At 45.2% G+C, this 57,671-nt stretch carries 51 protein-coding genes (2 of these 51 only partly in view); 19 read left to right on the forward strand and 32 right to left on the reverse strand.

Annotated elements, in window-relative coordinates; genetic code table 11:
• Nucleotides 1–545: the 5' end (the start) of an ABC transporter permease subunit gene (locus tag ACRRSY_RS17070; RefSeq protein WP_432452060.1), read on the reverse strand. Its footprint begins 760 nt before the window's first position; 545 of the gene's 1,305 nt are visible here — the first part of the coding sequence; the start codon lies at nt 543–545; its stop codon lies beyond the left edge, outside the window.
• Between the two features lie 55 nt (nt 546–600).
• Nucleotides 601–1,839 (reverse strand): extracellular solute-binding protein, encoded by a 1,239-nt coding sequence (locus tag ACRRSY_RS17075; protein ID WP_432452059.1) that lies wholly within the window; start codon nt 1,837–1,839, stop codon nt 601–603.
• A 282-nt stretch (nt 1,840–2,121) separates the two neighbouring features.
• Between ACRRSY_RS17075 and ACRRSY_RS17080 the strand changes: the two genes are divergently transcribed.
• Together ACRRSY_RS17080 and ACRRSY_RS17085 are read left to right on the forward strand one after the other, a co-directional pair.
• Nucleotides 2,122–3,240, forward strand: a complete 1,119-nt coding sequence (locus ACRRSY_RS17080) for an ABC transporter ATP-binding protein (RefSeq protein WP_432452058.1) — start codon at nt 2,122–2,124, stop codon at nt 3,238–3,240.
• A gap of 344 nt (nt 3,241–3,584) precedes the next feature.
• Complete coding sequence (locus ACRRSY_RS17085; RefSeq protein ID WP_432452057.1) at nt 3,585–4,583, forward strand: substrate-binding domain-containing protein; 999 nt, start codon at nt 3,585–3,587, stop codon at nt 4,581–4,583.
• A 165-nt stretch (nt 4,584–4,748) separates the two neighbouring features.
• Here ACRRSY_RS17085 and ACRRSY_RS17090 read toward each other — a convergent pair whose 3' ends face one another.
• The gene (locus ACRRSY_RS17090) at nt 4,749–5,231 is read right to left on the reverse strand and encodes a YajQ family cyclic di-GMP-binding protein (protein WP_432452056.1); all 483 of its coding nucleotides are present in this window, start codon (nt 5,229–5,231) and stop codon (nt 4,749–4,751) included.
• Between the two features lie 74 nt (nt 5,232–5,305).
• Between ACRRSY_RS17090 and ACRRSY_RS17095 the strand changes: the two genes are divergently transcribed.
• The 3 genes from ACRRSY_RS17095 to ACRRSY_RS17105 are packed head-to-tail and all read left to right on the forward strand — an operon-like array spanning nt 5,306 to nt 7,108.
• Nucleotides 5,306–5,671, forward strand: a complete 366-nt coding sequence (locus ACRRSY_RS17095) for a VanZ family protein (protein ID WP_432452055.1) — start codon at nt 5,306–5,308, stop codon at nt 5,669–5,671.
• A complete protein-coding gene (locus tag ACRRSY_RS17100) occupies nt 5,614–6,552 on the forward strand; it encodes a ketopantoate reductase family protein (RefSeq protein WP_432459937.1) in 939 nt (312 codons plus the stop codon). Before ACRRSY_RS17095 ends, ACRRSY_RS17100 begins: the two co-directional genes overlap by 58 nt.
• The gene (locus ACRRSY_RS17105) at nt 6,545–7,108 is read left to right on the forward strand and encodes a DJ-1 family glyoxalase III (RefSeq protein ID WP_432459939.1); all 564 of its coding nucleotides are present in this window, start codon (nt 6,545–6,547) and stop codon (nt 7,106–7,108) included. The genes ACRRSY_RS17100 and ACRRSY_RS17105 overlap by 8 nt, the downstream gene beginning before the upstream one ends.
• Before the next feature lie 378 nt (nt 7,109–7,486).
• On the opposite strand, the gene ACRRSY_RS17110 is transcribed toward ACRRSY_RS17105, so the two are convergent.
• The 7 genes from ACRRSY_RS17110 to ACRRSY_RS17140 form a co-directional block, all read right to left on the reverse strand.
• On the reverse strand, nt 7,487–8,233 hold the full coding sequence (locus ACRRSY_RS17110; protein ID WP_432459940.1) for a carbonic anhydrase: 747 nt from the start codon (nt 8,231–8,233) through the stop codon (nt 7,487–7,489).
• Nucleotides 8,234–8,481: 248 nt separating this feature from the next.
• A complete protein-coding gene (locus tag ACRRSY_RS17115) occupies nt 8,482–9,465 on the reverse strand; it encodes a substrate-binding domain-containing protein (protein WP_432452051.1) in 984 nt (327 codons plus the stop codon).
• Nucleotides 9,466–9,920: 455 nt separating this feature from the next.
• A complete protein-coding gene (locus ACRRSY_RS17120; protein ID WP_432452050.1) occupies nt 9,921–10,904 on the reverse strand; it encodes a substrate-binding domain-containing protein in 984 nt (327 codons plus the stop codon).
• Between the two features lie 213 nt (nt 10,905–11,117).
• Nucleotides 11,118–11,573 (reverse strand): DUF1499 domain-containing protein, encoded by a 456-nt coding sequence (locus tag ACRRSY_RS17125; protein WP_432452049.1) that lies wholly within the window; start codon nt 11,571–11,573, stop codon nt 11,118–11,120.
• A gap of 113 nt (nt 11,574–11,686) precedes the next feature.
• Nucleotides 11,687–13,168, reverse strand: a complete 1,482-nt coding sequence (lysS, locus tag ACRRSY_RS17130) for a lysine--tRNA ligase (protein WP_432456151.1) — start codon at nt 13,166–13,168, stop codon at nt 11,687–11,689.
• Between the two features lie 40 nt (nt 13,169–13,208).
• Nucleotides 13,209–14,307 (reverse strand): peptide chain release factor 2 gene (gene prfB, locus ACRRSY_RS17135; protein ID WP_432452048.1). Its coding sequence is split into 2 segments (ribosomal slippage): nt 13,209–14,231 and nt 14,233–14,307, totalling 1,098 coding nucleotides; the frame shifts between segments, so codons are not numbered across the junction.
• A gap of 330 nt (nt 14,308–14,637) precedes the next feature.
• Nucleotides 14,638–15,750: an adenosylhomocysteinase gene (locus tag ACRRSY_RS17140; protein ID WP_432459942.1), complete on the reverse strand. Its 1,113-nt coding sequence runs from the start codon at nt 15,748–15,750 to the stop codon at nt 14,638–14,640.
• 275 nt (nt 15,751–16,025) lie between these two features.
• Between ACRRSY_RS17140 and ACRRSY_RS17145 the strand changes: the two genes are divergently transcribed.
• From ACRRSY_RS17145 to ACRRSY_RS17155, 3 genes are all read left to right on the forward strand, one after another.
• Nucleotides 16,026–16,367 (forward strand): DUF3316 domain-containing protein, encoded by a 342-nt coding sequence (locus ACRRSY_RS17145; RefSeq protein ID WP_432459943.1) that lies wholly within the window; start codon nt 16,026–16,028, stop codon nt 16,365–16,367.
• A 114-nt stretch (nt 16,368–16,481) separates the two neighbouring features.
• On the forward strand, nt 16,482–17,399 hold the full coding sequence (locus tag ACRRSY_RS17150) for a LysR family transcriptional regulator (protein WP_432452045.1): 918 nt from the start codon (nt 16,482–16,484) through the stop codon (nt 17,397–17,399).
• Between the two features lie 250 nt (nt 17,400–17,649).
• Complete coding sequence (locus ACRRSY_RS17155; protein WP_432452044.1) at nt 17,650–18,009, forward strand: hypothetical protein; 360 nt, start codon at nt 17,650–17,652, stop codon at nt 18,007–18,009.
• A gap of 102 nt (nt 18,010–18,111) precedes the next feature.
• Here the strand turns inward: ACRRSY_RS17155 and tyrA are convergent, their stop codons facing one another.
• Both tyrA and ACRRSY_RS17165 read right to left on the reverse strand, forming a co-directional pair.
• The gene (tyrA, locus tag ACRRSY_RS17160; protein ID WP_432452043.1) at nt 18,112–19,236 is read right to left on the reverse strand and encodes a bifunctional chorismate mutase/prephenate dehydrogenase; all 1,125 of its coding nucleotides are present in this window, start codon (nt 19,234–19,236) and stop codon (nt 18,112–18,114) included.
• A 14-nt stretch (nt 19,237–19,250) separates the two neighbouring features.
• On the reverse strand, nt 19,251–20,324 hold the full coding sequence (locus ACRRSY_RS17165; protein ID WP_432452042.1) for a 3-deoxy-7-phosphoheptulonate synthase: 1,074 nt from the start codon (nt 20,322–20,324) through the stop codon (nt 19,251–19,253).
• 293 nt (nt 20,325–20,617) lie between these two features.
• Here ACRRSY_RS17165 and ACRRSY_RS17170 point away from each other — a divergent pair, with 293 nt between their 5' ends.
• Together ACRRSY_RS17170 and btsR are read left to right on the forward strand one after the other, a co-directional pair.
• Entirely contained in the window at nt 20,618–22,273 is a 1,656-nt protein-coding gene (locus tag ACRRSY_RS17170) for a LytS/YhcK type 5TM receptor domain-containing protein (RefSeq protein WP_432452041.1), read from the forward strand.
• Nucleotides 22,270–23,016 carry a two-component system response regulator BtsR gene (btsR, locus tag ACRRSY_RS17175; RefSeq protein ID WP_432452040.1) on the forward strand — a complete coding sequence of 249 codons (747 nt, stop codon included), beginning with the start codon at nt 22,270–22,272 and terminating at the stop codon, nt 23,014–23,016. The genes ACRRSY_RS17170 and btsR overlap by 4 nt, the downstream gene beginning before the upstream one ends.
• Nucleotides 23,017–23,125: 109 nt before the next feature.
• Here btsR and ACRRSY_RS17180 read toward each other — a convergent pair whose 3' ends face one another.
• Nucleotides 23,126–23,722, reverse strand: a complete 597-nt coding sequence (locus tag ACRRSY_RS17180) for a DJ-1/PfpI family protein (protein WP_432452039.1) — start codon at nt 23,720–23,722, stop codon at nt 23,126–23,128.
• A 465-nt stretch (nt 23,723–24,187) separates the two neighbouring features.
• On the opposite strand from ACRRSY_RS17180, the gene ACRRSY_RS17185 reads away from it, so the two are divergent.
• Nucleotides 24,188–25,666 (forward strand): carbon starvation CstA family protein, encoded by a 1,479-nt coding sequence (locus ACRRSY_RS17185; protein WP_432463698.1) that lies wholly within the window; start codon nt 24,188–24,190, stop codon nt 25,664–25,666.
• Nucleotides 25,667–25,910: 244 nt separating this feature from the next.
• Here ACRRSY_RS17185 and ACRRSY_RS17190 read toward each other — a convergent pair whose 3' ends face one another.
• From ACRRSY_RS17190 to ACRRSY_RS17200, 3 genes are all read right to left on the reverse strand, one after another.
• On the reverse strand, nt 25,911–26,597 hold the full coding sequence (locus tag ACRRSY_RS17190; protein WP_432459948.1) for a TIGR01621 family pseudouridine synthase: 687 nt from the start codon (nt 26,595–26,597) through the stop codon (nt 25,911–25,913).
• 68 nt (nt 26,598–26,665) lie between these two features.
• Nucleotides 26,666–30,373: a DUF748 domain-containing protein gene (locus tag ACRRSY_RS17195; protein ID WP_432463699.1), complete on the reverse strand. Its 3,708-nt coding sequence runs from the start codon at nt 30,371–30,373 to the stop codon at nt 26,666–26,668.
• Nucleotides 30,374–30,403: 30 nt separating this feature from the next.
• Nucleotides 30,404–31,030 (reverse strand): LysE family transporter, encoded by a 627-nt coding sequence (locus ACRRSY_RS17200; RefSeq protein ID WP_432456150.1) that lies wholly within the window; start codon nt 31,028–31,030, stop codon nt 30,404–30,406.
• 327 nt (nt 31,031–31,357) lie between these two features.
• Here ACRRSY_RS17200 and ACRRSY_RS17205 point away from each other — a divergent pair, with 327 nt between their 5' ends.
• On the forward strand, nt 31,358–32,629 hold the full coding sequence (locus tag ACRRSY_RS17205; protein ID WP_432459950.1) for a GGDEF domain-containing response regulator: 1,272 nt from the start codon (nt 31,358–31,360) through the stop codon (nt 32,627–32,629).
• 23 nt (nt 32,630–32,652) lie between these two features.
• Here ACRRSY_RS17205 and ACRRSY_RS17210 read toward each other — a convergent pair whose 3' ends face one another.
• Nucleotides 32,653–35,574: an HD domain-containing phosphohydrolase gene (locus ACRRSY_RS17210; RefSeq protein WP_432459951.1), complete on the reverse strand. Its 2,922-nt coding sequence runs from the start codon at nt 35,572–35,574 to the stop codon at nt 32,653–32,655.
• Between the two features lie 244 nt (nt 35,575–35,818).
• Here ACRRSY_RS17210 and ACRRSY_RS17215 point away from each other — a divergent pair, with 244 nt between their 5' ends.
• Nucleotides 35,819–37,138 carry a DEAD/DEAH box helicase gene (locus tag ACRRSY_RS17215; RefSeq protein ID WP_432459952.1) on the forward strand — a complete coding sequence of 440 codons (1,320 nt, stop codon included), beginning with the start codon at nt 35,819–35,821 and terminating at the stop codon, nt 37,136–37,138.
• A 115-nt stretch (nt 37,139–37,253) separates the two neighbouring features.
• A complete protein-coding gene (locus tag ACRRSY_RS17220; RefSeq protein ID WP_432452032.1) occupies nt 37,254–39,050 on the forward strand; it encodes an ABC transporter ATP-binding protein in 1,797 nt (598 codons plus the stop codon).
• Nucleotides 39,051–39,052: 2 nt separating this feature from the next.
• Here ACRRSY_RS17220 and ACRRSY_RS17225 read toward each other — a convergent pair whose 3' ends face one another.
• The 3 genes from ACRRSY_RS17225 to ACRRSY_RS17235 all read right to left on the reverse strand — a co-directional run bounded on the left by ACRRSY_RS17225 (nt 39,053) and on the right by ACRRSY_RS17235 (nt 40,478).
• Nucleotides 39,053–39,520, reverse strand: coding sequence for a TIGR02444 family protein (locus tag ACRRSY_RS17225; RefSeq protein ID WP_432459953.1), 468 nt, complete (start codon nt 39,518–39,520; stop codon nt 39,053–39,055).
• Between the two features lie 217 nt (nt 39,521–39,737).
• Nucleotides 39,738–39,950, reverse strand: a complete 213-nt coding sequence (locus tag ACRRSY_RS17230) for a cold-shock protein (protein ID WP_432452030.1) — start codon at nt 39,948–39,950, stop codon at nt 39,738–39,740.
• A 270-nt stretch (nt 39,951–40,220) separates the two neighbouring features.
• Nucleotides 40,221–40,478: a DUF3820 family protein gene (locus tag ACRRSY_RS17235; RefSeq protein ID WP_432452029.1), complete on the reverse strand. Its 258-nt coding sequence runs from the start codon at nt 40,476–40,478 to the stop codon at nt 40,221–40,223.
• Nucleotides 40,479–40,565: 87 nt separating this feature from the next.
• Here ACRRSY_RS17235 and ACRRSY_RS17240 point away from each other — a divergent pair, with 87 nt between their 5' ends.
• Both ACRRSY_RS17240 and ACRRSY_RS17245 read left to right on the forward strand, forming a co-directional pair.
• Nucleotides 40,566–40,847, forward strand: coding sequence for a pyrimidine/purine nucleoside phosphorylase (locus ACRRSY_RS17240; protein WP_432452028.1), 282 nt, complete (start codon nt 40,566–40,568; stop codon nt 40,845–40,847).
• 9 nt (nt 40,848–40,856) lie between these two features.
• The gene (locus ACRRSY_RS17245; RefSeq protein ID WP_432456149.1) at nt 40,857–41,132 is read left to right on the forward strand and encodes a hypothetical protein; all 276 of its coding nucleotides are present in this window, start codon (nt 40,857–40,859) and stop codon (nt 41,130–41,132) included.
• On the opposite strand, the gene ACRRSY_RS17250 is transcribed toward ACRRSY_RS17245, so the two are convergent.
• The 4 genes from ACRRSY_RS17250 to gloA2 form a co-directional block, all read right to left on the reverse strand.
• A complete protein-coding gene (locus ACRRSY_RS17250) occupies nt 41,118–41,534 on the reverse strand; it encodes a MerR family DNA-binding protein (RefSeq protein WP_432452027.1) in 417 nt (138 codons plus the stop codon). The two genes, ACRRSY_RS17245 and ACRRSY_RS17250, sit on opposite strands and share 15 nt — an antisense overlap.
• Complete coding sequence (locus ACRRSY_RS17255) at nt 41,527–43,911, reverse strand: heavy metal translocating P-type ATPase (protein WP_439033331.1); 2,385 nt, start codon at nt 43,909–43,911, stop codon at nt 41,527–41,529. The genes ACRRSY_RS17250 and ACRRSY_RS17255 overlap by 8 nt, the downstream gene beginning before the upstream one ends.
• Nucleotides 43,912–43,969: 58 nt before the next feature.
• Complete coding sequence (gene phrB / locus ACRRSY_RS17260; RefSeq protein ID WP_432463702.1) at nt 43,970–45,418, reverse strand: deoxyribodipyrimidine photo-lyase; 1,449 nt, start codon at nt 45,416–45,418, stop codon at nt 43,970–43,972.
• Nucleotides 45,419–45,541: 123 nt separating this feature from the next.
• Nucleotides 45,542–45,925, reverse strand: coding sequence for an SMU1112c/YaeR family gloxylase I-like metalloprotein (gene gloA2 / locus ACRRSY_RS17265; protein WP_432452024.1), 384 nt, complete (start codon nt 45,923–45,925; stop codon nt 45,542–45,544).
• A 410-nt stretch (nt 45,926–46,335) separates the two neighbouring features.
• Here gloA2 and ACRRSY_RS17270 point away from each other — a divergent pair, with 410 nt between their 5' ends.
• Together ACRRSY_RS17270 and ACRRSY_RS17275 are read left to right on the forward strand one after the other, a co-directional pair.
• Nucleotides 46,336–47,571, forward strand: coding sequence for an OmpP1/FadL family transporter (locus ACRRSY_RS17270; RefSeq protein ID WP_432463703.1), 1,236 nt, complete (start codon nt 46,336–46,338; stop codon nt 47,569–47,571).
• 148 nt (nt 47,572–47,719) lie between these two features.
• A complete protein-coding gene (locus ACRRSY_RS17275; RefSeq protein ID WP_432459958.1) occupies nt 47,720–48,427 on the forward strand; it encodes an SDR family NAD(P)-dependent oxidoreductase in 708 nt (235 codons plus the stop codon).
• 37 nt (nt 48,428–48,464) lie between these two features.
• Here the strand turns inward: ACRRSY_RS17275 and ACRRSY_RS17280 are convergent, their stop codons facing one another.
• Nucleotides 48,465–49,283 (reverse strand): AraC family transcriptional regulator, encoded by an 819-nt coding sequence (locus ACRRSY_RS17280; RefSeq protein WP_432463704.1) that lies wholly within the window; start codon nt 49,281–49,283, stop codon nt 48,465–48,467.
• 40 nt (nt 49,284–49,323) lie between these two features.
• Nucleotides 49,324–49,917, reverse strand: a complete 594-nt coding sequence (locus tag ACRRSY_RS17285) for a LysE family translocator (protein WP_432459960.1) — start codon at nt 49,915–49,917, stop codon at nt 49,324–49,326.
• 202 nt (nt 49,918–50,119) lie between these two features.
• Between ACRRSY_RS17285 and ACRRSY_RS17290 the strand changes: the two genes are divergently transcribed.
• Nucleotides 50,120–50,374, forward strand: coding sequence for a TIGR02647 family protein (locus ACRRSY_RS17290; RefSeq protein ID WP_432452019.1), 255 nt, complete (start codon nt 50,120–50,122; stop codon nt 50,372–50,374).
• 1,154 nt (nt 50,375–51,528) lie between these two features.
• Here ACRRSY_RS17290 and add read toward each other — a convergent pair.
• From add to ACRRSY_RS17320, 6 genes are all read right to left on the reverse strand, one after another.
• Nucleotides 51,529–52,533: an adenosine deaminase gene (gene add / locus ACRRSY_RS17295; protein WP_432463705.1), complete on the reverse strand. Its 1,005-nt coding sequence runs from the start codon at nt 52,531–52,533 to the stop codon at nt 51,529–51,531.
• Between the two features lie 187 nt (nt 52,534–52,720).
• Nucleotides 52,721–53,338, reverse strand: a complete 618-nt coding sequence (locus ACRRSY_RS17300; protein ID WP_432463706.1) for a hypothetical protein — start codon at nt 53,336–53,338, stop codon at nt 52,721–52,723.
• A 155-nt stretch (nt 53,339–53,493) separates the two neighbouring features.
• A complete protein-coding gene (locus ACRRSY_RS17305) occupies nt 53,494–55,392 on the reverse strand; it encodes a transglutaminase TgpA family protein (RefSeq protein ID WP_432463708.1) in 1,899 nt (632 codons plus the stop codon).
• The gene (locus tag ACRRSY_RS17310; RefSeq protein ID WP_432452013.1) at nt 55,392–56,360 is read right to left on the reverse strand and encodes a hypothetical protein; all 969 of its coding nucleotides are present in this window, start codon (nt 56,358–56,360) and stop codon (nt 55,392–55,394) included. The genes ACRRSY_RS17305 and ACRRSY_RS17310 overlap by 1 nt, the downstream gene beginning before the upstream one ends.
• Before the next feature lie 2 nt (nt 56,361–56,362).
• Nucleotides 56,363–57,283 (reverse strand): AAA family ATPase, encoded by a 921-nt coding sequence (locus ACRRSY_RS17315; RefSeq protein ID WP_432463709.1) that lies wholly within the window; start codon nt 57,281–57,283, stop codon nt 56,363–56,365.
• Between the two features lie 182 nt (nt 57,284–57,465).
• On the reverse strand, nt 57,466–57,671 hold the 3' portion of the coding sequence (locus tag ACRRSY_RS17320; RefSeq protein ID WP_432452011.1) for a CBU_0592 family membrane protein. It continues 52 nt past the right edge of the window; 206 of the gene's 258 nt are visible here — the last part of the coding sequence; its start codon lies beyond the right edge, outside the window; its stop codon occupies nt 57,466–57,468.

A 57,671-nucleotide genomic window follows, 5' to 3' on the forward strand; every position in this document is an offset into this window, starting at 1 on the left:
CCAACCCAATCCACTAACTTCGCTGGCGGAGAATTGTATAAATTGTAATTAGTGAAACCAATAGCAAAACCGAAAACGATGGGAAAAACCACCACAAATACCAACAAAATAAAAGCTGGCGAAATCATTAAATAGGGGAAACCAGACTCGAGCACCGTACGATATTGGCGACGAATAGAATTAAGTTCTTTGCCTTGATCTCTCAGTTTTCCATTAATATAGGCATCGTAAATCGATAAGGCGTAAACCCCGATCCCAAACACAGAAACGATCACCGAAATAATACCCTCGGCAAGTAGAAACACAGAGTTATCTTCTGGCAGTGATTCACCTAAAGTGAATAACCCCCAGTAGCCTGATGTTAAAAAATCATGAAAAACCCCAACAAAACTTAGTACGAAAATAAAAAATATCACCGATTTTGCCAGCTGCTTATTATATAACTGACCTAGCCCGGGAATAATAGACAAGCAAGCCGCATAAATACGGTGCTGAGTATTAGAATTAATATTGCTCGGTGATATATCTTGAGACATCGAAGGCATAAATTTTTCCTATACAACTATGTCAGCCTGAAACACTCAGGCTGACAACCACAGACTATTGGCCCATCATCGCTTGATTGGCTTCAATCTGCATTTCAATCGCTTGTACTGCACTATCTAATGCATCTTTTGGCGTCTGTTTACCTGTAGCAATCAGTTGCAAGGCACTATTAGCAGGCCCCCACACTTCATTCATCTCAGGAATCGACGGCATTGGAGTGGCATGTGCTGACTGCATCGCAACCGCTCTCGCACCAGGATTATTTTTAACAATCGGATCATCAATCAAGGCTTTTACTGCTGGAACTTCACCAGTCAGTTCGAAACGACGTTTGGCGTTGTCATAGTTATTAATGAACTCGATATATTTAAGAGCTAGATCTTTATTTTTAGAGTAGGTCGAAACACTGTAACTCTTCACCCCCATGAACGAACTCATCGGTTTACCGTTAGGTAAAGTCGGCAGCGGCGCAACACCGAAGTTAATGCCAGCTTCTTCATAAGGTTTAAAAGACCAAGGGCCGGTCTGTACAATGGCAGCTTTTTTACTAGTAAATAGTGAATCAATCGCATTCGCACCAGAGTCGCCTATGATACCGCTTGGAAATGCACCATTTTTAAAGAATTTCTCGATATATTGACCACCTGCAACCGCACCATCAGTATTCAATAGCAAGTGCTTCGCATCATAAGAACCATCGGCGTTTTTAGCGAAGATATCGCCGCCCATTGCTTTCACAATTCCGTAGGCATAATAAATCTCGTCCCATTTAGCCAACAGACCATAATTACCCTGCTCGCGGGCTTTTAACGACAACTGATAAATCTCTTCCATGGTGGCGGGCAGTTCGGGTAACAAATCTTTGTTATATACCATAACTACGGTTTCTACAGCCTTAGGGATCCCATACAACTGACCTTTGTAACTCAAGGCGTCTATCGATGATTTGGTAAAAGTATCAAGAACTGCAGCATCCACCTTCAACGGCACCAACAAACCTTGAACCACCGCACTACCAATTTGATCGTGAGGTAAGTTAATCACATCAGGACCAGTCCCTGCTGGGCCATCCATCCGTAATGACTCAACTTGGCCGCCATATGGCAGTTCCTGAACCGACACTTTCACATCAAATTTTTGTTCAAATTGCTTCGTTGCTTCTTCATTACCAACTGCTTTTTGAATGTCTTCCCAGACCAACAACTTAGATTGAGCAAACACTGTTGCAGAGCTCAAGGCACTCCCCGCAATAAGTGCGACCGATACTGCTTGGCAAATCGTAAGTTTTTTCATCACGTCTCCTGAATTATTTGTGTAGGATTTATCGCTTATATTGTCGTCAGCCCTGCGCCAGAGAAAACGATTACACCGCAAAGATACGCCTACACAATGCGCAAATTCCACACTAAATAACTATATTCGTGAGCACATACGCAAAAAAAAAGAAAAAAAGGGGTAACGTTTACACTCTCTACGTATAATCCAATGAAAACCTTATCTATCTAATTTGGGAAAACGCCTTTGTCCTCTGATGAAACATATGGCAAAGCGAAAACTAACTCGAGGAAATCCCCTATGGCTTCAATTAAACTAGAGAATGTTGTAAAGCGTTTTGGCGCGACACAGACAATCCATCATGTAAATCTGTCCATTAATAATGGGGAATTTGTGGTTTTTGTTGGACCATCAGGTTGTGGTAAATCAACCCTGCTACGTATGATTGCGGGTCTAGAAGATATCAGCGAAGGTACTATATCAATTAAAGATCGGGTCGTTAACGATGTTCAACCGTCCCAACGAGGCGTGGCAATGGTCTTCCAATCCTATGCCTTATACCCACATATGACCGTCGCCGAAAACATGGGCTATGCCCTAAAAGTGAGTAAAACCCCCAAAGAACAAATTGCAAAGAAAGTTCACCAAGTGGCGCAAGCCCTGCAACTTGAAGCCTTGTTAGACCGAAAACCAGCGCAACTATCTGGCGGTCAACGTCAACGCGTCGCCATTGGTCGAGCAATTATTCGTAACCCAGATGTATTCTTATTTGATGAACCCTTATCCAACTTAGATGCCGAACTACGAGTCGATATGCGGCTACACATTGCCAAACTGCACCAAGAACTAAAATCAACCATGGTCTATGTTACCCATGACCAAGTCGAAGCCATGACTTTGGCAGATAAAATAGTGGTGCTTAAAGAAGGAGCCATTGAGCAATTTGGGAGTCCAATGGATCTTTATTACCATCCAGCGAATAAATTTGTAGCTGGTTTCATCGGTTCACCCAAAATGAACTTTATACCCGCAACCGTCTGCCATTGGTCAGAAGAAACGCTTCGAGTAAAAATTGCAGGGCAAACCCAAGAAACCAGCTTAAATATTAGCACCGAGAAATGCGCACTAGGTGACGAGTTAACTTTAGGGATCCGACCAGAACACCTCAACCTAGATGCAGGTGAGTTTGCTATCGAATTTCAATCTGAAGTGGTCGAGCGTTTAGGCAGCAGCACCTATGTATTTGGTCAAAGCTATGGCATCGAAAACTTTAAATTTCTTAATTCTGGAGATTGCCCACTCAAGCCTTATACATCAATGACGCTTTACACCGATACTGATTCTATTCATGTATTTAATCCGCAAGGGCAAAATATTAAACAATTTAAACCAGTCCTTGAAAACGCAGCCAACGCCTAAGGTCAGCGGAGTATTCAAGATGATTGCTGCAGCGGTTTGTCGACTGTTTCGATAAGGAGAAACCTGTGCTATTTAGTTGTAAAGCAGGCAATATTTCCCTCGACAAATGCTGCCTGGCAGTTTAAGTGGTGATTGAACGATATTTGCGCTGTTCACTCTGTTTCATGGTTCTTAGCGCGAAATATCGACCGATCGATAAGAGCCCCAAAATAGCTGTGCTTTTATCATTTTTGCTAAGCCCCTAGTGTTAAATATGCTCATTTTCATGTTTAATGAGAAACTAATTTTCAATGATTGTACGCATGGAATGCGTCACAACAGCCCATTAATACAAAGAGGTAATAATGGCAACCATCAAGGATGTCGCCAAGCAAGCGGGAGTCTCCGTTGCGACTGTATCTCGAGTCATTAATAACTCCGGGAAATCTAGCCAGGCAACCAAGGTTGCGGTGAAAGCGGCAATGAAAGACATTGGCTATCGACCCAACGCCAACGCCAGAGCATTAGTCAACCAATCAACCAATACCATCGGGGTATTAATTGGCGATGTTTCCGATCCGTTTTTTGGCGGCATCGTCAAAGCAATCGATATCATCGCGCTACAACATGGAAAACACTTGCTCATCGGTAACGGCTACCACAATGCCGAGATCGAACGCAAAGCCATTGAACTGTTAATTAATAGTCGCTGCGAGTCACTGATTGTTCATAGTAAAGCCTTGAGTAATGAAGAGCTGATAGAATTTGCCCATGAAATACCTTCGATGGTACTGATCAACCGCTTTATCCCCGAAATAGCTGAGCGCTGTATTGCCTTGGATAACCACAAAGGCTCCTATCTCGCGACCGAATTTCTGATAAAAAAAGGCCACACATCCATCGGCTATATTTGTTCGAATCACAATATTGAAGATGTAGAACAGCGGAAGAATGGCTACATCGATGCCCTCAAGGCTTACCAGCTTGAGCACAGTGCAAGCCATATCGAATACGGTTCTCCCGATGAAAAAGGTGGAGAGCAAGCCATGACCAATCTACTGACCAAAAACTTACCCATTACGGCAGTGGCAGCCTATAACGATTATATGGCAGCAGGGGCACTATCAATCATTGAGGAAAATGGCATCAAGGCCCCTGAAGAGATGTCATTAATTGGTTTCGATGATGGCCTGATTGCGAAGTACTTACATCCCAAATTAACCACGATCCGCTATCCGATCCAAATGATGGCAGAAAAAGCGGCTAATTTAGCTTTAAAACTGGCAAACAAAGAGCCATGTTATAATGACATACAGATTTTTGTGCCCACTTTAGTACAGCGTTTATCGGTCGCAAATAAATAATTCACTGGTACGAATCGTACTTGTAATACGGCCCGCACTAGCCACGCAAGCGATTCGACCCGAGCGAGCACAACAAGCCACGGATCCATCACCCACGATCAGTGAATGCCAAGCCGCATCATCAAAAAACTAACGAAGGGTGTAATAAAAAGTTAAATACACCTTTTAATCGCGAAAGTTATTAAACTGAAAGGGCTGTTCAAAATCAGCAGCGCGCATCAAGCTCATCACCGCTTGAAGATCGTCGCGTTTCTTACCCGTTACTCGAACTTGGTCACCTTGAATAGAGGCCTGCACTTTCAATTTTGCATCTTTAATTTGCTTGACGACCTTTTTAGCAATAGCTTGATCGATACCATTTTTAAAATTAACCATCTGCGAATAAGTCTTGCCAGTATGAACAATATCCGCAAGATCGATAGCCTTGGTATCAACCGAGCGTTTCACTAAAGTTCCCCGCAATATATCAAGCATTTGATTAAGCTGAAATTCAGCTTCGGCGGTCATTTTGACGCTGTCGTCTTTATATTCAAAGCTGGCTTCCACCCCGCGAAAATCAAAACGGATCTCTAATTCACGAGCGGCATTCTCACACGCATTACGAACTTCTGCGCTTTCTATTTCTGAAACGATGTCAAAAGAAGGCATGTTTTCTCTCCCTTTAGATCTGGCCTTATGCGAAAATATTGCATTATATCCCTTTGTCAGCAAAAGAGTATGGTGTGGTGGCGAACCAACGCAGATTAATCTTCCGTAGCCTATTTTTCATTAGTCTAATTACAGTATTTGTATTAGCGCTACGCCCCATGGCACTGCAAGGCCCATTACAAAACACCGATAAAATTTTACACTACGGCTGCTTCTTCTATTTGGCTTGGTTAGCTCAATTAGCCCTATTTTCAAATAAAATAAACCTACTCTGCTTGCTAGCATTTGGTGCGCTGATCGAGTTATGCCAAAGTTTTACCAGCTATCGCCAAGCATCGGTGGCAGATCTACTGGCCGATTTGCTGGGCATTGGTAGTTATCTATGGTTGAGTCGTTGGGCATTATTGAAAAAGGTGAATCGATGTATCACTGCGCAATAATCGGCGCTGGTGCCATTGGGGGCTGGTTGGCCGGACATATAGGGCTGCAAAATTCGGTCTGTTTTGTCGATAGTCGACAAACAGTTCCCAGCCAGTTAGCGCTGAGCGTCACCAGTTTAATCAAAGGTACAATCCAGCTGGATGTACCGGTACTCACTCAAATACCCGGCTGTCATTGGCTTATTATCTGCGTGAAAGCCCATCAAGTGCGCCCAGCCATCCAACACCTCAAGTTCCCCAAAGATTGCCAAGTATTACTAATGGTGAATGGTTTAGGCGCCCACACGCCACTATTAAGCCGCGTTGACACGGGTCATCTTTGTTTGGCCAGTAATACCCATGGCGTTTTGCTACAACAAAAAACAGCCGGGCAATTAAGCGTGAAACATACCGGTTTAGGTAGAATAGACATCGGCTCGGTGATCCGCAGTCAGGCTGCACCTGAGCATTTCAACTCGATTCAAAACGCCATCGCCCCTTTACTGTGGCAAGACAATATCTATCAAGCCTTGTGGTTAAAATTGGCAGTAAACTGCTGCATCAACCCGCTCACAGCCATCCACAATTGCACCAATGGCGAGCTCCTACAAACGCGCTACCGCCAACAAATCGGCGCGTTGAACCAAGAACTTAGCCAAGTGGCCCAAGCCGAGGGGATAAACTTATCTTCGCAAACCTTAACTGACACGGTATTGATGGTGGCTAGCAATACCGCCCACAACTATTCCTCAATGCAGCAAGACATAAAACATCACCGACCCAGCGAAATCGACTACATTAATGGTTATGTAGTTCGCTTAGCCGAAATCCACCAGCTGCCTTGTCAGCACCATAAAGCATTGTTGGAACAAATTAAATTATTGGAGAGTCACCATGGATAAAGTGATGGTAGCACTTGCTTCTGGCAGTGAAGAAATAGAAGCGGTGACCATAATCGACGTATTACGACGCGCTGAAATAGAGGTCGATGTAGTCAGCGTCGATGCCGATGAACAACTACAAATCACAGCGTCTCGGGGTGTGAAGCTGGTCGCAGACAAGTTGCTCTCGCAGATTTCCGCTAACGACTATTGTATGTTTGTACTACCGGGAGGGGTCCCCGGAAGCGAACGTTTTCGAGATAGTGAAGGCTTAATCACCATGCTGCAACAACGCCATGCTCAGCAGTGGTTAGCGGCTATTTGTGCAGCCCCCGCTATCGTACTGGCACACCATCAGCTGCTGGGTCGAGCTCAGGTAACGGGTCATCCGGTTTTTCAACAAAGACTGCCCAAAACGCAACGAACCAAGCAACGAGTGGTGGTGGATCACCCCCATAAACTCATTACTAGTCAAGGACCGGGAACAGCCATCGAATTTAGCCTGGCGCTAGTGGCACAAATTAAAGGGCAAGCACTCGCTAACTCGATTGCAATACCGATGATCATGGCCAAATAGCCTCAACAATTTTCTTAGTCCAGCCAACAAAAATTTATGCTTCGCCTCGTGATTGCAAGTAACAATGTCGATGACGAGCCGACATGTTCTAATAGCAACCACTGTAGACTCAATAAATTTTAAATATGCCAATAGTCTCCGGCCACTTGCAAGTGTGAATGACCCAGATTTTTGGCTAATTCAGCGACAACATCTTGATTCGAAAAGTCTATGAGCGCCAACGCAATCAAACAAAGAACAATAAAGCCTTCTTAGTTTAACCTCATGTATTTTCAAGCAACAATGATCAAATCAAACTTGGAAAAAAATGAAAAAGAAGATTCTATAAGGGAGTCAAACTTAGCGCCATGGGCACTAAGTTTGACTAACAAGCGAGGATTATTTAATCACAACGCGGGCATTACGCGCCTGTACTGGGCGATTATTAGGGTGATGTAATACTTCAACAAATTGCTCGATTTGCTGTTTCGATGCACTCACCGGCTGTTTCATCACTAACCAAACCACACCTTCGCTACAAGGCGGCGTTGTTAACGAGCCATTAAAACGATAGTAATCATGATCTTCCGGAAGCAGACTAAGGGCACTCACTTGCTGCTCAAGCTTGAATTTCTCACCCGTTTTATGCGGCAATTGTGCCCACGCTTTGGCAAGCTCTGGATTTGTTTTACCTTCTTCAAACATCACCGCCACAACCGCTAAATGGCCTTCAGCATCGGCATGTACAAAATGAGCTTCCATTGGGAAAGACTGGCCTTCAATGGTATTTTCACTCGGAGCATGAAAATGAAATTGCTTCAGCTCAAAACTGTGACCGTCAACACTCAGTTTGCTACCAGCTGCATAATTGACTTGCACCGCATGGCCATTGTTCAAAATTTGCTGACCCGCCACTTGATAGTCAAAAGACAAGGGCGCTAATTCGCCTTCGACGCTGTCACTGATATCGATAGGTGACTGATTGACACCACTCGCGCAAGTCGCAAAAGCGGGTGACAATTCAGCCCAATGCTCCGGGCCTTGATGTCCGGTATAGCCCCAATGATTACCTTCTTGAGCAATGACGGTACTAGATATAAGCAGCGCTGAAGCCAATACACTCAGTTTAATCGAAGCCTTATTCATTCATTATTTCCTTTTTATTGATTACACGATATGTCATAAAATTATGCTGATGACTTTTATACGGCCTGCTAAGCAAAACACCAACCATTAAGTCGAGATAAACTTGTTCAGCTAAGCAAAGTAAAATTTACGCCCACAAATGCCTCTTCAAAATATCTGGAACAAATCATCAGTTTTAACAACAGCTGCAAGCGCGACGTACCGGTCGGTATCATCTGAGGCAAGTAAGGCAAGGCAAGCTCAGCTTATCACTGACAAAGCGGTTGTTGCCCCTGTTCGCAGATTTCCAAAGCGGTATAGATGATCGGCGCAAGTGTTTTACCCTGACCAATTGAATGGAGTGCATAGATGGCCTGATACCCCATATCAAAGGGCCTTTGGCCGACATTGCCATGGGCGAAACCTTCCGCTAACAACTGCTTTTGCTTCGGTAATGTATCCCCAAACAGCAAGATCAATTGGCGTGAGTTAAGTCGGTCAAGGTAAGGACTGACCGAGTCAGTATATTTTAAGGGCGTTGCTTGGGCCCCCATACCCAAGGTAATCAATACATTTAGCAAGTCTGGAGAATACATATGTAAACGGATCATTTTATCTAAAGTCGTCAGCCCTCTATCGGCATCGTCATCGGCAAAAATAGGACAGCGGGTATGCTCTTCCCAGAGCGGCGCTTCATCTTGATTATTATTCCCTAACGCGGCATATAGGCCACTGATGCGTTCCTGCATATTGGTCGCGGCACGGTGACCGGAAAGCACGCAAAATACCCCGCCTTGTGGCCTAAGACGCTGAGCAAGTAGGCCCAGTTGATAGCCAAACTGAAAGTTATCGCTACCGATATAACTATAACGTAACTGAGGATTTTTCAGCAAAGCGACTTCAGAAAAATCCGAATCAAAGGTAATCACCGGGATATTTTTTTCGGCAGCTAACAGCATACTTCGCTTGGTCAACACCCGAGAGTTAATCACCGAAACCGCAATCCCATCAATTCCCGATTCTATTTGCTGACTAATAATCTTATCTTGAAAGCGAGCATCGGCTTCTTCGGGGCCTAGATAGAGACACTCAACATTTAGCTCTGCCGCTGCTTGCATGCAGCCTTTTTCCACAGCATCAAAAAAGGGAGAATCGATACTTTTTGGGATCACTAAATAGCGGAGTTTATGCTGCTGCGCCATCGCCTCAAAGCTCAGAAAAAAAACCGCTAAAATGATCAATAGAGATTTCATGGTGACACCGCGTCTGATTAAGCACTGTTATAAGCTAAGTCAATAAATCAGCCTTGGTAAAGAGAATATCCAGCATTTGAATACCTGATCACGCTTTGTGAAGGGGAGGCGTAAAATAAGCACTAAATACAATCTATCCGCAGCTAAAAATAACTATTTGAGGTTCAACGAGTCTGTTGATTAACGGAACGCATCGCTCGGAAATTGAAAAGGGAGAGCCGATGGCTTGGTTTTTTTGTATGGTAAAGACAAACAAACAGATAAGAGGTAAGCGCTATGAATATCAACCGTAGTGGATTCTCGGCTCTTAGTAGAGGGCGTTCAGTATTCTGCGATGCTGATTGTAAACCTTATAATCATTGTTGAGGGCTAAAGCCAAAAGCATTAACCAGTCGACAAAACGGTTATTAAGGAATGCTAAAACGCCCGAGGCTCGGCGAAAGCCACGCACTACATCAATGGCAAAGTGGCTGTTGCCCCTGCACACAAACTTCTAAATCAGTATAAATGATTGGCGCAAGTGTTTTGCCCTGCCTAATGCTATGTAGTGCGTAAATCGCCTGATACCCCATATCATAGGGCCTTTGGCCTACATTTCCATGAGCTAAGCCTTCGATTAACAACTGTTTTTGCTTAGGTAAGGTATCGCCAAACAGCAAGATCAATTGTCGTGAGTTAAGTTCCTTGAGGTAGGGGCTAACAACGTCGGTGTATTTTAATGTTAATGTTTGAGCGCCGGTACCTAGATTAATTAACACATCTAATAACTCAGGAGCATAGGCATGTAAGCGCAGCATTTTTTCTAAATTAGAGAGTGCTCTATGTGCATCATCATCAGAGTAAATTGGGCAGCGAGTATGTTCTTCCCAAAGCTCATTCTTATGCTCATCATTGAGTTTTAAAGCCGCATACACGCCAGCCATGCGCTCTTCCATATTCGCCGCAGCTCGATGTCCAGACAAAATACAAAAGACCCCTCCTTTCGGTTTTAAGCGCTTGGTTAGTAGGCCTAATTGATAGCCAAACTGAAAGTTATCACTGCCAATGTAGCTATAACGTAATTGAGGATTATCTTGCAGGGCTTGCTCCGAAAAATCCGAATCAAAGCTAATGACCGGGATGTTTTTTTGGGCTGCCAACAACATACTACGGTTAACCAACACCCGAGAGTTAATCACCGAAACCGCAATCCCATCAATCCCGGCGTCTATTTGCTGACGAATGATGGTATCTTGAAAGCGAGCATCCGCTTCTTCGGGCCCGAGATAGAGACACTCAACATTTAACTCGATCGCAGCTTGCTTGCAGCCTTTTTCCACGGCATCAAAAAAAGGAGAGTCGACACTTTTGGGGATCACCAAATAACGGAGTTTTTGCGCCTGCGCCATAGTCCCAAGACTCAGAATAAAAACCGTTAAAATAGTCAGTAAAGACTTCATGCTGATACCGCGTCTAGTGATAATCCTTTAATAAGCTAAGACAACAAATCGATCTTGGTAAAGAGAACATCTAGCATTTGGACACTCGGTCACGCTTTATTGAAAAAGAAAGTACCCAGTAAGCGCTGAATTTTTCCTATCGGTAAATGTAAAACAAGCATGCCTAGACAACACCGCTAAGTCTCAAGTTAAAAGCGAGGCGCTATGATTTGCTCACTCTTGCTCCGTATAGAGCTTGGCAAACTGCCGATAACGCGCCAAATTTACTCCTCGATCAGAGTAACCGACTCGAGACTGCGAACGAAAATGAACTTGCTGTTGTCGCGGGTCAAAGTACAGCTCAACATCGTCGCGAAAGCGCAGCTTAGCGGTAATAAACACCGTGTGAACATAAACTTCATTACGGAGCATCACTTGGTTGTTCCCCATTTTCGCCAACGCGCCTAAAGCAGCCAATTGAGTTTGTTTTAAATCCCCTTTAAAGGGTAACGCCGCAACTTTTTTACTCTCGTTTTGAGCTTCTGTTGACACGCCATTAGGCGTGCTCGCCAGCGCAGCTAAATGACCATCCTTGAGGCCGAGGTTGCTTGGCATTTTGAGGTTTTGATAACTCATCCCCCCAAGCAATACCAGTAGTACCAAAACCGTCCCAAGCAACACCATCTTCATTATCTCGCCTATTCACCACTCAAACCTGTATTCACGACTATAGCTCACTGTAAAGCAAAAAAAAGCCAAGCACTTCGCTAAAAGTGCTTGGCTTGTTCAGTCTTTTTAAATAGTTAAGCTTGCGGGCGCATCGCTGGGAATAAGATAACATCACGAATAGTATGGCTGTTGGTGAACAACATCACCAAGCGATCAATGCCAATCCCCTGCCCAGCAGTCGGTGCTAAACCATGTTCTAGCGCAGTAATATAATCTGCATCGTAAAACATCGCTTCATCATCACCGGCATCTTTTTGTGAAACCTGGTCTTTGAAGCGTTGATCTTGATCTTGTGCGTCATTTAACTCAGAGAAACCGTTGGCAATTTCACGCCCACCCACAAAGAATTCAAAACGATCGGTAATCATCGGATCGTTATCATTACGACGAGCTAAAGGAGACACCTCCGCTGGATATTCGGTAATGAAAGTCGGTTGAATCAAACGGTGCTCAACGGTCTCTTCAAAGATTTCGGTAATCACTTTACCAAGACCCCAATTGGCTTGCACTTCAATACCAAGTTGCTTCGCCACTGCGCTGGCAGCCTCGAGACTTTGCAACTGTTCAACACCCAGTTCAGGGTTGAAATCCAGAATCGATTGCTTCATTGGAATACGCTGATAGGTACTCCCAAAATCAAATTCTTCGTCACCATAACGCACTACGCTTGAACCCAATACTTCTTGGGTAATGCTGCGCAACATCGATTCGGTGAGATCCATTAAATCTTCGAAGGTTGCATAAGCCATATAGAATTCCATCATGGTGAATTCTGGATTATGGCGAGGTGATAAACCTTCGTTACGGAAGTTACGGTTAATCTCAAACACTCGCTCAAAGCCACCCACCACTAAACGCTTCAAATATAGCTCTGGCGCAATCCGCAGGAACATCTCTTGGTCGAGGGAGTTATGGTGAGTCACAAATGGACGCGCAGTCGCGCCACCAGGAATCACTTGCATCATCGGTGTTTCCACTTCCATAAACTGATGTTTAATCATGAATTGACGGATGGCTGAGATAATTTTAGAGCGGATCATGAAGGTCGTACGTGAATCTTCATTCATGATCAAATCAACATAACGTTGGCGATAACGTTGCTCTTGGTCGGTTAAACCGTGGAACTTCTCAGGCAAGGGACGTAGGGCTTTGGTCAATAAAGCGTAGTCATCCATATTCACATAGAGATCGCCCTTACCCGACTTGTGTAGCGCTCCTTTAACACCAATAATGTCACCGATGTCTAAGCCACCGATTTCTTTAAGCGCTTGTTGTACCGGCTTTGGCGCATAAGCTTGAATACGACCAGAAACATCTTGTAACACCAAAAATGGACCACGTTTCGCCATAATACGACCTGCAATGCTCACCACATTACCGGCTTGTTCAAGCTCATCTTTAGACAGTTCACCAAAACTTTGCAGTAAACTGTCTGCTAAATGCTCACGTTTGAAATGATTTGGATGGCCATTGGCTGCACAGTTTTCGCGGATCTTGTCTAACTTAGCGCGACGCTCTGCAATTAGTTTATTTTCTTCTTGTGTTACTTGTTCCAGACTTTGTTCTGTTTGTTCCGACATGTGAAAACCTTGCTCGTTACAGCCCTGATTTAAGGCTAGCTTCAATAAATTTATCTAAATCACCATCTAATACTGCTTGAGTATTTCGGTTCTCAATACCAGTACGTAGATCTTTAATACGTGAATCATCTAAGACATAGGAACGAATTTGACTGCCCCAGCCAATATCCGATTTAGTGTCTTCTGCTGCTTGCTTTTCAGCGTTTTGCTTTTGCAGTTCCAGTTCAAACAACTTGGCTTTTAACTGCTTCATCGCTTGATCTTTATTCTTGTGCTGAGAACGGTCATTTTGGCACTGCACCACAGTATTGGTAGGCAAGTGGGTGATCCGTACTGCAGATTCAGTTCGGTTCACGTGCTGACCACCTGCGCCAGAGGCACGATAAACATCAATCCGTAAATCGCCGGGATCAATATCAACTTCGATACTATCGTCGATTTCAGGGTAAATAAATGCCGATGCAAATGAAGTATGGCGGCGACCACCCGAATCGAAAGGCGACTTACGAACCAAACGATGTACCCCAGTTTCAGTCCGTAACCAGCCATAGGCATATTCACCACTCACTTTAATGGTGGCACCTTTAATCCCCGCGACGTCGCCATCAGAGACTTCGACAATTTCAGTTTTAAACTGATGGGCCTCACACCAACGCAAGTACATGCGCAACATCATGTTGGCCCAATCTTGTGCTTCGGTGCCACCGGAGCCGGACTGAATATCGATATAACAATCGCTTTCATCCATTTCACCAGAAAACATTCGGCGAAACTCGAGTTTTTCTAACTGAGTCACCAAGTCCGCCGCTTCTACTTGTGCTTCTTCAAAGGTTTCCTCATCTTCCGCTTCCACCGCTAGTTCAACCAAACCAGCAACGTCTTCAATACCTTGCGTCAGATTATCAATGGTTTTTACCACTAACTCTAAAGCCGAGCGCTCTTTACCTAAAGCTTGGGCGCGAGCGGGATCATTCCAAATTTCAGGTTGCTCTAATTCGCGACTAACTTCTTCTAACTGCTCTGCCTTGGCATCGTAGTCAAAGATACCCCCGGAGTACTTCTGTACGCTCTTTAATATCTGCCAGAGAATTATTCACCGAATTAATTTCAAACATCTTGTAATGACCTACGTCTGAGTACCAAAAACGCGCAATTTTAACCAATTATGCAGGGAATAAACATAGCTGAAATCAGGATCCACTTAAAAAAGTAGTTATTTAAGTGGAACTGGGAATAATGCGCCTTGTGAGCACGATAGCAATCAAAATTTATCCGCTGTTTACACCACAATCAAGGTTGGTTTGCACCGCAGTCTCTCTCGAGGGTGTTGCATACTTCATCAGGAAAAGCATAAAAAGGCGATGCTGAGCCCTTTCAAGCCAAGAGATCGAGTCAACGCTGACGGTTCATCAAAACTGCTCACACGACTGAAACTAAGATGAAACTCATGAGAGTGCCGACTTCCAAGCCTGTTCGGGCAAGAGATGTAAGCTCACGGGTAAATCCTTCCCTTGAAGTAACATGTATTTCAATCCTCCCGCCATAATCGCCAGCGTCACATCAAAGGCATTAATACTATCGCCAAACCCAGCGGTTAAATTAAACATCGCACCATTCGCTAGTACATACACCGATCTACCATCGATATGGTATTGGTGAATATGTGGCATCACTTCGCTGACGGGGTCATCACTTAACTCAGCCATTTTAATTTCACCACTGCCATGGCCCACATTCATAACAAAAGCACCGGATTTGAGTCGACTTAATTGCGAACGCCCAACCACCGCTTTAGCGCCAGTGGCCGTCACCAATACATCGGTACTGGCGAGTACATCGTCAAGCGCTGCGGTTGCCCAGCCATCGTAAGCCGCCATAAGCTGGCGTGCCGGATCTCGTTCGATCACTGTGACCTGACCGCCATAGGCCCGCGCCGCCGCCGCAACGCCCTGCCCGACCAAACCATAACCTAATAAGGTCACTCGTTTTTCATGCAGGGTTAAATGAGTACGCTCACAGAACGCTTGCCAGGCGGTGAGTCCCACCATATGACGATTATGTAAGCCCTCTTTGGCATCCAAATCATCCCAATTCAATACAGGGACCGACAAAGCTAAGGGCCTTAATTTGGCAACACCAGAGCCTGTGCCTTCCATCGCAGCCACCAGACCAGAAGCCTGCTGATGATGATAGAGGGCGGTCAGCTCGCCACCAAATTCACAGATATATTGTGGCTGCCAAGCCACAGCTTTGTCTAAGGAAGCCAACCACGCTTGCTGTGACATCCCCTTCCAAGCTTCGGCCTCTGCGCCTTTACTCACTAAGTAAGCAACCACTTCATCACGCACTGTATTCGGATCACAGGTGGTGATAAAGAGTTGGCAACCCGCATTTAGCAAACCTTCAAATACCGGGACCATCTTAATATCAAGGTGGGTGCAAATGGCGATTTTGACTGGTGGTAGGCTAGAAAATTCATTTAAAACCCGTTCCGTACGAGGCATCTGACCGCAAACCCAGTTGAGCTGCTGCAAAAACTTATCCGATAGTTGAGACATCTATATTCATCCGTTTCATTTAGGTATTGCCATTGTATGATTATCTATTTTTAGAACAAGGGCAGGCCAAAGTTTCATAGTAAGGCAACTGCAAGGTCGCAGACCAATTCAGCTAACTCAAACATGCTTCAATAGTCGCGCTCAATCTTGTTCGAATATTCCGAACAACTTGTCTTGTTTTTCCCGATATCATCTCCACAGCCTTAGTCTTACTATTTATACATGCCTGAACAAACAGTTTCAGGAATATAAATCAAACACTTAAGGATTAAATTATGAAAAAAATTATCGTACTATCAATGTTATTCGCCAGCTTTTTTACGCAAGCTTCAGTTAACAATATACAACACAGCAGTGCCACACTAGAAACTCAAAGCCTTTCCAGCAAAGCAGAAGCTTTTGACCAAGGTTGGCAACTGGTCGCACAACTCAACGACTTAAGCTCAAGAGATTTAAATCAAAAACTAAACTTGAGCCAACAACAATTCAACAGCAAAGTAGAGTTAGGCAAAAGCACCGTAAAAGTAGAAGAATTATCGACTCAACAGGGTACGGTCTCCTATAAAGCCATCGTGACCACTCCGGTTAGCTATCAACAATGGGGAAGCGATCGTTAAGCGAGCACATCATTACAGCTTATATTATGATGGCAGAATCAATCCCAGTAAGAGGATTGACTCTGCCATTTGCCATGCTTACGCAGAAAAGAACAAAAACTTAAAGGATCCGTCGTGAAAAAGCCCCTCTCATTAAGCAGCATTATGATGCTTGATCTTATCGAGCGCTATGGCAGTTTCTCTCTTGCAGCAGAGCAACTGAATCGTTCTGTATCCAGTTTAAGTTATCAAATTCAAAAACTAGAACAAGAACTCGACCTGATGATCTTTGATCGCTCTGGCCATAAAGCAAAGTTTACCGCGGCAGGACAACTCTTGTTAGAACGCGGCCGTCAGTTGTTATTAGCAGCGGATGATTTGGTGTTAGAAGCCAATGCCTTAAACAATGGTTGGGAATCGAAGTTAACCATTGCTTACGATGGCATTATTGGCTGTGAAGCATTGTTCCCATTAGTTGAGTCTCTCGCATCAATTGCCAATACCCAATTAATTCTACGTGAAGAAGTACTCGCAGGCTGTTGGGAAGCGCTTCGCTATGAGCATGCGGATATTCTTATTGCAACACCCTCGTTAAGCGCGCCCGTTGAAACGAAAGTCGCTCAGGTGGGTAAAATAGACATGGTGTGGGTTGCGGCTCCCCAACATCCGATTCACCAGGCCTTCGATCCTTTAACGCCTGAAACCCGCCAAAGCTTTCGCATCATTAGTGTGGCCGATAGTGCTAGAGAACTCCCACCACTGAACCACAACATTTTAGATGGCCAACAGTTTCTTAGCGTTTCAGACTTCCATAGTAAAGTGAAAGCCATTATCCGAGGCTTGGGGATCGGAACTCTGCCTTACTTTATGATAGAGCCCTATCTGCATTCTAAAGAGCTGGTCATGATTGGTCCGAATAAAACCATTGATGTGGTTATGGCTTGGAAAAGAGATCCCATGGGACAGGCCAAATCCTGGTGTATTAATCAACTTAAAAAGTCATTGAGTGCTCAACTAAAACACTGCGAAATAAATACTCATTTGGTTCAATAACCGTTAAGCAAACCATCATATGGAGATTGAATGCACATCCCAGGGTTGATTTTTCACGCGGCTATTGCTGAAACGAGTAACTCAAGATAAGTTAACTTGAACATGGCATAAACCGCATTGTTCACAATGCTTTTATCCCCAGTTCAAGTTCATACAGAGCTATCGCCATTTCCGACAGATAATTTTGCTGGAGTCAGTCACTTTGCTTAAACCACATGGTTCCATGACGTTCTCCGTTCATGGGAAAATTATGGAGATTGAAGGGACCGGACCCTGGAACCTCATTCTCTTGCAACAAGGCGCGATGAAAGCCAAACCGATACATCAGCAATTACTCGGTGCGCCTTGGGCGGTACTTGCGACCTTTCATGGCGATACTTTTTATACGGAAGAGGCAGCCAATGTGCTGATCGAATGGTTAAAAGATGATAAACAACGTGGCCGAATTGCCACCGCCTTCGTGCTTTCTGATATAGACATTTGTGATGTGGCAGTTTGGCATTTAAAAAAAACCTACCGAGAAGGCCATGAAACAGTGCAATTCTTCACTCGTAGAACAGATGCATTAAAATGGTTGGAGCAAAAAATTGCCAAACCGCAAACCGCTTAAGCCTGTCGCAATCGCAATCACAAGCAAATTCAGGTTGGGATAAAACCGAATAAAAAGCCAGTCATATAGACTGGCTTCGGATAAAACCTAGATAAATCGAACTTATAAACGGCGACTATCGTTGGCTTGTTGTAGCAGGCTGCGACTTTCTTGCAAGAATTCTTGAGAGTAATCACCAAACCATTGACTAACACGCTCAAAAGACGCGATGAAACCATCTCGATCTTTACGTTCAACCAAATCCACCAGCTGTCCCAGATGTTGATGATAACGTTTAATCATCGAGATACTCTGCTCTGAGGCCATAATAATATCGGCGTAAAGATCTGGTGATTGTGCAAACAAACGTCCCACCATCGCCAATTCTAAACGATAGATAGGCGAGCTTAAGTCCAGCAATAGCGGCAAATCGGCATTTTCTTCAGCCAAATGCTGACCATAGGCAAACGAGGTAAAGTGACGCAACGATTGGATCAAAGTCATCGCTTTATCATGACTTTCGGCAGCCACCGCATGTAAGCGAGCCCCCCAAATTTGCATCTGCTGCAACAACCATTGATAGCTGTCACTTCCACGACCATCGGCATAGACAACCACCTGTTTGGCCAAACTCGGCACATCCGGGCCAAACATTGGATGTAAACCCACCACCGGCCCTCGATGCACCGCGAGCATTTGATTTAAGGGTGCCGCCTTAATACTCGTGATATCCGCTAATACACAATCGGCAGGCAACTCACTTAACTGGGAAATCACTTGCTCAGTCAGATTAATTGGTACCGACACGAGCACTAGGCCAGCGTTGGCAAACAGCGCGGGCGCTTGCTCCCAATCATCTTTACCAATCACATCCACTTGATAACCCGATAAGCGAAACATCTGCACAAACAGGCTACCTAATTGACCTCGACCACCAATGACCACGATCCCGCCCAGCGCTGGTTTCACAGTTTTAAAACCGCTGTCCTTTTCGCTGGTATAAGATTCACGCATGACCCGGCGTAAAACATCTTCAATTAAGGCTGGAGGAACGCCTTTATTCGCCGCTTCTTCACGGCGCTTGGCCAACATTGCAGCCTCACGATCGGGGGCATAAATGGGTAAACCATGTTGGGTTTTAACTTCACCAACCTTATGCACCAATTGAATTCGTTGCTGCAGTAAATCAAGCAGTTGCTGATCAACCGCATCAATTTGGTCACGCAACAGATTTAGAGCTTGAACCATGTCGTTTCCGTCTTCTAAGATGCCAAACGCTTGGCTAAGCTATCGCCAAGTTCATTAAACATTTTTTCCAATAATGTGGCGGTAGAGTCCCAATCAATACAAGCATCGGTTACTGATACACCGTATTTTAAATCTGATTTAGGTGCTTCACTTGGCTGGTTACCTGCAGCCAAGTTGCTTTCTAACATTAAACCAATAATTGATTTGTTGCCTTCTTCAATTTGATTAATCACATTTTCTGCCACTAAAGGCTGTAGTTCGTGATTCTTACTCGAGTTTGCATGACTACAGTCCACCACTAAGCTCGGACTTAAACCCGCTTTAACCATCGCCTGTTCGGCTAAGGCAACGTTCACAGAATCATAATTTGGCTGTTTACCACCGCGTAAAATCACGTGTCCATCAGGGTTACCCTGGGTTTGCAACAAAGCCACTTGCCCCTGCTGGTTTATCCCCATAAAGCGATGTGAATGTGCCGCCGATTGCATCGCGTTAATCGCTGTTCCAAGATTGCCATCGGTGCCGTTTTTGAAGCCAACAGGCATCGATAAGCCACTCGCCATTTCACGGTGAGTTTGTGACTCCGTGGTACGCGCACCAATTGCAGCCCAAGAGAATAACTCAGATAAATACTGAGGACTAATAGGGTCTAAGGCTTCGGTTGCGACTGGTAAGCCTAACTCCGCTGTCCAGGTCAACAACTCACGGGCGTTATGTAAGCCAGTTTCCACGTCGAAAGTATTATCCATATGTGGGTCATTAATAAATCCTTTCCAGCCCACGGTGGTACGTGGTTTTTCAAAATACACCCGCATCACAATAAACAAACGATCCCGATACTGATCATGTAATTTTTTTAAGCGAGTCGCGTATTCTTTTGCTTGGTCTAGATCATGAATAGAACAAGGGCCAGTAATCACCAATAACCGAGGATCGCGGTGATGGCAGATCTCCGCAATGGTTTTACGTGATTCGAGCACAAACTTGAGCGCTTCTGGCGAGGCAGGGAGCTTTGTTCTAAGCTGTTCTGGGGTAATTAGGATTTGTTCTGACGAAATATTAATATCGTTGATCGGATCGTTTTGCATTTGCTCTTATACTCCGGTGGCGTTGCGTCCACACATTCCTTCCCCTTAAGGGGATTAATTATTATGAAAACCCATCACCATACCAGTGCTTACACCATTTGCAAGCAGACAAACATGACTCTGTTGCCACAAGCTTTCACCAAGAATGTGCTTAGTCCTATAGCTTGCTGCAAACAGTATGCTAATATCCTGTAATCTTAGAAAAAAAACATATATCCTTCCGCCAACAACCGAGGCGCTCATCATCAATGATAATCAGCGATTTTTCTCTCCTATTATCGTTAGCTCAACAAATGAGCGTCTTTTTAGTAATCGCCTACTTACTCAGTAAAACACCCGCATTTTTACCGCTTTCGAATCTGTCGCCACGCTTACCCAATGCCTTTACCATTTACTGTTTGTTTTCGGTTTTTTGCATCCTCGGCTCTTACTTCGGTTTAGGTATTGATGACGCAATTGCCAATACTCGAGCAGTTGGAGCCGTACTGGGCGGTTTATTTGGTGGGCCTATTTTAGGTTTACTGGTGGGCTTAACTGGCGGTATCCATCGTTATTCCATGGGTGGATTCACCGACCTAGCTTGCGCCGTATCAACAACCTTCGAAGGCCTGGTTGGCGGACTATTCCATCTATGGATCCGCCGTAGAAGTCACCACAACGAGCATATTTTTTCCCCCAGCATTGCTTTTATTGCCACATTTTTAGCCGAAACGATGCAAATGCTGCTGATCCTAGCCATTGCTAAGCCGTTTGATCAAGCACTAGACTTAGTTGAAAAAATTGCCATTCCAATGGTTTTAGCAAACTCCGTTGGCGCCGCGCTGTTTATGATGATGATCCGTGACCGTCGCCACCTATATGATAAATTTAGTAGTCATTCTTCGGCCAAGGCACTGATCATTGCACAACGCATGGTCGGGATATTCCATCACGGTTTTAAACAAGATGATGCGGTGCGTATTGCCAATATTATTCACGAAGAAACGGGCGTATCGGCGGTGGCAATAACTGATACTCAAAAAGTATTAGCTTTCATTGGCTTAGCCTCAGACCATCATCAAGCTGGGCGTCCAATTTCCTCTGAGCAAACTCATCGAGCCATTAGTGAAAATAGAGTGGTATTTGCCGATGGCGTAGAAGAGCCCTACCGCTGCAGTCGTCACGATAAATGTCCATTAGGTTCAGCCTTAGTGGTGCCAATCCGAGGGAGTGACAACGAGGTAATAGGTACCGTAAAACTGTATGAATCCAAACGGCGGCTATTCCTACATATCAACCGAACGCTGGGGGAAGGAATTGCGAAAGTGATTGCCGAACAACTACGTGATAGCCATGTGCAACAGCAACAACAGCTACTCACCGAAGCCGAACTCAAACTAGCACGCGCCCAAATTAATCCACACTTCTTGTTTAATGCATTAAATACCATCAGTGCGGTGGTGAAACGTGATGCTAGCGCCGCGCGCGAATTGATTGCCGATCTAGCGCTATTTTTACGGATCAACCTAAAGCGTAATTCTCAGACCAGTATTGTGAGTGTCGAACTTGAACATGTGAATGCTTACCTGCATATTGAACAGGTTCGCTTTGCCGACCGCTTAGTGGTGGAACAACACATCGCTGATGATTTTCTAAGACTAGAGCTGCCCACATTTACCCTGCAACCCTTAGTCGAGAATGCAATTAAACACGGTACGGCTCACCTCTTAGATAGAGGGAAAATCACCATCTACAGTCGAGTGAAGGCAGGCTTAAAACAATTGGTTATCGAAGATAATGCAGGCTTGTACCAAAAGCAGGAACAGGCCAGCAGTGATGGCTTAGGTATGCACATCGTGGATACCCGCTTACGTAACGCCTTTGGTAGCGCTTACGCTTTACAAGTAGAATGCCAACTGAATCAGTATACACGAGTCATTATTTCGCTGCCCCAGGAGCCAAGCTCATGAGAGCCCTTATTGTTGATGACGAGCCCTTGGCCCGTGAAGAGCTTGCCGAAATGCTGCAAGCTCATCCACAAATCGAACTGCTTGGCCAATTTGGCAATGCCATTGAATGCTTAAAAAATCTTAAAAAACTCAAACCGGAAGTGCTATTTTTGGACATTGAGATGCCTCAAATTAGTGGTCTTGAACTGGCCAACATGCTCGATAACGAGGAGCCGCCAGCAATTGTTTTTGTTACCGCCTACGATCAGTTTGCCGTTGATGCCTTCGAACAAAATGCGGTCGACTACCTGCTCAAGCCAATCGATAGCAAGCGCTTAGCAAAATCGATTGATCGCTTAACACAACGCTTCAATACACAGGGCAATGATACCCCGCCACTCGCTAAAGAACCTCACGCTTATCAAAAGCTGCTCAAAGATCAGGCGCTACGCCTGATCCCTTGTTATTTCAACCAGCGCGTCAAATTGATCCGTTTAGAAGATGTCGAGTACGCTTCCTGTGACTTAAGTGGTGTGCATGTCGCAACCGCTAAAGGCTTAAATCATACCCAACTCACGCTCAAAGTCCTGGAAGAAAAATCTCCGTTACTACGCTGCCATCGCCAGCACTTGGTGAACCTTGATGCAATTTCAGAACTTAGCTTGGAAGAACATGGTGGTGCCCTGTTAACCACCAAGAGCGGCAATCAACTACCAGTGAGCCGTCGCTATTTTAAAGCCATTAAAGAACACTTCGGCTTATAAGCAATGTAGCGGCAATTGAATTAAAATTGCGATGCACAACGCTAATCAGCGAGTTATTTGAACGTTCATACCCAACAACACATAGTTGAATGTGAGTTTTGTCGTCCGACTACAGATACGCACTAACCAGTGACATACAATGTTTCACGGTGCTTTCTTTTTCACCAACCGGAGCAACATAATGAATTGCGGATTCAGCTTGGGACAGCCCTGCCAGCTTACATAAAACCCATGTTGCGAGGTACTTCGATGATAAGCAACCACCAGCGGTAGCCAGATTGCCTTGTGCATAAAACGGCTGATCTAAAACAGCCACACCCGACTCAATAACCCAAGGCTTGGTCGTCAAATCGGTACACGCTGGGACTTTATCTAACAAACCGAGAACCGACATCAGCAATGTTCCCGAACACTGGCCAGCAATTAGCTGACTTTGTGGCTTAAGCTTTAACCTTGATAACAAACCGCTATCTTTCGCAATATCTCGAGTCAGCAGCCCACTACCAAATAACACTGCGTCTGCGGTATTTGCAAACTCTAAAGGCTGCTGAGAACATATACTGACACCATTCATCGACGTGACGGATTCACTAGGGCTGGTGATTTGTACGTTCCAACCAGATTCTTTCATCCGATTCAAAATTCCCGCGACAATGAATGAGTCTAATTCATTAAATCCATCAAAAGTGAGTACTGCAATATTCATATTTTCATTCCTATGTATATAACCCATGAGCAACCTGCCGAGGCAGAATTCCATTTTAATGGAAGTAAAATGTGCAGATGAGCTTAGATTAACCTAACTAAGTTCATATAGCGTAGCCGTATATTAATCAAGGGGAGTCTTTTATAGAAAAAACACAATTGATCATAAGCGATTGATAATTAGAATCTAATAACGAGCCAATGGCAAGGACATGAATGCGAGAGAATGACGACTTAAACCGCCATCCTAGCCCCATGATTTGATAGAAAACCGTATCGGATAAACCCACTTGAGTGCTCTCAAACGAAGTATCGCGACGACGTCCAAAGAATAACTATTGCCGCCACTCAGAGCTTCTCTCGACCACTCACTCTTATATATGACCACTCACTCAAAGCACGACGGCATCCATCTAATGACTTGCTTACACTAGGCGTAATTACAACTAAGTATTGAGAGGATGACATGCTTTGGTTTTTATTCTGCGTCGCAGCACTGCTCGGCGGTTACTTCATTTATGGCGCTTTCATCGAGAAGGTGTTCGGTGTTAAACAACAACGGAAAACCCCCGCTTATACCAAACAAGACGGCGTTGACTACGTGCCAATGTCGCAGAAGAAAGTGTATTTAATTCAACTGCTCAACATCGCTGGTGTCGGCCCAATCTTCGGTCCTATTATGGGCGCATTGTACGGCCCGGCAGCGATGCTGTGGATCGTCATTGGCTGTATCTTTGCTGGCGCAGTACATGACTATTTCTCAGGGATGTTATCGGTACGCAACGGTGGGGCTTCTGTCCCCGCGTTATCGGGTCGCTACCTCGGATCAACCGCTCGCCATTTCATGAATATCTTTGCCATTGTATTGCTGCTACTGGTGGGCGTAGTGTTTGTTTCCGCCCCCGCTGGCATGTTAACCAATCTGATTAACGACCAAGCGGACCTTAATCTCGGCCTTGGTACCATGGTTTCGTTAATTTTTATTTACTACATCGTTGCAACCATTGTTCCCATCGACAAAATCATCGGCCGCTTTTATCCCTTATTTGGCGCACTACTGATCTTTATGTCGGTTGGTCTGGTAACTGCCTTAGCGTTCTCCAGCGAACACACGCTGATGAGTGACTACAAAGTATCGCAAATGTTCAGTAACATGAACCCTAGAGATTTGCCGCTTTGGCCCGCACTATTTATTACCATCGCCTGTGGCGCAATTTCAGGTTTTCATGCCACTCAATCTCCGCTGATGGCGCGTTGTGTTGAAAATGAAACCAATGGCCGCTTTGTGTTTTATGGTGCCATGATTGGTGAAGGGGTGATTGCCTTGATTTGGTGTGCCATTGCTCTGTCTTTCTTCGACTCAGTTGACGCGCTACAAGCCGCAGTATCTAGCGGTGGTCCAGGTAAGGTGGTATATGATGCATCATTTGGCTTATTAGGCGTGTTTGGTGGGATCTTAGCCTTCCTTGGCGTGGTGATCTTGCCGATTACTTCTGGCGACACAGCATTCCGTTCCAGCCGTCTGATTCTGGCCGAATATTTCAACTTATCGCAAAAACCAATTAGAAATCGTCTGTTGATCGCCCTTCCGATTTTCGTGATTGGTGGCATTCTCACCCAAGTCGACTTCGGGATTATTTGGCGCTACTTCGGTTTCGCTAACCAAACCACCGCAGTGATGATGTTATGGACCGCCAGTGCTTACTTACTGCGCCATAACAAATTCCATTGGGTAAGCACTGTTCCCGCAATGTTTATGACCACCGTGGTTCTCACGTTCATCTTAAACTCAAGCACGCTAGGCTTTGGTTTACCGATGACCATCTCAACCATTGCTGGCTGTGTGACCACGCTGGTGATTACCGGTTTACTGATTGCTCGTATGAAAGGCATTGGTGACATCGACGAGGATGAGACCTCAATCGGCTCAGGAGAGAAAGCTTAAAGTTTAAGTATTAAAGCTAGGTGCAGAGCCACATGAAAGGCTCTGCACTTAGGCATCAACCATTCAACTACAGCAAGCAATGCTCACTCGTTTCCCTATCAAGCTTTGCCCATGCCGCGAACCAATAACGGTTTAGATAGGACCCCATCGATCAACGAAACAACATCGACCCAGCGAATCGCTGAGCCACAACCAGATTTAAAGTCTTCGCTTTTGATGAAAACTTAAGCTTGACGGATCACCGTCAATTCGCTCCAAGGCGTGGAAATGGAATATCCCAAGGTTTAGCCAACAGTCTAATTTGCTCTGCCATCGCCGTAGCAGCAAATTCACCATCGAGATTTTCTTCAGCAATAAAACTTTGTGGTTCACCATGCCACATAAAATGTAAAGCATAGGCGTGTAAATAACCTCGTGCTGCCGCCTCTCCAGCATAACGCTGATCGCCTAAGATTGGTGAACCTAAGCTTTTTAGAGCGACTCGCAATTGGTGAGTTCGTCCGGTGCGAGGTTTAAGCAAAAACAAACGCCGCTTAGCCTGCACCGCGTAACTAAAAAACTGAGTGATAGCGGGTTTATTGGTGGTTTTTGCCAGCTTCCAGCTGCCGTTACGCGCCTTCAGCATGTCGCCTTTAATCAGACCTTGTTTCTTTTTTGGCTTAGCACTGGCAATCGCTAAATAATATTTATCGACCTGACCTTGGCTAAACAATTCTTGAAACTCACTCGCAGCCTGCTTGGTTTTCGCTAACAATAACAGGCCCGATGTAAGTTTATCTAAACGATGCACTGGCCACAGCGGCATTGCAAACTGCAGCTTGGCAAGTTCAACCAAGCCCAGCGCACCATCTTCAGTATGAAAATTCAGTCCACAAGGTTTATTAAGCACTAAAAAATCGGGATGTTCGGCGACTAAAACTAGAGTCTGCATGACAGGCTTCCTTAACAACGGAGCGCTATTATCCGCCCCCCCTTAATTAACGCAAGCCCAAGACCCTGTTAATCCGCAATCACACTCAGCGTCACTATCATCGCTGAAGGCTGTTTATCTAAGGTTTGGCGCTGTACAAAGGCGCGCTCATTGGGCAACTGATATTGTTTGGTTAAGGCATCCTTCACGGTGATAGCTCGATGTTCGGCCAAAGTTTCTAACTGCGCTTCGCTCACCGTCATCTTTTGCACCAGATACTGATACCAAAGGCTATGTAACTGTTGATTGAGATGTTCAGGGCTTAACTGTTGCTGTTCTTTTAAACTCTGACTCAAGGTTTGTCGATCGAGCTCTCGACGACTTTCTTCTATATTTTGCTGAGCCAAATTCACTAATGCGCTGCGCAAGCGCGTATCCTCTAATACCGAGCTTAAATTAACTTGCTCGATAGGCAGCGTTAAACCCGATGCTTCGATCAACAAAGATGCAAGTTGCTGACGTTTTAAGGCTGGCACATCTTGTGCTTTTTCAACCGTTCCTGTTAACGCAATTTTTAGGTGCGGTCGTTTATTTAAACCTTTCACTAATTGCGCTAATTGCTGAGTTTGGCTCTCACTTAATTGGCTACTACCAGCCGCAAAGCTAAAATGATTTAAGGTTTCGTCAGAGCCAACTAAAGAGCCGATGATGGCAAAGGGTGACGTGACAATTTTAGTCAGCGCGCCCCCCAAGGCTTTAAACACTAAACCAGCAACATTAAACTCAGGATCATTCACATCGCCACTAACTTTTAATCCGAGATCGATCACCCCTTGATCATCTTCCAGTAAAGCAATAGCCAAAGAAACCGGCAATGAAGTGGCCTTCTCACTGTCAGTGCGCTTACCTAACTGTAACTGTTCGATATAAATCTGATTATTGCCCTGTAGCCGATTCTTCTCCATCTGATAAGCGAGAGATAAAGACAATTGCCCACGCTCAATCACATAGCCAGCATAAGTCCCGGAGTAAGCACTTAGGCGGGTTAATTCTAGATGTTTAAAATCGAGCTCCGCATCAAAAGTTGGCTCGGTAGCTAACGGGGCGACTTTACCCACAAAATTTACCGGTGCATAACCATCAACCTGCCCGCTCAACGCCACTTCGGCAGCCATACCAGGCGCTTGGCTTAACTGACCAATATGACCAGAAACCTGTTCGATATCGGCTGAAAAATTAGGCTTTAATGAGCGGTCAGTGAAATTGACCAAACCGTCGCTAAATTCGGTTTTTTCGATACTCACCCGCCAATCGTCTGGTTCTTCGGAAACACTCGATTCCGTTGACCTATGACGAGCCACTTTAGCAGGCTCCGCCGCTTCAATCGGCTTAATAAGGCCATTCAGGTTGGTCGAAAAATCTTCATCGATATCCACCAGGAAATACGGCTTGATAAAACTCAGTTCACCCAAGGCCAAGCGCCGCTCGGCGCTATTAAACTCGAGGTGACTCAGCTTCAATTGATTCCATTTTAACAGCTCAGATTGAGTCCGCGCATCTTGTAACTGCAAGTCATCTACACCAAGCTCACCTTGCATCGCCAACGCAAAAGCCTGTTGCCAGTTTAAACTTAACTGTAAATGTGAACTTAGCTTGGCCGAAATAAGTTCCAATTCGGAGTATTGCGCGATATAGGGTTGGTAATGATTTAGCGCGAGTGCATCAAGCGTGACGTCAAGTTGAGCCTGTTGCTCAGCTAATTGTACCAGCCCTTGCAGCTGCACTTTCCCACCTTGTTGTGCACTCAGCGCTGCCGAAACATTCACCGGCTGTGCCAAACTCGAATCCAGAGGGCCTACATTAAGACTTTTGATCTGCCAGTGATGGCTCAATGCTTGCCCCGAAAAAACTTCGCTCAAAGCCAACAGGGAGTTCTGCGCATGAACCTGTTTAATCCGTACTTGCCAGTCAGGTTGAGAGCCATCATCGCTGGCCTTATCCCTTAAAATCGCAGCAGGCTCTAAATGAGGAGAGCTCTGCGATGATGTCTGAGTCACCAGCAACTGCTCAAGCACATCGAAATGGCCGTCTTGATCGACATTCATCGACAAATTAAGACCTTCGCTATTGACCCTGTCAATTTGAACTTGGCGTGTGGCAAGGTCGACCCCTATATCTTCGACCTGCAATGTTGGCCAAATGATCCAAGCTTTAGCGCCATCATGCGGCGAATTTAACACCCTCAACTCAGAGAGCTCCAACCGACCTTGCTGAGAGGTAAAACTCATGAAGTCATTCAGATCAATGGATAACCGGCTACTAAAAGCCAGCTTGCCCTTGGCCGAAGGTAAGTGAAGCCAAGGGGAATACCACTTTTGCAGCTCTGCTATCGACAAATTAGCGATGCTCAGTTGGCCATTTAGTTTCTGTTTAGGCCCCTGAAACTGTAGTTCGGCTCGAATTGGACTCTCACCATAAAGTTGGGCCGCCAAACGCACATCTGTGGTTTGATTCATTGCACTGGAAAAAGCACCGAGCTGTAATTGCTGTAACAACAGTAAATGATTTTTACTTTCGGCCTGCCACTGTTCATCAATATTCAAGGCAAACTGCTGCAACGACACACTGGAAAAGCTCACTTCCCAAGGCTTAACAGCTGCCTCTGGCGCATTACTGATAGACCTCGCTGGCTCGACCTCAGCCGCCCCGCTCATTTCCGCCAATAACCTATCGAAATGAAACCACGACAACCAGTCTAAATGCGCTTGTTGATCAAGCATCCCCTTAAACATGCCATCACTAATTTGGATGTCACCGAGGCCAAGCTGCCGTTGACGCAGATCGAGCGCGATACCTTTTAATTTAAGCTGCGCTAAATGACTACGGGTTTGCTGCAGCGCCTGTAAACTCAGCGTATCAATAAGCAACTGGCCCTGCTCCGTAGTCAATTGAAAATCATCTTGGTAATCAATTAAATACTGAGTGCTAAGTTGTAAATTGCCCTGAGTGATGCGCAAATCAGTATAAGGACGAGCAAAGGCGAACGCATTGGCTAACTGAAAGTTCTCTAAACTCACATCACCAGAGATTTGCGAAGCGGGTAAGTCCACATAACCGTTCCACGTTAAGCGCCCCTTATCTCCAATCTGAGCATTCACTTGGTAAGCATTAACGCCCGCACCGGTTTTTTGGCTATAGAAATTCTGTAAGGATAAAGAAACTTCCGAAATATCGAAATCTACTGCTTGCTCAGGTAAATAGTCACTGATCCGCAAACTCGCATCACGTAACAAAAATTTCCCGAATCCAAACCTTGGTAAACTGCGACCAGAGATATCCGTTGGTTCTATTTCGGGTTCAGCGGCTGTCGCAAACAAGCTATCAATATTCAAACGACCATCTTGCAAGCGACTCAAATGAACAAACAAGCCATCGAGCTCAACTTTGTCAAACTGCCAGCGCCAATAAAATAGGGAACTCAGACTGAAATCAATATACAGTCGTTCAAAACCAAGCAGGGGTTGAGATGGCTGAACCGCCAATTCGGCCAAAGAGAATTGGCGTAAAGTTAATGCAAGCTTTAAAGGATGATAACTCAGTGCTTGCACTGAGACCGGATGGCCACTACTGCGACTGAGTTGGCTCTCAATTTGCTGTTTCAATAGCCATGGCAAGAAAGTAAGAGACAACAACAAATACGATATAAAAGTGAGCGCTAAATAGCTGGTTATCTTTTGCCAAGGCCGTAAGGTCTGCCAACGTTTTTTTAGTAGTTTTATCCATCCAACTAAACTCATAGCGCTCCCATAAAACTAACTTACCGCGACTTACTTTTGACTACTAAACAATAAGCGAATACCCAAGCTCACTAACACCAGCCCCATGCTGCGATCAAACCAATGACCCACTTGCAAAAACTTACGCCTGACTCGCTGAGTGCTAAACAACCAAGAGATCATCATAAACCACAAAGCGGTGGCCATAACCATATATAAACCATAGCCTATTTGAACTAACATCGGGGTTGCAGGACTAATCACCACGGTAAATAATGACAAGAAAAATAAGGTTGCTTTAGGATTTAAACCATTGGTCATAAAACCACTGATAAAGGCGCTGCGATCACTGAGTTCTACGGGCGCAGTCTGGTGAAGATCGTGTTCGGTTCGAGCCTTGGAACGTAAGGCATGAAAGCCAATCCATAATAGATAAGCGGCACCTAAACATTTGATTACATTAAACAACCAAATAGATTGTGAAATCACCAAACCAATACCAAGTACCGAATAGACCACATGAATCAAAATACCACAGCCCACCCCCAACGACGTCATAACGGCAGCCCGCCGCCCCACGCCAATACTATTCTTTAATACCACTGCCAAGTCTGGGCCAGGTGAAGCAACAGCCAATAAATGAACCACTACTACGGTCAAAAACTCCATCCAATACATCACATTCCCTCCTGAACAATACTATCTACAAACACAAGCCCAATATCTCCGGTCCAGAGAGTCACAGAGCAAGCTGAGTGAAACTGCTGAATCACGCAGCAAATAAAGCTTTCACAACGATTACTTTTCACAATCATAGTCTGCACCATGGTGCGACAAGCACAACAAGCGCAGCTCCTGGCCATTATACATTGAAGAGCAAGCGTCTCTCCAAACGGCCACCTTCAACCAGCCCTTGGTATTTATATTGAGAAAAACTTGGGTCATTTACTAAACTTTAAGCTCTCTTACTCTACAATCAAACAAGCGCTTATTGGAAGTCATACAATGCAAAAAGTACTCATTGTCGAAGACAGTGCCACAGTTTTAAAAATACTACGTCATCTATCACCGATGCTTCGTGATTTAGTTCCTGTTTTTGCCGCCGACTTCGAGCAGGCAAAACAAGCGTATTCGGCACACCCAGAGCATTTCTTTGCGTCTCTCGCTGATTTCAATTTGCCCGATGCCCCTAATGGCGAACTCATCGATTACTTACTTGAACAAGGTTTACCAACCGTTGTTCTTTCAGGCTCATTTAATCAACAGAGCCAATCCTTAATCCATAAAGGTGTGGTTGATTATGTATTAAAAGAAGGTCGTTATGCCTACCAACTTGCCTTCGATTCAATTAATCGACTCTATCAAAATCGCCATACTAAAGTACTGGTTGCCGAAGATTCTGGCTTAGCAAGGAAACACATTTGCAGTTTACTGCAACGCCAATTATTCCAAGTATTTGAAGCCGAAGACGGACCAAGTGCGTATCAACTTTTGCAACAGGAACCTGAGATTAAATTACTGCTCTGTGACTACCAAATGCCACACTTAAATGGCTTTGAATTAGTCCAAAAAGTCCGTCACGAAATGACTCAGCGACGGATCAGCATCTTAGGACTTTCTGCGGCGGATGATCCCCAAGTATCAAGTAAATTTATTAAAAATGGTGCCAATGATTATCTGCCAAAGCCCTTTTCCATTGAAGAGTTTCAATGTCGGGTGAACCACTGCCTAAATACTCTCGCCTTGGTCGAAAAACTAGAAAAAGCAGCCTATCAAGATTACTTAACCGTCATCCCCAATCGACGTTATTTTATTGAACATGGCCGAAAACTACACCAAAAGGCTCTTCAGAAAGGCTCGCCACTTGCAATAGCTGTGCTCGATATCGATCACTTCAAAAATTTTAATGATCAATATGGACATGAAGCTGGCGACGCGGTGTTAGTTCACTTCGCCCGCCTACTAAAGTCAGGATTAACAAATTTTTTGTTCGCTAGAACTGGAGGCGAAGAGTTCAATGTCGCCTTAGCCGGATTAAATAACGATCAGGCTTATCAATTACTCGATGCTTTTCGAGCTCAAGTGGCAGCCACTGATTTTTACTACAACGACCAAATATTATCGATCAGTGTCAGTATTGGCGTAACCAACCAGCACCACGAACATTTAGAAGCTCAGCTCAATTATGCCGACGAATTGTTATATCACGCAAAAAGTGCTGGACGGAATATTGTCGTTGGTGACGAGTCACTTACTCACAATGAATCACCGGAGTGAGCAAATCATGACTTGTCGAAGCCTTATACGCCTTGTGGCATATAATCATCAACGTTAATCTCATCAACTTGCGCTGGAGCTAAATAATGCTTGGCGTAATCAAGATAGATCCCCGAACTTAAGAACAAACGGAACACATCTGCGTCAATATGTTGATCTTCACACATGCGACACATAATCATCAACGACTGACTCAACGTTTTACCTTTTTTATAGGGTCTATCAGCGGCGGTTAAAGCTTCAAATATATCCGCCACCGCCATCATCCGGGCCGTGAAAGGCATTTGAGACTTGATCAGCTGTTTGGGATAACCGCTGCCATCCATTTTTTCATGGTGGCCACCGGCGATTTCGGCAACCCGCCGTAAATGATCTGGAAAAGGTAATTTCTCTAACATAATGATGGTTTGCACAATATGATCATTAATTTTATAGCGTTCTTCTTCCGTTAAAGTGCCGCGTGCAATGCTCAAATTATAGAGTTCACCGCGGTTATATTTATATTTAGGAACCTCAAGTTTAAAACCCCAAGGATTATCATCAGCAATTTTTTCATCTTCTCGCCGATAAATAATATGTTCTGGTTTATCATCGATCAGCTTCTCTTTAACAGGCAGTGGCGATACCTCAGCACTACGACGCTCTAACTCCACATGAGATAAACCTAAACGATCATCTAATGTTCTCAACCAAGTTCGTTGGGCAATGCTCTCTAAACGTTCGATGTCATCTACACCAACAAATTCACCGCCAATATTCAACTTGGCAACAAAAGCAAATTCATCGTCTAACACCTGCAGTTCCTGCGCTAGCTGTTGCGCAAGACGCTCCTGCTCTGGCTGGCTAATTCCATCAGCAACTTGCTGCCAATAACGTAGCTGTGCATCTCTTTTTAACACTTCAAAGCGCATTCTTAACTCGTGGATCCGATCATAGATGGTTTCCAATTTAGTGGCTTTGTCCACCACATACTCAGGGGTTGTGACCTTGCCACAATCATGCAACCAACTCGCGATATGCAGTTCTTCCCACTGATGCTCAGTCATGGAAAAATCAGCAAACACCCCTTGTTGTTGCGCAACCGCAGCGCTCGCCAACATTTTTGTTAACTCGGGGACGCGTTGACAATGCCCGCCGGTATATGGCGATTTAGCATCAATTGCACCGGCGGTCAGACGAATGAAAGACTCAAGTAATTGCTTTTGTGATTCCACTAAATGACTGTTTTCAATGGCAATCGTCACAACACTACTCAAGGCGTCGATAAACGACAGGACTCGAGAAGATACTTCGGTATTTTCGAAACCAAAAGTGGCAATAATACCGACCAACTTATGTTGACGATTAATTAACGGCGACACGACTAAATTCAAGTTTTGCTGTTGAAAATTCAAACGTTCGAATTTGCTGGTGGCAGTCGTCGTAGCATCTAACAAATGCTTTACGAGAGGTTGTGACAAGCTATCAACATAGTCAAACTGCTTGGGCAAAGAGATGGTATTACCAGATTGGGTTTGCAACACAAATTGCTGATCCTGCTTCAACCATATGGCCCCATTGTTCATGTTCGCCACTGTTTGCATCTCTTGGACACTTTTTTCTAATAAGCGAGAGAAGTTACTCTCCTCACCGAGCATGGTTGAAACATCGGCAAACTGTTGAATGGTTTTCTTTAATTGTTCGGTAATTTTACTCAGCTGATCCACCTCCAATACGACCGAGTTCACGGGTACAGTGGCATCGAAATTGAAGGCCATGATCGCTTCACTTTGTTTCATTAACGCCCGTAACGGCGTAGCAACTAAGCGCGAGGCATACCAAGCAACAGGTAGCGAAATTAAAATAATGATAATGCTAAATATGACCGACTGATCACGTATCGCTCTTACGTCCATTAACAGCTCATCTTCAGGAGTGACCAAACCTAAATACAGATTTTCTAAGCCTTGTTCATTCCCAGAGCGAGCCCCCGCCAGCTTCAATTCGATCACATTTCCCATCCACTGTTGATCTTGATAGTCAAACAGGAAGCTTTCTCCAGAAACTAAATTCGCTTGCTTGGTTAAACAAGACAGTACCCCTAAGTCTTGCTGTTCAAGTTTTGGTAAAACCACCGCCGCGTCACTCACTTGCAAGTGTTCACTAATCCACGACGGTTGTTGATGGGCTAATACCGAAAAATCTTGATCAAACATCACCAACTGCGAAGATCCACTGATAATATTTTTTTGCAGGCTGGAAGATACACTGGCCAGTGTAATATCTACCCCTACGACCATCGATTGACTGGTATTTGCGGTGGCGAGGGTCACCCCGACCTCATTGGTGGTATAAAACACATAGGGTTTGGTTGTCGCCAAACCAGGCTTACTCATCGCCAGCTGATACCATGGCCGCTCACGAGGATCTAACTGATAATTTCGGGTGTGCGAATCAACTAAGGTCTGCATTTTTTTGTTATAAAAAGTCAAACTCGATTTTCCCGCCACCACTTTGGTGACTAATACCACAGCGCCTAAGGGCGCCTTTAGTTGGCGATGCTTTTCTAGGGTATCCAGCGGACGAACTAAATAGAAGTCTCCGTTTTGATACCCCAGATAAGCCGCCGATAAGCCCCGCTGCTGGTTCAGGCTGGCATACAGCATCGGTAACCAACGCAGCTCTTGTTGATCAAGCTGCTGCATACTTAAATCCAGAGCCGCTAAATCGCGGATGAAATGCTGCGCCGGATAAATAAGCCCCTCTAATTCAGACACCGTAGCGTTCCCAACTTGCTCAAAGGCATGGGCCTGATTTTTACTCACAATATCGCTGGTATGGTAATAATTGAGCGCCCCTATCACCACGCCGCTCATAATCAACATAAACATCATTACGCACACCAGGTGAATGTGAAAAGAAAATCGCCAAGCGGGTTTTTCACTTATATTTTGATTTGTGTTCATGATCGATCCATCAATAAAGAGCTCTGTCCTAATTGATAACTATCGCAACATGAGCCAATACAGGCAAGTACAACCCGTCGTTAAATTGATATGTAACCAAAAAGGTTCATTCATCAAACCCTGCCTGATAGTCAATCAATCGCGTGATAAACCAACAAATTAATCCCATGGCTATGAATCCTTTAGGTAAGCATTCCGCTTTACGGTTATAATCAACACACATTCATCATATGAGAGTAACAACTTGCAGTTTTCCGAACTTGGCTTAGATCCTCGCTTAAATAAAACCATTGAGCACTTTGGCTTTGCCGAGGCAACCGAAATACAGGCTAGAGCGATTCCAGCAGCCATTGCAGGAAAGGATCTGCTCGCATCTTCAAAGACTGGCTCCGGTAAAACCTTAGCTTATCTGCTACCCGCAATGCAGCGGATGTTAAAAACCAGAGCACTTTCCAAACGAGATCCTCGGACCTTGATCCTCACTCCTACTCGCGAGCTAGCTAAACAGGTATTTGCGCAACTGCGCCTACTGGTTGCCAATACGCAAACGCGAGCTTGCTTAATCAGCGGCGGAGAGAATTTTAATGATCAAAGTAAAGTCTTGCGCAAAGACCCACATATTATTGTCGCCACCCCCGGCCGTTTAGCAGACCATTTGAGTAAACGTCATTTATATCTAGAAGGTTTAGAACTGCTGATCCTAGATGAAGCCGATCGAATGCTCGATCTCGGATTTGCCGAACAATTAAATATTGTTGACCAAGCAGCCAACCATCGTAAACGTCAAACCTTGATGTTCTCGGCCACTTTAGATGATGCTGCGATTAACTCTTTCGCCCTCAAGCTGCTTAATGAGCCAGAGCGGATTGCCGTTGGCTTTAGCTTTACTCAACACCAAGACATTAGCCAACATTTTGTATTAAGCGATAACTTGGAACAAAAACAGTTACAGTTAAGCCACTTACTGCAACAGGCGCATTTAAAACAAGCCATTGTCTTTACCGCCACTCGTGCCGACACTCAGCGCTTGGCCGAAGAGTTTAACCAACAAGGCTTAAAATGTGCGGCTTTGAATGCAGATCTCAACCAAGGGGCTCGCAACAAAATTATGGATGAGTTTAGTCGCGGCCATCAACAAGTCTTGTTTACCACCGACTTAGCCTCTAGAGGCTTAGACATTGTGCAAGTTTCCCACGTCATCAACTTTGATATGCCAAAACATGTGGAAGAATACGTGCATCGTATCGGTCGCACCGGGCGAGCGGGTAACTCAGGCACCGCCTATTCTTTGATAGGGCCAAAAGATTGGCAGAGCTTTAAAAGCTTAGAAGCCTTATTGGAACAAAAAGTTGATTTCAGCCTACTTGAAGGGGCTGAGTTAAAGGCCAAGTTTAAAGGCTTACGAGCACCAACGAAGAAGCAAATGAAACACAAAGCCCAGCCTGCGGCGAACAAAAAGCGCAGCACAATTAAAAAAGACAAAGTAATAAAATCAAATCGAACCTTTGATGTTGGCACCGATATGGGTGATGCCCCCATTGTTCGCCAGAAGAAAAGCGATTAAATTCAAGTCGTTCAGGGTACCACTAATTCTTTAGCCGTACCCTGCGGCTAGCTTTTTCAATCAAGTGTCCGTAGACTTGGCAGCATCTCAAATGAAAAAGATTCTTATTTAAACTATGGATTCAGCCTCAGTCTCTCCGACTTTTACTTGGGCAAGCATTCGCCAACAAATTTTCCAATACAAACGGCCGCTCGCTTATGCTCACTTGATTGCCATCATCGCGACCTTGGTCAGCGTACCAATCCCGTTAATGATGCCGCTACTGGTTGATGAAGTGCTACTTAAGCAACCGGGAACCGCCGTTGCGATAATGCAAACACTGCTTCCCGAAGTTTGGCACAAACCCAGTGGTTACATTCTAACGATTTTGGCCCTAGTGATTAGCCTGCGACTACTATCTTTAATTGTTGGAGTACTACAATCTAGACAATTTACTTTCATCGGCAAACAGATCAGTTTTTTAATCCGTCAACGTTTAGTCGAACACCTACCCAAAGTTCAGCTCCGAGAATATGAAACTCAAGGATCCGGTGGGATCAGCGCCCGTTGCATCACCGATGTGGAAACCTTGGATAAATTTATTAGTGAAAGCCTGTCAAAGTTTTTAGTGGCGGTGCTCACGATCATCGGTACTGCGGCAATTTTACTTTGGATAGATTGGCAGCTAGGGCTGATTATTCTGCTGCTTAACCCAGCAGTCATCTATTTTTCTCGATCTTTTGGCAAGCATGTTAAAGAACTTAAAAAACAAGAAAACGCAGCCTTTGAGGCTTTTCAATTAGCCTTGATTGAAACCCTAGACAGCATTCAACAATTACGCGCAAGCCAGCGCGAAGACCATTACTTCTCACGGGTGGTCACCGCAGCCAGCCAACTCAAAGATCATGCTATCGCCTCGCATTGGAAGACCGATGCGGTTAATCGTTTAAGCTTTACTGTTTTCTTAATTGGTTTTGAAGTGTTTCGCGCCGTAGCCATGCTGATGGTGATATTTTCCGGTTTAACGGTTGGCCAAATCTTCGCTGTATTCGGCTACCTTTGGTTTATGATGGGCCCCGTTCAAGAAATACTCAATATTCAATACAGTTACTTTAGTGCCAATGCAGCGATGGCAAGACTCAACCAAATATTTGAGTTAAAGCAAGAACCTCGTTACCCCTGTCAAGTAAATCCCTTTAGCCAATCGCAAGCGCCCGACATTCGTTTTGAAGATCTTTGTTTCAGTTACACGGCCGAAAGCCCTGTATTAAAAAACATTAATATTCAGCTCCCCGCAGGGAAAAAAGTGGCCATCGTATCGGTAAGTGGAGGCGGAAAATCAACCTTGGTCAACTTACTGTTAGGTCTCTACCAAAAAGACAGCGGCCAAATTTATTTTGCAGGTCACCCTATTGAATCCGTTGGTTATGCCACGGTCCGTAGCAATATCGCCACAGTATTACAGCAACCGATCTTATTTAATGCCAGCGTTAGAGAAAATCTCAATATGGGGCAACAACATAGCGACCGCGAATTATGGCAGGCCCTAGCGCTCGCAGAACTGAAGACCACCACCAAAAAACTACCTGAGCAATTGGATACGATCGTAGGGCGCAGCGGTGTACGTTTATCTGGAGGACAAAAGCAACGTTTAGCGATTGCCAGAATGATTTTAGCAAAACCTGCGGTGGTGATTCTAGACGAAGCAACATCGGCCCTAGATACCGAGACCGAAGCGAAGGTTCACCATAATTTACAAGGATTTTTAGATAATCGTAGCACCTTGATTATTGCTCACCGTTTAAGCGCTATCAAACAGGCCGATCTAATTTATGTGTTGGATGATGGGCAAATTAGCCAAGTAGGCGAACACCAACAACTGATCCAACAACAGGGCCTATATCAAACCCTTTATCAGCACCAAACCGAGTGAGACTAGCCAAGGGCGAGCGCAACTCGCTGTATATATTCCTCTGGACTCAGCTCTACCTGTTCAAGGTACGCAGATAAAGCCTGCTCAGCTGGCTGACCACCAGGATAGCGTTGTTGGCTAATCACCAACTTTTGCTGCTGACGTTGCTCCAATTTTAATTCATGCTGTAATAACAGATCATATTGACGTTGGCTAATCAAGGGCTTCACTACGCTGCGGTAATCCCGAAATTGCTTCAGCTTTTGTTCGCTATCGTCAATGTTTCGTTGTAAGTAATCAAGATTGACCATCCATCGCTGCTGCTTACAAAATCCTAACCAAAGTAGCAAATTAACATTGCATTGATATTTATTTTGTAAGGACAAACACAGGCTTTTTACCTCAGGCGCAGCATAAACTTGTAGGGAGTAACGCCAAAACTGATCGACGATGACCTGCTGTTCCGGTACTAAAGAAGATTCTTGCATCATAGTCTAACTCACTCCATGTCAAACCAATTTAAGTAATATTCTTATGCCTGATCAAAAGCTAAAAAAGCTAAAAATCTGCTAATTACCAAAGTCCTACCCTAACAAAGTGGCTAACTATCTGACAACTCTTGAACTATTCCTTAATCAAACGAACTGTAAAGAAAAAAAAACGCCATCTGAAAGATAGCGTTTTGACTAAAAATCTTAACTGTACGATTTAAATGGCAGTTACATTTTCAGCTTGAGGGCCTTTTTGACCTTGTACCACTTCAAAAGTCACCGCTTGACCTTCAGCCAAACTACGACGACCGTTACCATTGATCGCGCGAAAGTGAACAAAAACGTCCGGACCTTTCTCTTGAGCAATAAAACCAAAACCTTTTTCGTCGTTGAACCATTTCACGGTTCCTGATAATACCTGACCTGACATTATCGTCCTCTCATATATCATGTGCAAATTAACGTATTAGCTAGGCAAGCCAGCGACAAAAAGTTAACCACACCTAAAATAGACAGGCTAAAACCTTTGACATATCAACAAGCATTGCTACAGCGCATTACATTCTCTACTAAATACTCAATCAGTGCATCTTTTAATCAACTAGTTACGGCTTAATTTTGATTAAATGCATAATAAGAGTACTTAGATTTAATACGCTAGCAAAGAGATGAGCAAAAAACAACCAGGTATAGACGAAAGTTAATCGACTCCTCTCTCTAACAGTGGCCAAATCACCTTCTCTAAGCCGGCTATTTTTATTTCTAATGCAAAGGCCATCAACTGACCCAGCTCACCTTCTGGAAAACCATCTTTATTGAGAAACCATAATAAATATTCTTCGGGGAGCATGATAATCTCTCTCCCAGCATATTTGCCAAAGGGCATTTTATGCCGGGCTATTTTGACTAACATCGCCTTATCAAAAGGCTCACAGGGATTCAAATTCTGTTCATTCATTGTTCAACTAACTCTTAGGACGATCCAAATTAGTTCACATTATGCTAGCCTGCTATTTTGTACAATCAATTCAAACAAGGATCTTTAATGTTAAAGAGTAACGAGTACTTTAACGGGCAAGTGAAATCTATTGGCTTTGCAGGGAAAGAAAAGCCTAGTTCAGTCGGCGTGATGGCTGTGGGTGAATACGAATTTGGCACCGCCGAAGCAGAGTTAATGGTGGTTGTATCGGGTGAATTGATCGTCAAACTCCCCGGAGAACAGGAATGGCGAAGCTTCAAAGACGGTCAACAATTTAATGTGCCCGGCAATGCAAAGTTTCAATTGAAGGTACCTTGCGAAACCGCCTATTTGTGTGTGTACGGCTAGGTCTTCATGATGAATAAAGATCCCGACTCTCTTCTAAAAAAGCGCCCAGCACTGATCCACTCCGAGCATTTGCAAGTAAGTTCGCATGTGCAGCGCGAAGAAGGAGACTGGATCTTACATACCCTGATGATCAGCAATTACGATGTGCCCTTTATCTACAAGCGCAAACAACGATATAAAAACTTAGTCGGGGCGAGAGTCAATCTAAGTTATTATCCGAGTACGCAAAGTCGTGGCGGATTTGATTTTGAGATCATGAAAGTGGTGCGTCTACGACGTAGCTAAATGCTGCAAGCGACTCGCACCAGCCAAGCCTTCCAAAATAGGGCACTCTGGCCGCTCTCCACCATGGCAACAATCGACCATCGCTGTAAGACTCGATCGCAACTGCTGTAATTGCTGAATCCGCTGTTCCACCTCTTTAAGATGTTGCATGGCGATAGTTTTCACCTCCGCAGCATGACGTTGCTGATCACCATATAGAGAAAGCAGCTGTTTACTTTGCGGCAGGCTAAAACCAAGTTCTCGGCAATTCCCAAGAAATTGCAAATGACCAAGTTGTACAGGCTGATAATAACGATAGCCATTGTCGCCTTTAAGCGCCTCGACCAAGCCAATATCATGATAGTAACGTATTGTTTTCACCGACAATCCCGTGAGCTTAGCCACTTCACCAATCTTATACATCTGTCTCTCCTTGAGGGGCATGCCAATACTTAAGCCGTAAAGCATTGCCGACCACACACACCGAGCTTAAGGCCATAGCGCCGCCCGCAAATGCCGGATTAAGCCAGCCCATGGCGGCAATCGGTACGCCAAGTAAATTATAGATAAAAGCCCAAAACAAATTTTGTTTTAAGATCCGCCAGGTTTGTCTGGCCAAGGCAATAGCCTGAACAATCAACAAGGGATCATCACGCATTAACACCACATCTGCCGAATTTAGCGCGATATCACTACCGCCACCCATGGCTATACCAACATCTGCTTGCGCCAGTGCCGGCGCATCATTCACGCCATCCCCCACCATCATCACGGTCGCCTGCTGAGCCTGTCGTTGTTTAATCTGCGCTAACTTTTGTTCGGGCAGTAGCTCCGCGTGCCAGTCATCAATTCCCAAATCACTGGCTAAACTCCGACTCACCTGTGAGGCATCACCACTCAACATGCTGACTTTAAGCTTAAGCCGTTTTAACATTGCAACCGCTAACTTGGCACTAGGACGTGGTACATCAGCAAAAGCCAGAGCAGCAAGTAGTCGCTGCTGATTCGCCACATATACCACCGTGAGGCCTCGTTGCAAACATTGTTCAGCTATATCTAACTGAGCCTGGCCAAGTACTATACCTTGCTGTTCAATGAAGCGCTGATTTCCGAGATAAAGCCGATCCTCAAGCTGCTCACCTTGAGGCAGTTGTAGCAACTGCGCTTCGATGCCAAGTCCCGGATAACTATTAAAATAATCTAATGCGAATAGCTGTTGCGAGTCAGCTGCCGCGATCATCGCCGCCGCTAAGGGATGTTGACTCCCTTGCTGTGCACTGGCGCATAAGCGCAGTAAATCACTGTCGGCCAGTTCACTGAAATTATGGCTGTTCACTAATTTAGGCTGACCTTCACTCAAGGTACCGGTTTTATCGAGCAATACCTGCTCCACTTTATGACTCAGCTCTAAGGCCTGAATGTTTCGATATAAGATCCCTAGTTTCGCTCCCCGCCCAGTGCCAGCCACCAACGCAGTTGGCGTAGCTAAACCTAAAGCACAAGGACAGGCTATCACCAGCACCGAGACCGCCGCTAACAACCCTTGAGCGGGCTGGCCAAGAAGACTCCAAACCAACAAAGTTGTGAGCGCAACCAATAGGATAGCAGGCACAAAATAATGGCTGATTTTGTCGACTAAGCTTTGGATCGGAGCCTTACCCGATTGTGCTTCACTTACCAATTGAATAATTTTACTCAAGGTGCTATCGCGGTTTTCAGCACTCACAGTGACCTTGAGTAAACCCGAGCCGTTGATGCTACCAGCCAGTACTCGATCTCCCACTTGCTTCTTCAAGGGTAGGCTTTCTCCGGTAATCACCGCTTCCGACACTTCACTGCTGCCCCACAGTACATCGCCATCGGCGGCTAAAACTTCTCCCGGCTTCACCAAGATGATATCTGCCACCTTTAAGCTTTCAACCGATACTTGTTCAGCAATGCCTTGCTCATTTAAACGCAGCGCTTGCTGGGGGCTTAAATTAACTAACTCGGCAATATTGCTAGCCGCTTGGTATTTGGCCCGTTGCTCCAGGTATTTACCGAGTAAAATAAGGCTAATAATCACTGCGGCCGCTTCAAAATATAGATGCCCCGTTTGACCACTTTGCCACAGATAAACACTGTACCCATAGGCGGTGCTGGTTCCCATCACCACTAAGGTATCCATTGAACTACTACCGCGCTTTATGGCTAACCAGGCACCGCGATAAAAAGGCAAGGCAATATAAAACTGCACTGGCGTGGCCAGTAACCACTGCCATAAGGGCGCTAAAGTGAGGGAAGAAAGCAACATTGGAAGTAATAAGGGTAGTGATAACAACAAACTAAACAATAAGCGCCAAGGAATAACAGCTTGCTGAACATGCCCTTGCACTTCATTTTGCGCTTGCTGAACCGCAAAACCGCAGTCAATGATGGCTTGTTTCACCGCACTCAGATGCTGAGCCTCAGGCAGTATGTCGATGCTCAGTTGATTTAAGGCTAAGTTAACACTCACTTTATCAACCCCTGGCAGTTGATAAAGTGCGCTTTCTAACTTCGTCACACAACTTGCACAATTAAGACCAGTAATCTGCCAGATATGATGCTCGAAGGGGATCTCAAAACCTTGGGCACTCAAGGCTTGACGCAGCGCTGGTAGCACCGAAATTTGTGCTGAGCGGATCCGCACCTGATTCAAGGCTAAATTAACACTGCCCTCTTCTACCCCAGCTTGCTCGGCTAAGATCCCTTCAACTTTTCGTACACATCCAGCACAGCGTAAACCCTGTAAAGGAAACACCAGTGAAGCACTCATCATCAACGCCCTAAATTAACCTCGTGATGAGTATAGTGTTAACCCTCCCATAACAGGAGGGTCAAGCGAAATTTTTAGCCTGTTCGAAGTAACCTAAAATTAATTGACGCTGTTCGGCATGGTTCACTACGGGTAAGGGGTAATCAATATACCGCTTATTTTTATTCGCCCAAGCATGGGGTTGATGCACATACTTACCAGGAATATCCGCTAGCTCAGGTACCCATTGGCGAACAAATTTACCTTCTGGATCGAAACGTTGGCCCTGAGTGGTCGGATTAAAAATACGAAAATAGGGTTGAGCATCGGTACCCGTAGACGCCGCCCATTGCCAACCGCCATTATTCGACGCGAAGTCGCCATCAATTAAATGCTGCATAAACCAACGCTCACCCAGCCGCCAATTGAGCAGCAGATCTTTACTTAAAAAACTCGCCACGATCATCCGCAAACGATTGTGCATCCAACCGGTCTGATTTAACTGGCGCATCGCTGCATCAACAATCGGATAACCCGTTTGTCCCTGCTGCCAAGCCTTTAGCAAGTCTTGATTCTCATGCCAGGGGATCGCCTCGGTCCAACCGATAAAGGCATGAGACATCGATAAACGTGGATTTGCAGCCAGTAAGTGGCGGTAAAATTCACGCCAAATAATCTCACTTAACCAGCAAAATGCGCCCCCCTCAGATTCAACTAAACAGTGGGGATGGTCTAATAATAAACGAGCCAGACATTGTCTTGGACTTAACATTCCTAAGGCCAAATAAGCGGATAATTTACTGGTGGCAGGCTCAGCTGGAAAATCACGCAGCTGTTTATAAGTAGTTGCTTGACTCGCGCTAAATTGTCTCAGCTGAGTAATGATCGCCTCATCATCCACTGCCCAGGCACTGCTATCTACTCGCGGATAATTAATGTCAGGGATTGCTGCTGAGTGAGCCAGCAAATGTCTAATGCCTGTACTCAAGCGACGACTAACCAGCGCAGTTGGGCTGCGTAGTGGGCTCAGCTCGCTTTCACTCAAGTGAGCCAACCAGGCTTTGCGAAACGGCGTAAACACTTTAAAGAAATTACCCGCTTGAGTTTTCAGTGAACCAGGCGCAATACCACACTCGCCATGATACTGACACCATCGAACATTGACGGCTAACAATTGCTGCTGGCATGCTTGGTCACGGCGCTGCTCATTCAGCTCATATTGGTAATGACTGTGCGCAGCAACTATTTGATATTGCTGACACAGCTCAGTCAAACATTGTGGAACATCGCTAAAATGCGGACATTCTCGTAACACCAGTGGGATATTTAAAGCCGCGAGCTCTCTTTGCAAAACTTGCAAACGTCGCCCAATTAAATCGGCTTGAATTGGTGCCATTGCATGCGCCTGCCATTGCTCAGGGCAGCCAATATAAATGGCTAACACATCCCCGCCCTCGGCAATCGCAGTGCTCAGCGCTTGATTATCTTTAATTCGTAAATCGTTTCTAAACCAAACCAAATGGGTGGCCATGGGATCCCTTTCGCGATTATTATACTCAAGCTGTACTACGTAGCGACTCACCAAATTGATCAGCCGCTTAAGCGATTCGCCCATTGTTCGACTAAGAACCCAGACCTGAATTATCTCGACAGCTTATTGCTCGTACAACTCCAAAGGTAAACCGTCAGGATCATGAAAAAAACTAAAACGTTTTTGGGTATAGGGGTCGACTCGAACAGGTTCAACTGCGATTTGGTGCTGAGCCAAATGGCCAATCGCCTGATCAATATTTTCCACCGAAAAAGCCAGATGTCGCAGGCCTTGCGCCTCTGGGTAACTTGGGCGTAATGGCGCACCAACAAAGGAAAACAACTCAATTTGACGACCGTCAGCCAAGGCTAAATCGAGTTTGTAAGAATGACGCTCGGCTCGATAATGCTCAGCCACAATCGTCAAGCCCAAAATTTCACTGTAAAACTGTTTAGAGCGGCTATAGTCAGAACAAATAATCGCAATGTGATGGATCCCCTGAAACATACTGAATTCTCTCCTATTAATAATTATCGATTCAAGCAAACAAAACTCATGTAATGAGCCACGAGGCTAAATAGCAACCCTTAAAATCAACGACTAAATGTACTTTAGTCTGCAAATTAAACTCAGAATGAAACAATGGGAGCTAGCTAGCATTATCACAAGGACCCGCCCCTGCCTCGAACAAGTCCCTAAAAAAAGTAGGACAGAAAAATAATTCACTAAAAAAACCATTAAAAGCAACCAACTTTAGAATAAACAATGCCGTGGTGCTGGATAAGCTCATAATATTCCATCTGGTCGGAGTTGTAGCAAAGCCTTGACTTGCCTAAGATGCGCCAGCAAATTCCAATCAATAATATAAAAGCTGCGCTAACCATCGGCAAAAGCTCCTACTTAGAGACCATTTCTCAATGAATAAACGTATATTAGGCCTAATGTCTATTAGTGCTTCATTAATCAGTGCCCACAGTCTGGCGGCAGGCTTTCAACTCAACAGCCAATCTGCGACAGGGATTGGTCGTGCATTTTCCGGTGATGCGGTGATCGCCGATAACGCCTCCGTATTATCGCGTAACCCTGCTTCAATGGCCATGTTTGATAGCCCAGCCTTGTCACTGGGCCTCACCTATGCCGATATTGATGTCACGATTAAAGACGTGAACTATGGTCCCATCAACTATGGCAGTGAGCGCGACGCTGCAGAAGATAAAGTCATTCCCAATGCCTATTACATCCATCCGATCAATGAACGTTTAGCGATTGGGGTAGCCGCCTTTAGTAATTTTGGTACCGGCACCGATATTAGTGCACTCAACAACAGTGGCGCAGCAGTGACTCCGGTTGATTTATTCGGTAAAACCGAAATTGTCACCATGAACTTTAATACCAGCCTATCTTATCGAGTGAATCAACAACTAAGTGTGGGTGCAGGCCTTGACTTGATTTACGGTGAAGGCACCCTCAACCGAACGGGTGAAGTGATTGGTGGCAGCACAGTGCAAAGCACTTTAGTTGATGTCGAAGCCGATGGATGGGCGATTGGCGGTATTGTCGGCGCAACTTATGAGTTCAATGATAAAAACCGCTTAGGCATGAGCTATCGGATCAGCCCCGAGTTTGTCGCTGAAGGAAAAGTTAATTATGGCGGTCAAAGTTACGATGAAATCCATATTCCACTGCCCAATATCTTGCAAATTGCCGGCTACCATGAATTAAACCCACAGTGGGCGGTTCACTATACCGCGCAACATACCAGCTGGAGTGATTTTGATCACATTACCGTTACTGGCTCTCAAGCCGAGCAAACCGTAAAAAGCTACCAATGGAAAAACTCATGGCTATTTAGCCTGGGAGCCACCTATCAGATCAACAGCAAATGGACCGCCCGCGCGGGTTACATGTATGATCAAGGCGTGGTCGATGAGTTAAGTTCCTTATCCATCCCTGATTCCGACCGTAACTGGTATACCGCTGGCGCTACCTACTACCTCAGCCGTCATAGTAGCATCGACTTCGGTTTAGCCTTGGTTCGAGGGGAAGATGTTGAAGTCAAAGAAAACAGTAGTATTCCAGGGCTTGGTCAAGTCGTTGGCCACACCCGCTCCAACGCAGCTTATTACTCGATGCAATACAACTATTCTTTCTAGAGCACTCAAGTCTTTCTAAGATTACCCAAGCGATGATGAGCGAATTCATCATCGCTGCACCAGCTCTGCCCTTCCTTTTCGATCGGTGAACTTTATCGTTCAGTAATACGTATTAATGCCATAACTCACCAAACACTAGCGATTGTATATGCATGCTCTGGTCATCGGCGGCTCAGGCGGTATTGGTTTGGCATTAGTCAAACAGCTGTGCCAAGACCTTCGTTTTACTCGCATTAGCGCCACTTGGCATTCACACCCTGCCAACTACCAACATCCAAAACTCCATTGGACACAACTAGATATCCGCAAAGAAAATGATATCTCAAAGCTGTTTGCCGACATGAAACAACTCGATTGGCTAATTAATAGCGCGGGTCTACTACACAATTCAGCACTTAGACCAGAAAAAAGTCTCGCTGAATGTCACAGTGAAGCCTTTATGCTCAACATGCATATCAACGCACTGCCCTGCATCTTGTTGGCAAAACATAGCGCTAAGTTACTCAAACAAAGCAAAACAGCGATATTCGCGAGTATTTCAGCTAAATTAGCTTCCATTGAAGATAATCGTATCGGCGGCTGGTATAGCTACCGTTGTGCCAAGGCGGCACAAAATATGGCGCTGAAAAGCATTAGTATCGAATGGCGGCGCAGCCATCCAAATTGCTGTGTTGCAGCACTGCATCCCGGCACCACCGATACCCCGCTATCCCAGCCTTATCAAAACAATGTACCCGCAGCACAATTGTTTACGCCAGGGCAAAGCGCCAACTATCTATTGGCAATACTACACCAACTCAAAGCCTGTGATAGTGGTCAATTCTGGTCTTGGGATGGGCAAAAGCTGCCTTGGTAAACTGCGTGTTCAGCATTTGTTGACACTAAGTTTAAGCCTAAACAAAAAATCCCTGATACTGCTTAGGAGTTAAGGCCAGCCGTTTCTTAAAGTTACGTTGAAAATGACTTTGATCGGCGAAACCGAGCTGTAAGGCGGTATCGGCTATACTGTTACCGGTGCGTAGTAAGGCTTTGGCTTGATTGATCCGTTGATTCAATTGAAAAGCATGTGGTGATAAGCCATAAACTCGCTTAAAGCTTCTAACCAAATGGTAGCGGCTTAAACCTGCGACATCGGCTAATTCACTTAAACTAACAGTCTCCGCCAACTGATCTTGAATACACTGTTGCACCCTTGCCAGCTGAGGTAGCGCTAAGCGCTCAACATCAGAACGTAAACCCTGTTTAGCACTAAATTGCTGCTCAAAAAAACCGATCAGCAACTCTTCTTGTAATAAAAGCGCCTGCTCCTCGGCAATACGATTAAACAACTGCGAAATAGCTCGATAACTGGCCCCGCAACTCAAATAATCCTGGCCAAAGGCATGGTAGTCAGTTGCCGGTTTGGCCAACATTTCAGCTTGTAGTTGACCGACCCACCGACTATCTACAAACAACATCCGGAAGGACCAAGCACCTTGTTTTGGGTTGCAAGAATGAACATCGCCAGGATTAATCGTGACGACCTGCCCTTGCTGAATACGATGCAGCTGACGCAAGTTCTGGTAGTTCGCCTCTCCAGCGTCAATCACACCAAAAGAAAACTCATCATGAGAGTGACGGTGGTAGCAAGCCCGCGACTGGTAAGCCTGACGCAATTCCACGCTAGGTAAACCAATACTGCGTTTCAACATCACTTTCTCGCTTGACGCCATTCCCCCTCCCTCTGCAAGTCGATTAGACCAGTAAGCAGAATTACCAAAACCAAGAACACACCGATAACACCAATAAGCTTGCCATCAACAAATTAAAGCCGCGCATCCGCCGCGGAGTCGCTAAAAAGGAGGAAATTAAGGTGCCAAGCGCAGCCCAAGCACCCACCCCAAATAAACACACGATAAAAGAAACCAGACAAAAAACCAACAAGTAATAAAATGCTGGCTGCTGGCTCGATACAAACAAACTTACACCAGACATAGCCACCAGCCAGGCTTTAGGATTGAGGCCTTGAACCAAAACCCCCTCCAGCAATTTTGGAGGCATTGCTAAGCTGAGTTGCGCTGTTTGACTCACTGGCGCAGCGCCAATGCGCAAGGCCATGTACAATAAATATGCCGCCGCAAGATATTGCAATATGGGGGTCAACAATGGCATCACCAAGCTGAGGCTATTCAAACCAAGCCCTGCCAGCAGCACCACACCACTGTAACTTAAACTGGCACCAAGCACATGCGGTAGTGCGCGACGAAAACCAAAATTTACCCCGGCACCCGTCGCGATAATATTAACCGGTCCCGGCGTTATCGCCCCAATCAAGGCAAACAAAAACATCGATACAAACACACTCATCTCGTTCCTCCCCATTCAATGCGTCACGCTAACATAGAGGATCGCCTCAACGTTTTATTGAACAAAATTGCGCTAAGTTATCGACCGATGAGAAAGCTATCGAGAAAAACACTGCGTTAGTTATCACTTCTGCGCCACTTCGCTTGCGCGCTGCGAACAGTCTTTTTATGGTGAGAACAACACAATAATAAAGGAACACCCTATGAAATTTGCGACGACCAATATCGCCGAACTTAATTTGTTATTACAGTTTGATAGCAGCAGCCTGCAAACTGGCATTAAAGTTCACCAAGACGCCCCTTCAGAGTTAGTTGCAGCCGCCCAAAGCCTATTTGACAAGGGGCTAACCACGCTCCCCGATGGCGGGTATCTTACCGATTTAGGCGTTGAAGTATTGGAGCATGGGCAAAGACTACTGGCGGTTCTGAACACCAAACCAGAACACGAACCCGCTTAAACAAATCTCAAATATTTGACAGCCAAGCAGCAAAAAGCTTGGCTCTATTTTCAATTAAAAATCCATCATCACCCAATCCACTTCTGCCGCTCAGCTTCAATTTAAATCATCAAAAACTGACTCCTCATCTATACATTTACACAAGTGAAGATGAAGACTCGTTTAGTCATTGATGTTACATATCAGACAACAGGCACGACATAAATTGCTTACTGTCATCCATTTCCCCTTCCACTAAATGACGGATTTGAAGCGCACCAAGGGTATCAAAAACCGCCCTCTCGCTAATGCTTGCTTTATCATTAACAGCATTTGCAATTGCGATGAAATCAAAATGGAATTAATTTCATGGTCAACGAGCAATTTCAGTGCATGACACTCAGAAATAAACGAACTAGAAACAAATGCCTTCAAAAGTAAATGCTCGCGAGGGAGCAGAAGTCGATTTGTATGTTTTACATGGCCCAGAATTTATTTCTGTTTGGCTCGCACAACAAAGATCCCGAGGGTTGAAAAAAACAAGATAAGCCAGAAATTGAGAAGCTTAGGCCGACATGATTTAGCCCAAGAATGACTCATTTCATCTTTCGGTCTTGTGAATCAATATGGCGGGCTAGTACTCGACGTAAAAAACATCGTGATTTTAGCCTCAGATATGCATAAAAGTGGCAATTTATTTGCCTAAAACGAGGAAGAAAACCCTTCAGGAAAAGCATATGCAATGTCGATCGTAGTTGGTTTTCTATTCATTTTTCCCGGACTCCTGCTAGAAAAGTCTCGTTTAGAAGCGATTGCTATGGCTAATGGCTAATGGCTACCAAGCCTGCCCCGCTTTTAGCTTATTAATGAGCTCAGTAAGTATTGACGCATGGGTGAAAGATTTAAGCTTATGCTCCGATCCAGAAGTCGACAGAATCGCGATGTATGGTTACGCCACTGAACCCGCGAAGATCGCCAAGCTGATTGCAACACGCAAATCAAGTAGCAAAACTCATTCTCTAAAATCTAATCATTCAGGTTGATGTTATATCATCCACTACACCAAGAACTTTGGCCTGATAACAGCAAGCACGGCTTGCTTCGCTACCAGATAATTGAGGCATGACAGTCGGCAGAAGCCGCATCAGCCTAATACCGCTGTTCATTGACAGGATTTACGCTATACGTTTCGCTGCTTTCTCGCGCAGCCTTCTGCGCTCTTGCTCACTCACAAAAGCCATTTTTAAGCCATTACTTTGTAACAGTGCCATTTGCTCATCAGCAAAACCTAAGATCTCTCGGGCAATCCGATACTCATCAGACAACTCAATAGCCGAGACTCCGGGATCGTCAGTATTCAGGCTAGCTCGAATACCCGCCGCTAAAAAAGCTTTTAGAGGGTGCTGGCTTAAGTCAGCCACGGTATTGGTTTGAAAATTTGATGACAAACAGGCCTCGACGCCTATTTTATGCTTCGCCACATATTCCATTAACTTCGGATCTTCGATGATCTTCACTCCATGACCAATACGCGTCGCGCCTAACTCGCGAATCGCCTGCCAAACACTCTCTGGCCCAGCAGCTTCACCAGCGTGCACAGTGATCGCAAAACCAGCATCACGAGCGTGAGAGAAGTGTTCTACAAATAACCCGCCGGGTTTGCCCAGCTCATCACCCGCTAAATCAACTGCAACAATGTGCTCACGAAAGGCCATACAGGCAGCCAACTCTTCACGACAAAACTGCTGACCAAAAGTGCGGCTCATAATGCCAATTAACTTCACCTGCACATCATATTTTTGCATGCCACGGCGAACGCCTTCAATCACCGCTTCTACCACACCTTCGGGCTTCAACTGGTGACTCATCGCCATATAACCCGGACTAAAACGCAGTTCGGCGTAATCAATCTTCGCCTTCATCAAATCTTCTACGTTCTGTTCGGCCACCAGCGCGCAAGCTTCATAATCACCAAGTACCTTAACGCCCCAATCCAACTTAGACAAAAAGGCGACTAAGTTCGGTTCTTGTTTGGTAATTTGCACATGTGGAACCAATCCAGCTAATTGGTTAGCTGGTAAGGCTACATTAAACTTTCGACCCAGCTCTAAAATAGTTTCGGCGCGAATATTTCCGTCGAGATGGCGGTGTAAATCAGTCACTGGATATTGGATTAACATCGTAAAGCCTGCTGTTATTTTAATGATTGAACTCAGTGTAGTCAGCGGCTCAGGCGAGTCCAACTTAGATTGACTGAAATAACATCGCCTAACTAGAATAGTTTCAAACCGCTCACTATTTTAACTTAATATGTTGATTAAAAGTAAGCAATTACTGGGCTTAACAAGGCAATTACCAATAGCGCCCTTAACTCAGGCGATACACAAACAAATCATCACGATGACGATAAGGCCTAAATCCCATCTTGATTAAGTACTGCCGATGTTTAGAAATTGTCGTGTAACTGACTATTTTAGTCACTCCTAAACGCTGAAAAAATTCGGAACGATGATAAAGGTAATCACCTGTTTTAAAATCTCGATAAGCCGGAAACACATAATCTAACTTAATATCGAACTCTTGTTGTTGCCGCAAACCCACTAACATACCGGCAGGTTCAGAATTTCGCATCAACAAATAACATTCTTGCCCCGCAACCGAGGCTTCACTAAACTGCGGAAAATACCGCTCAATATCATCCTGATGCTGTTTGATCCAAAATGCCAACAATGGACTGTTCGCCCCGACATCAACCATATGAAACTGGTCAACACGACGAAAAATACCGTACAAGTAATAAATATTGGCGAACACAATAAACAAGTTGAGGAGCGCTACGGGCATTGCGCCAATCACAAAACCATAGCTGGAAAACAGCGCTGCACCGAACATATTTAAACAACGTAACTTCACCAACGAGCTCATGGTTAACGATATTGCCACGACCACCGAAGCCAAATAACCAAACCATTCAACCCAATCCATTAATCCTCCCTTTACTGCACTCTAATCGCTGGACACTTTACGAGCCAGACAGACAATAATCTGGTTAGTTCAAACAAAAAATCAAAAGAATTACACTTTTAAAAAGATCTTTCCCAGCTATGTTGATCGCAAGCCGTCAATAAAGCGTTTCACCGTTATTCAAGGTAGCGACGCTGCTGATAAGCTCGCACCGTTTGGCGTAAGGCAGCAAGATGTTTCGGCGATTCTAGCTCGACACGCGCCACAAACTGATCAAGGGTCTCCCCTGAGCGACGATGAATATCATGTCGTTCGAGTAAGTATAACTGCCAACGTAGCGCCCTTAGCTCCGCCGGTGGTAAACGCCAACGCCAAGGTTTGGCAAGTGCCACTGCACTAAGCAAGATCCCAAGCAACAATAAAGAAGTCGTTAACATCCACAAAGAACTTCCCGGCAAACGCTTTAATAAGTGGGAAAATAGAGACAACTGGCGAGCTTGATCGAAATTGAGCACCCAAGTTGCCCACCAAAAATCGGCTTGTGCCATTAGCAACCTTAATTGGTTTAAACCTTGGCTATACCATAAACGTTGTCCCCAACTATGAATATTATGCCACTGAGCTGCTGTCGACGGGCTCTGCTGCAAGTTAAATTCAAGCCGATCCGGAGCAATCCAAGCGGTAGGATCAAGCCGCAGCCAACGCTGGCCATTCCAGTACTCTGCCCAAGCATGCGCATCATAATGACGCACCGATATTCGCAGTCCCGGTTGCTGCCACTCCCCGCCTAAGTAGCCAGTAACCATTCGCGCAGGGATCCCCATCAAACGTGCCAATACCACAGCACTCTGCGCATAATGCACACAAAATCCACGCTGCTGCCTAAGCAAAAATTCTTCGACTCCTAACCAAGCGGGATACGCGGGCGGGTTTAAGGTATAAACAAAAGCTTGTGCTAAAAACCACTGTTGCATCGCTGCAATCGCTTGTTCGGTGCGCACAACTGAGCTTTGAGCGGTAGCTTGCGCGCTAAATTGCGAGGCTAAACGGCTGACAGCATCAGGGATCCCTTGCGGTAAAGTACTTAGGCGACGCTGTTCAGCCTGCGGAAGTGGCTGTAACTCGGCATCGGAAAGTTGCCCAAAACGCAGCAACTGTCGAGCAAAGCTATCACCACTTCGCAACCAGCTACCATCAGCTTGAAACTGCGCGCCACTGCCGTTTAGCACGCTTGGATGAAGAGTTGCCAACCAGTTATTGGACGCTGGTTCCAACAATAATTGGTAGCTTGGGAGCGTAGTGAGCGGCGCGTCGGGCGGCTCAACAATTTGTTTAGCTAAAGCACTGCGGGTCCATTGTTCACCATCGAATTGATCTAATACCATAGCCCGCCAATACAACGATGTGCTGATTTGTGCTTGGCTAAACTCGGCTCGAAATGCCAGTTTGTCAGAGCGAATTAACTGACTAATATCCCCCGGTCGAACCACCTCGGACAAACCGGTTTGAGTAGTGTCGGGACGAGGCATTTTCCATAAGGGTGCAAGCCGCGGTGTCAATACAAATAGCGCCACCGCTAAGGGACTCATTGCCAACAACCATAGCCCCAGCATTTTTCCCTGTTTAAACGATAAACGAACATCCAGACTGAGTAAAAGCAACAAATGGATGAAGCAAACCAACAGCGCCAACACTGCCGCGAGAGGCTGACTGGAAAACACTAACGAAAATGATGCTAAAAAAAACCCAGTAAGAACAAAAACTTCTAAGTCTCTGCGTTGATGTAACTCAATATATTTCAAACTATAACCGAGCATCACCACATTCACTAACTTGTCGAACAAATCCATCGAGTAACTTAACCATAACGTCAGCAATACCATCAATAACAGGATCAACTTCACCCACCTGGGTTTGGGGAGGCTAGCTAAACCTTGTACCACTCGTAAGCGCCACCAACCACAAGCGCCTCCCACCAATACGAGCAACCAAGGCAGATGTGGCATTAATATCAAGGCGCTGGCCAAGTAACAGACCAGAGATAAATGAATACTGCGAGCACCTAAAGTGTTCATCAAGGCACCTCAGCCCCCGCTAGCATCCGCAGAGCAGCTTGTAAGTGTTCGTTACCACTAGCGCTGGCAAGCCGCCGCTGCGCCAACTGTAAACTAAAAGCTTGTTGCTGCTGATTTAGTTGACGAACCCAGAAGACCAGGACCGATAAGGACTGCTCATAGGGTAAATGAACTAAAGCGCGATCGGTCAGCTGCAACTCGAGTGCCGGATTATCACTAAATTCCTTACTTTGTAGCCCTCTACCTGCGGCAAATTGCTTCCAGGCTAACAAGCTTTTACGCTCACCACTGCGATAAGCCTTTAAGCCAGAAAACTCGTTCGGTTGTGGACCTGTGCTCAGTTGTTCAACATCATGCTCTCCGGCCAACTCAGCCACAGGACAAGGAAACCCCGCAAGAGGTACCGGATAAGCTGTGATCGTGGCGTTAAAATCAACCCGTGTCCAACATCGAAATAGACCTAAAGGATAAACACTCGAAATATCAATTCGAGGCAAGGGCCAATGACCACGTTGACTCACGGTAATATCAATCGCCAAGCACCCAGCGCTATACTCACTCGCCTGAGGCCCCTGCCAAGCGCTTAATTGCCCCACGACTGCGAGGGCTCTTTTATCGGCGGTTTTATCCAAGGCTAACAACAAACGTAACGGCTGGTCACATTGACCTTCAGCGGTATAACGTAACTGCAGCAGGCTCCCTGACAAATTCTGATGGCAGAGGATTAAACACAGTAACCACAACGCCAACAGCCACAAACTCAGAGCCAGAATAAGGTTATTTTGGTAGTTGGTCCCAATCGTGAGTAAGGTCATTAGGGTCAATAAAAAAGACCAACCAAAGGCGGTTGGCAAGATAAATAAGTTCTTTCGATTGAGCGTCAACGAAGACGCCGCTGGGATCCGCCGAGCCAACCACGCCTCCACTCGCTGCTTTCGCCAATGCTTTAATCGCTCAGTCAGCCGCAATGCTATTCTCCCGATGGTAAATCGCGATAGGGATCAACTTCTGCCAAAATATGTTTAGCATAGGCTTCACCACTGTCACCGCGTCCCAAACGATGTGCGCTAACCGCTGTAAAAACCGCCTGTAAATCATCTGGCGAAACATGCTTCTTATGGTGAACAAAAGCCCAAGCTTTGGCGCAAGCTAACAGGGTTAAACTGCAGCGAGGAGACAAAGGATGAGCGCCTTCCAATTGCCGACTAAAGTGAATTAAGCGTAATAAATAATCGAGCAAGGCATCACTACAATGCAGCCATTGAACCTCATGTTGCAGGGCTAATAATTGCTCAATAGTCAGCGACGATAGGGCTGGTGTGGCATTTTGATCCCGTTTCAGCATCGCCATTTCAGACCCAAGGTCGGGATAGCCAATACTGAGGCGCATTGCAAAGCGATCCAACTGCGATTCAGGTAGATCAAAAGTGCCGAGCTGTTCGCGTGGATTTTGAGTGGCGATCACAAAAAATGGTGAAGCCAGTGGATAGCTGTTGCCATCGGTACTCACCTGTTGCTCTTCCATTGCTTCTAACAAAGCGCTTTGGGTTCTTGGACTGGCACGATTGAGTTCATCGGCCAGCACTAAATGATGGAAAATAGGCCCCGGATGAAAACTGAATTGTTGAGTCGATGGCTCAAATACCGATACTCCAATGATATCGGCCGGCAACAAATCGCTGGTAAATTGGATCCGTTGAAAACTCAAACCAAAACTACTGGCCAACCACTTTGCGAGGCTGGTTTTACCTGCTCCGGGCAAATCTTCAATTAACAAGTGCCCCTTAGCCAGTAGACAACTTAAAGCCAAACGCACCACTTGCGGCTTACCTAAAAGCTGTTGCTCTAGCTGATAACTAATTGCCTGTAACTCGGGATGTAAGGATTCCACATGCGTCTACTGCAAATAAGCCATAGTATTAGCATACAAAGCTTTCAGGATTTTAGGCAATGTTCGTCACTAGAGTTCCGACAAGATCGCTTTAAGCAAGATGGTAAATTATATGTTAAAGGATAGAAGGATAGCCATTAAAGTTAAGCACTCCGTATATAGAATGCTTAACTACACGGGACTTAAGCCATCGCCGGCGAGCGTTTAAGGTATTTGACAATGCCTACTAGCGAAGCACTAATCCAGAACAGTTCAATAATAAAACTGGCTAAATTAAAGTTGATGCATAGGCTAATCAGCAACAATACTGCACCACTGAGATTCATTAAGTTGTAACTGAGCTGTTTTGGGTTTAAGCGTTCTAACTGGAGTAGGAAGAAAGCTCCTA

Origin of the sequence: Agarivorans sp. QJM3NY_33, from assembly GCF_050870865.2 — a bacterium.
GTDB lineage: Bacteria > Pseudomonadota > Gammaproteobacteria > Enterobacterales > Celerinatantimonadaceae > Agarivorans.

What these genes read in the sequence shown, in the direction of transcription:
- ACRRSY_RS17075 (WP_432452059.1), bottom strand. Translation starts at nt 1,839, where the DNA reads ATGAAAAAACTTACGATTTGCCAAGCAGTATCGGTCGCACTTATTGCG.
- ACRRSY_RS17080 (WP_432452058.1), top strand. Translation starts at nt 2,122, where the DNA reads ATGGCTTCAATTAAACTAGAGAATGTTGTAAAGCGTTTTGGCGCGACA.
- ACRRSY_RS17085 (WP_432452057.1), top strand. Translation starts at nt 3,585, where the DNA reads ATGGCAACCATCAAGGATGTCGCCAAGCAAGCGGGAGTCTCCGTTGCG.
- ACRRSY_RS17090 (WP_432452056.1), bottom strand. Translation starts at nt 5,231, where the DNA reads ATGCCTTCTTTTGACATCGTTTCAGAAATAGAAAGCGCAGAAGTTCGT.
- ACRRSY_RS17100 (WP_432459937.1), top strand. Translation starts at nt 5,614, where the DNA reads ATGGTTGAGTCGTTGGGCATTATTGAAAAAGGTGAATCGATGTATCAC.
- ACRRSY_RS17105 (WP_432459939.1), top strand. Translation starts at nt 6,545, where the DNA reads ATGGATAAAGTGATGGTAGCACTTGCTTCTGGCAGTGAAGAAATAGAA.
- ACRRSY_RS17110 (WP_432459940.1), bottom strand. Translation starts at nt 8,233, where the DNA reads ATGAATAAGGCTTCGATTAAACTGAGTGTATTGGCTTCAGCGCTGCTT.
- ACRRSY_RS17115 (WP_432452051.1), bottom strand. Translation starts at nt 9,465, where the DNA reads ATGAAATCTCTATTGATCATTTTAGCGGTTTTTTTTCTGAGCTTTGAG.
- ACRRSY_RS17120 (WP_432452050.1), bottom strand. Translation starts at nt 10,904, where the DNA reads ATGAAGTCTTTACTGACTATTTTAACGGTTTTTATTCTGAGTCTTGGG.
- ACRRSY_RS17125 (WP_432452049.1), bottom strand. Translation starts at nt 11,573, where the DNA reads ATGAAGATGGTGTTGCTTGGGACGGTTTTGGTACTACTGGTATTGCTT.
- ACRRSY_RS17140 (WP_432459942.1), bottom strand. Translation starts at nt 15,750, where the DNA reads ATGTCTCAACTATCGGATAAGTTTTTGCAGCAGCTCAACTGGGTTTGC.
- ACRRSY_RS17145 (WP_432459943.1), top strand. Translation starts at nt 16,026, where the DNA reads ATGAAAAAAATTATCGTACTATCAATGTTATTCGCCAGCTTTTTTACG.
- ACRRSY_RS17155 (WP_432452044.1), top strand. Translation starts at nt 17,650, where the DNA reads ATGGAGATTGAAGGGACCGGACCCTGGAACCTCATTCTCTTGCAACAA.
- tyrA (WP_432452043.1), bottom strand. Translation starts at nt 19,236, where the DNA reads ATGGTTCAAGCTCTAAATCTGTTGCGTGACCAAATTGATGCGGTTGAT.
- ACRRSY_RS17165 (WP_432452042.1), bottom strand. Translation starts at nt 20,324, where the DNA reads ATGCAAAACGATCCGATCAACGATATTAATATTTCGTCAGAACAAATC.
- ACRRSY_RS17170 (WP_432452041.1), top strand. Translation starts at nt 20,618, where the DNA reads ATGAGCGTCTTTTTAGTAATCGCCTACTTACTCAGTAAAACACCCGCA.
- btsR (WP_432452040.1), top strand. Translation starts at nt 22,270, where the DNA reads ATGAGAGCCCTTATTGTTGATGACGAGCCCTTGGCCCGTGAAGAGCTT.
- ACRRSY_RS17180 (WP_432452039.1), bottom strand. Translation starts at nt 23,722, where the DNA reads ATGAATATTGCAGTACTCACTTTTGATGGATTTAATGAATTAGACTCA.
- ACRRSY_RS17185 (WP_432463698.1), top strand. Translation starts at nt 24,188, where the DNA reads ATGCTTTGGTTTTTATTCTGCGTCGCAGCACTGCTCGGCGGTTACTTC.
- ACRRSY_RS17190 (WP_432459948.1), bottom strand. Translation starts at nt 26,597, where the DNA reads ATGCAGACTCTAGTTTTAGTCGCCGAACATCCCGATTTTTTAGTGCTT.
- ACRRSY_RS17195 (WP_432463699.1), bottom strand. Translation starts at nt 30,373, where the DNA reads ATGAGTTTAGTTGGATGGATAAAACTACTAAAAAAACGTTGGCAGACC.
- ACRRSY_RS17200 (WP_432456150.1), bottom strand. Translation starts at nt 31,030, where the DNA reads ATGTATTGGATGGAGTTTTTGACCGTAGTAGTGGTTCATTTATTGGCT.
- ACRRSY_RS17205 (WP_432459950.1), top strand. Translation starts at nt 31,358, where the DNA reads ATGCAAAAAGTACTCATTGTCGAAGACAGTGCCACAGTTTTAAAAATA.
- ACRRSY_RS17210 (WP_432459951.1), bottom strand. Translation starts at nt 35,574, where the DNA reads ATGAACACAAATCAAAATATAAGTGAAAAACCCGCTTGGCGATTTTCT.
- ACRRSY_RS17220 (WP_432452032.1), top strand. Translation starts at nt 37,254, where the DNA reads ATGGATTCAGCCTCAGTCTCTCCGACTTTTACTTGGGCAAGCATTCGC.
- ACRRSY_RS17225 (WP_432459953.1), bottom strand. Translation starts at nt 39,520, where the DNA reads ATGATGCAAGAATCTTCTTTAGTACCGGAACAGCAGGTCATCGTCGAT.
- ACRRSY_RS17230 (WP_432452030.1), bottom strand. Translation starts at nt 39,950, where the DNA reads ATGTCAGGTCAGGTATTATCAGGAACCGTGAAATGGTTCAACGACGAA.
- ACRRSY_RS17235 (WP_432452029.1), bottom strand. Translation starts at nt 40,478, where the DNA reads ATGAATGAACAGAATTTGAATCCCTGTGAGCCTTTTGATAAGGCGATG.
- ACRRSY_RS17240 (WP_432452028.1), top strand. Translation starts at nt 40,566, where the DNA reads ATGTTAAAGAGTAACGAGTACTTTAACGGGCAAGTGAAATCTATTGGC.
- ACRRSY_RS17245 (WP_432456149.1), top strand. Translation starts at nt 40,857, where the DNA reads ATGAATAAAGATCCCGACTCTCTTCTAAAAAAGCGCCCAGCACTGATC.
- ACRRSY_RS17250 (WP_432452027.1), bottom strand. Translation starts at nt 41,534, where the DNA reads ATGTATAAGATTGGTGAAGTGGCTAAGCTCACGGGATTGTCGGTGAAA.
- ACRRSY_RS17255 (WP_439033331.1), bottom strand. Translation starts at nt 43,911, where the DNA reads ATGATGAGTGCTTCACTGGTGTTTCCTTTACAGGGTTTACGCTGTGCT.
- phrB (WP_432463702.1), bottom strand. Translation starts at nt 45,418, where the DNA reads ATGGCCACCCATTTGGTTTGGTTTAGAAACGATTTACGAATTAAAGAT.
- gloA2 (WP_432452024.1), bottom strand. Translation starts at nt 45,925, where the DNA reads ATGTTTCAGGGGATCCATCACATTGCGATTATTTGTTCTGACTATAGC.
- ACRRSY_RS17270 (WP_432463703.1), top strand. Translation starts at nt 46,336, where the DNA reads ATGAATAAACGTATATTAGGCCTAATGTCTATTAGTGCTTCATTAATC.
- ACRRSY_RS17275 (WP_432459958.1), top strand. Translation starts at nt 47,720, where the DNA reads ATGCATGCTCTGGTCATCGGCGGCTCAGGCGGTATTGGTTTGGCATTA.
- ACRRSY_RS17280 (WP_432463704.1), bottom strand. Translation starts at nt 49,283, where the DNA reads ATGGCGTCAAGCGAGAAAGTGATGTTGAAACGCAGTATTGGTTTACCT.
- ACRRSY_RS17285 (WP_432459960.1), bottom strand. Translation starts at nt 49,917, where the DNA reads ATGAGTGTGTTTGTATCGATGTTTTTGTTTGCCTTGATTGGGGCGATA.
- ACRRSY_RS17290 (WP_432452019.1), top strand. Translation starts at nt 50,120, where the DNA reads ATGAAATTTGCGACGACCAATATCGCCGAACTTAATTTGTTATTACAG.
- add (WP_432463705.1), bottom strand. Translation starts at nt 52,533, where the DNA reads ATGTTAATCCAATATCCAGTGACTGATTTACACCGCCATCTCGACGGA.
- ACRRSY_RS17300 (WP_432463706.1), bottom strand. Translation starts at nt 53,338, where the DNA reads ATGGATTGGGTTGAATGGTTTGGTTATTTGGCTTCGGTGGTCGTGGCA.
- ACRRSY_RS17305 (WP_432463708.1), bottom strand. Translation starts at nt 55,392, where the DNA reads ATGAACACTTTAGGTGCTCGCAGTATTCATTTATCTCTGGTCTGTTAC.